Origin of the sequence: Pseudomonas beijingensis, from assembly GCF_030687295.1 — a bacterium.
Lineage (GTDB): Bacteria > Pseudomonadota > Gammaproteobacteria > Pseudomonadales > Pseudomonadaceae > Aquipseudomonas > Aquipseudomonas beijingensis.
The window spans coordinates 5,545,883-5,602,067 of record NZ_CP117425.1 but is presented as its reverse complement, the minus strand read 5'-3'; the positions used below and the strand labels follow the sequence as shown (position 1 = coordinate 5,602,067).

53 protein-coding genes and 1 pseudogene (2 of these 54 cut by a window edge) are annotated in these 56,185 nt (G+C 62.6%); 29 read left to right on the top strand and 25 right to left on the bottom strand.

Annotated elements, in window-relative coordinates; genetic code table 11:
* From PSH84_RS24895 to lipA, 12 genes are all read left to right on the top strand, one after another.
* Positions 1–1,245 carry the 3' portion of a glutamate-5-semialdehyde dehydrogenase gene (locus tag PSH84_RS24895; RefSeq protein WP_122565040.1) on the top strand. It extends 27 nt beyond the left edge of the window, so only the last 1,245 of its 1,272 coding nucleotides appear in the window; its start codon lies beyond the left edge, outside the window; its stop codon occupies positions 1,243–1,245.
* Positions 1,214–1,933 (top strand): nicotinate-nucleotide adenylyltransferase, encoded by a 720-nt coding sequence (gene nadD / locus PSH84_RS24890; RefSeq protein WP_122565041.1) that lies wholly within the window; start codon positions 1,214–1,216, stop codon positions 1,931–1,933. Before PSH84_RS24895 ends, nadD begins: the two co-directional genes overlap by 32 nt.
* 71 nt (positions 1,934–2,004) lie before the next feature.
* Positions 2,005–2,499 carry a ribosome silencing factor gene (rsfS, locus tag PSH84_RS24885; RefSeq protein ID WP_305481952.1) on the top strand — a complete coding sequence of 165 codons (495 nt, stop codon included), beginning with the start codon at positions 2,005–2,007 and terminating at the stop codon, positions 2,497–2,499.
* A 9-nt stretch (positions 2,500–2,508) separates the two neighbouring features.
* A complete protein-coding gene (gene rlmH / locus PSH84_RS24880; RefSeq protein WP_047229490.1) occupies positions 2,509–2,976 on the top strand; it encodes a 23S rRNA (pseudouridine(1915)-N(3))-methyltransferase RlmH in 468 nt (155 codons plus the stop codon).
* Between the two features lie 9 nt (positions 2,977–2,985).
* A complete protein-coding gene (mrdA, locus tag PSH84_RS24875) occupies positions 2,986–4,881 on the top strand; it encodes a penicillin-binding protein 2 (protein WP_122565043.1) in 1,896 nt (631 codons plus the stop codon).
* Positions 4,882–4,912: 31 nt separating this feature from the next.
* Entirely contained in the window at positions 4,913–6,016 is a 1,104-nt protein-coding gene (rodA, locus tag PSH84_RS24870; protein WP_163006686.1) for a rod shape-determining protein RodA, read from the top strand.
* A 17-nt stretch (positions 6,017–6,033) separates the two neighbouring features.
* Positions 6,034–7,044: a lytic murein transglycosylase B gene (gene mltB, locus PSH84_RS24865; protein ID WP_122565044.1), complete on the top strand. Its 1,011-nt coding sequence runs from the start codon at positions 6,034–6,036 to the stop codon at positions 7,042–7,044.
* Positions 7,044–8,069, top strand: coding sequence for a septal ring lytic transglycosylase RlpA family protein (locus tag PSH84_RS24860; RefSeq protein WP_122565045.1), 1,026 nt, complete (start codon positions 7,044–7,046; stop codon positions 8,067–8,069). Before mltB ends, PSH84_RS24860 begins: the two co-directional genes overlap by 1 nt.
* A gap of 166 nt (positions 8,070–8,235) precedes the next feature.
* On the top strand, positions 8,236–9,393 hold the full coding sequence (locus PSH84_RS24855) for a D-alanyl-D-alanine carboxypeptidase family protein (protein WP_122565046.1): 1,158 nt from the start codon (positions 8,236–8,238) through the stop codon (positions 9,391–9,393).
* Positions 9,394–9,474: 81 nt separating this feature from the next.
* Positions 9,475–9,747: a DUF493 domain-containing protein gene (locus tag PSH84_RS24850; RefSeq protein WP_122565047.1), complete on the top strand. Its 273-nt coding sequence runs from the start codon at positions 9,475–9,477 to the stop codon at positions 9,745–9,747.
* The gene (lipB, locus tag PSH84_RS24845) at positions 9,747–10,394 is read left to right on the top strand and encodes a lipoyl(octanoyl) transferase LipB (protein ID WP_003205887.1); all 648 of its coding nucleotides are present in this window, start codon (positions 9,747–9,749) and stop codon (positions 10,392–10,394) included. The genes PSH84_RS24850 and lipB overlap by 1 nt, the downstream gene beginning before the upstream one ends.
* Before the next feature lies 1 nt (position 10,395).
* The gene (lipA, locus tag PSH84_RS24840) at positions 10,396–11,418 is read left to right on the top strand and encodes a lipoyl synthase (protein WP_014340371.1); all 1,023 of its coding nucleotides are present in this window, start codon (positions 10,396–10,398) and stop codon (positions 11,416–11,418) included.
* A gap of 753 nt (positions 11,419–12,171) precedes the next feature.
* Here lipA and PSH84_RS24835 read toward each other — a convergent pair.
* Positions 12,172–12,297: a hypothetical protein gene (locus PSH84_RS24835; protein WP_256572709.1), complete on the bottom strand. Its 126-nt coding sequence runs from the start codon at positions 12,295–12,297 to the stop codon at positions 12,172–12,174.
* A 150-nt stretch (positions 12,298–12,447) separates the two neighbouring features.
* Here PSH84_RS24835 and PSH84_RS24830 point away from each other — a divergent pair, with 150 nt between their 5' ends.
* Positions 12,448–13,386, top strand: coding sequence for a S66 peptidase family protein (locus PSH84_RS24830; protein ID WP_305468612.1), 939 nt, complete (start codon positions 12,448–12,450; stop codon positions 13,384–13,386).
* A 114-nt stretch (positions 13,387–13,500) separates the two neighbouring features.
* Here the strand turns inward: PSH84_RS24830 and PSH84_RS24825 are convergent, their stop codons facing one another.
* From PSH84_RS24825 to leuS, 5 genes and pseudogenes are all read right to left on the bottom strand, one after another.
* Positions 13,501–14,823, bottom strand: coding sequence for a lytic murein transglycosylase (locus tag PSH84_RS24825; protein ID WP_305468611.1), 1,323 nt, complete (start codon positions 14,821–14,823; stop codon positions 13,501–13,503).
* 72 nt (positions 14,824–14,895) lie between these two features.
* The gene (gene arfA / locus PSH84_RS24820) at positions 14,896–15,060 is read right to left on the bottom strand and encodes an alternative ribosome rescue factor ArfA (protein ID WP_122565051.1); all 165 of its coding nucleotides are present in this window, start codon (positions 15,058–15,060) and stop codon (positions 14,896–14,898) included.
* 247 nt (positions 15,061–15,307) lie between these two features.
* Positions 15,308–16,346: pseudogene (holA, locus tag PSH84_RS24815) on the bottom strand (DNA polymerase III subunit delta).
* Positions 16,347–16,385: 39 nt separating this feature from the next.
* Positions 16,386–16,991, bottom strand: a complete 606-nt coding sequence (locus tag PSH84_RS24810) for an LPS-assembly lipoprotein LptE (protein WP_305468610.1) — start codon at positions 16,989–16,991, stop codon at positions 16,386–16,388.
* A 90-nt stretch (positions 16,992–17,081) separates the two neighbouring features.
* On the bottom strand, positions 17,082–19,688 hold the full coding sequence (gene leuS / locus PSH84_RS24805; protein WP_305468609.1) for a leucine--tRNA ligase: 2,607 nt from the start codon (positions 19,686–19,688) through the stop codon (positions 17,082–17,084).
* A 292-nt stretch (positions 19,689–19,980) separates the two neighbouring features.
* On the opposite strand from leuS, the gene PSH84_RS24800 reads away from it, so the two are divergent.
* Together PSH84_RS24800 and PSH84_RS24795 are read left to right on the top strand one after the other, a co-directional pair.
* Positions 19,981–20,301, top strand: coding sequence for a hypothetical protein (locus PSH84_RS24800; protein WP_122565055.1), 321 nt, complete (start codon positions 19,981–19,983; stop codon positions 20,299–20,301).
* Between the two features lie 103 nt (positions 20,302–20,404).
* Positions 20,405–21,166 carry a YdcF family protein gene (locus PSH84_RS24795; RefSeq protein WP_305468608.1) on the top strand — a complete coding sequence of 254 codons (762 nt, stop codon included), beginning with the start codon at positions 20,405–20,407 and terminating at the stop codon, positions 21,164–21,166.
* A gap of 90 nt (positions 21,167–21,256) precedes the next feature.
* Here PSH84_RS24795 and lnt read toward each other — a convergent pair whose 3' ends face one another.
* From lnt to miaB, 5 genes are all read right to left on the bottom strand, one after another.
* Entirely contained in the window at positions 21,257–22,780 is a 1,524-nt protein-coding gene (gene lnt, locus PSH84_RS24790; protein WP_305468607.1) for an apolipoprotein N-acyltransferase, read from the bottom strand.
* 27 nt (positions 22,781–22,807) lie between these two features.
* The gene (locus PSH84_RS24785) at positions 22,808–23,647 is read right to left on the bottom strand and encodes a CorC family transporter (protein WP_003205870.1); all 840 of its coding nucleotides are present in this window, start codon (positions 23,645–23,647) and stop codon (positions 22,808–22,810) included.
* A gap of 39 nt (positions 23,648–23,686) precedes the next feature.
* Positions 23,687–24,145 (bottom strand): rRNA maturation RNase YbeY, encoded by a 459-nt coding sequence (gene ybeY, locus PSH84_RS24780; protein WP_122565058.1) that lies wholly within the window; start codon positions 24,143–24,145, stop codon positions 23,687–23,689.
* A complete protein-coding gene (locus PSH84_RS24775; RefSeq protein WP_122565059.1) occupies positions 24,138–25,148 on the bottom strand; it encodes a PhoH family protein in 1,011 nt (336 codons plus the stop codon). Before PSH84_RS24775 ends, ybeY begins: the two co-directional genes overlap by 8 nt.
* Before the next feature lie 237 nt (positions 25,149–25,385).
* On the bottom strand, positions 25,386–26,714 hold the full coding sequence (gene miaB, locus PSH84_RS24770) for a tRNA (N6-isopentenyl adenosine(37)-C2)-methylthiotransferase MiaB (protein ID WP_163006684.1): 1,329 nt from the start codon (positions 26,712–26,714) through the stop codon (positions 25,386–25,388).
* Positions 26,715–26,847: 133 nt separating this feature from the next.
* Here miaB and PSH84_RS24765 point away from each other — a divergent pair, with 133 nt between their 5' ends.
* Entirely contained in the window at positions 26,848–27,177 is a 330-nt protein-coding gene (locus PSH84_RS24765) for a DUF1820 family protein (RefSeq protein ID WP_003185742.1), read from the top strand.
* 142 nt (positions 27,178–27,319) lie between these two features.
* Here PSH84_RS24765 and PSH84_RS24760 read toward each other — a convergent pair whose 3' ends face one another.
* The 4 genes from PSH84_RS24760 to PSH84_RS24745 all read right to left on the bottom strand — a co-directional run bounded on the left by PSH84_RS24760 (position 27,320) and on the right by PSH84_RS24745 (position 30,844).
* Positions 27,320–27,874, bottom strand: a complete 555-nt coding sequence (locus tag PSH84_RS24760) for a tetratricopeptide repeat protein (RefSeq protein ID WP_053188388.1) — start codon at positions 27,872–27,874, stop codon at positions 27,320–27,322.
* Positions 27,875–28,090: 216 nt separating this feature from the next.
* A complete protein-coding gene (gene hemL / locus PSH84_RS24755; protein ID WP_122565061.1) occupies positions 28,091–29,374 on the bottom strand; it encodes a glutamate-1-semialdehyde 2,1-aminomutase in 1,284 nt (427 codons plus the stop codon).
* 28 nt (positions 29,375–29,402) lie between these two features.
* Positions 29,403–30,029 carry a thiamine phosphate synthase gene (gene thiE / locus PSH84_RS24750; RefSeq protein WP_305468606.1) on the bottom strand — a complete coding sequence of 209 codons (627 nt, stop codon included), beginning with the start codon at positions 30,027–30,029 and terminating at the stop codon, positions 29,403–29,405.
* A gap of 17 nt (positions 30,030–30,046) precedes the next feature.
* Complete coding sequence (locus PSH84_RS24745; protein WP_024616125.1) at positions 30,047–30,844, bottom strand: hydroxymethylpyrimidine/phosphomethylpyrimidine kinase; 798 nt, start codon at positions 30,842–30,844, stop codon at positions 30,047–30,049.
* Between the two features lie 463 nt (positions 30,845–31,307).
* On the opposite strand from PSH84_RS24745, the gene PSH84_RS24740 reads away from it, so the two are divergent.
* The 4 genes from PSH84_RS24740 (at position 31,308) to PSH84_RS24725 (ending at position 37,852) form a co-directional block, all read left to right on the top strand.
* The gene (locus PSH84_RS24740) at positions 31,308–33,692 is read left to right on the top strand and encodes a hybrid sensor histidine kinase/response regulator (protein WP_122565063.1); all 2,385 of its coding nucleotides are present in this window, start codon (positions 31,308–31,310) and stop codon (positions 33,690–33,692) included.
* 70 nt (positions 33,693–33,762) lie between these two features.
* A complete protein-coding gene (locus PSH84_RS24735) occupies positions 33,763–35,412 on the top strand; it encodes an acyl-CoA dehydrogenase family protein (RefSeq protein WP_122565064.1) in 1,650 nt (549 codons plus the stop codon).
* Positions 35,413–35,646: 234 nt separating this feature from the next.
* Positions 35,647–37,146 carry an AMP nucleosidase gene (amn, locus tag PSH84_RS24730; RefSeq protein WP_305468605.1) on the top strand — a complete coding sequence of 500 codons (1,500 nt, stop codon included), beginning with the start codon at positions 35,647–35,649 and terminating at the stop codon, positions 37,144–37,146.
* 139 nt (positions 37,147–37,285) lie between these two features.
* Positions 37,286–37,852, top strand: coding sequence for a pseudouridine synthase (locus tag PSH84_RS24725; RefSeq protein ID WP_163006688.1), 567 nt, complete (start codon positions 37,286–37,288; stop codon positions 37,850–37,852).
* Here PSH84_RS24725 and PSH84_RS24720 read toward each other — a convergent pair.
* From PSH84_RS24720 to PSH84_RS24710, 3 genes are all read right to left on the bottom strand, one after another.
* Positions 37,847–38,056, bottom strand: coding sequence for a DUF2788 domain-containing protein (locus PSH84_RS24720; RefSeq protein ID WP_039594082.1), 210 nt, complete (start codon positions 38,054–38,056; stop codon positions 37,847–37,849). The genes PSH84_RS24725 and PSH84_RS24720 overlap by 6 nt on opposite strands.
* Positions 38,057–38,346: 290 nt before the next feature.
* On the bottom strand, positions 38,347–38,826 hold the full coding sequence (locus PSH84_RS24715) for an Lrp/AsnC family transcriptional regulator (protein ID WP_003185723.1): 480 nt from the start codon (positions 38,824–38,826) through the stop codon (positions 38,347–38,349).
* Between the two features lie 337 nt (positions 38,827–39,163).
* The gene (locus PSH84_RS24710; RefSeq protein WP_305468604.1) at positions 39,164–39,946 is read right to left on the bottom strand and encodes a hypothetical protein; all 783 of its coding nucleotides are present in this window, start codon (positions 39,944–39,946) and stop codon (positions 39,164–39,166) included.
* Positions 39,947–40,231: 285 nt separating this feature from the next.
* Between PSH84_RS24710 and PSH84_RS24705 the strand changes: the two genes are divergently transcribed.
* Positions 40,232–41,242 (top strand): DUF6515 family protein, encoded by a 1,011-nt coding sequence (locus PSH84_RS24705; protein WP_122565069.1) that lies wholly within the window; start codon positions 40,232–40,234, stop codon positions 41,240–41,242.
* Positions 41,243–41,419: 177 nt separating this feature from the next.
* On the opposite strand, the gene PSH84_RS24700 is transcribed toward PSH84_RS24705, so the two are convergent.
* Both PSH84_RS24700 and pmcY read right to left on the bottom strand, forming a co-directional pair.
* The gene (locus PSH84_RS24700) at positions 41,420–42,313 is read right to left on the bottom strand and encodes a cation diffusion facilitator family transporter (protein ID WP_305481951.1); all 894 of its coding nucleotides are present in this window, start codon (positions 42,311–42,313) and stop codon (positions 41,420–41,422) included.
* 28 nt (positions 42,314–42,341) lie between these two features.
* Positions 42,342–42,761, bottom strand: coding sequence for a periplasmic Zn2+ metallochaperone PmcY (gene pmcY, locus PSH84_RS24695; protein ID WP_305481949.1), 420 nt, complete (start codon positions 42,759–42,761; stop codon positions 42,342–42,344).
* Positions 42,762–42,859: 98 nt separating this feature from the next.
* Here pmcY and hrpB point away from each other — a divergent pair, with 98 nt between their 5' ends.
* Positions 42,860–45,376: an ATP-dependent helicase HrpB gene (hrpB, locus tag PSH84_RS24690; RefSeq protein WP_305481948.1), complete on the top strand. Its 2,517-nt coding sequence runs from the start codon at positions 42,860–42,862 to the stop codon at positions 45,374–45,376.
* Between the two features lie 134 nt (positions 45,377–45,510).
* Here hrpB and PSH84_RS24685 read toward each other — a convergent pair whose 3' ends face one another.
* Positions 45,511–46,590 (bottom strand): endonuclease/exonuclease/phosphatase family protein, encoded by a 1,080-nt coding sequence (locus PSH84_RS24685; RefSeq protein WP_305468599.1) that lies wholly within the window; start codon positions 46,588–46,590, stop codon positions 45,511–45,513.
* Positions 46,591–46,679: 89 nt separating this feature from the next.
* Entirely contained in the window at positions 46,680–47,342 is a 663-nt protein-coding gene (locus PSH84_RS24680) for a YciC family protein (protein WP_305468598.1), read from the bottom strand.
* A 175-nt stretch (positions 47,343–47,517) separates the two neighbouring features.
* On the opposite strand from PSH84_RS24680, the gene PSH84_RS24675 reads away from it, so the two are divergent.
* The 3 genes from PSH84_RS24675 to PSH84_RS24665 all read left to right on the top strand — a co-directional run bounded on the left by PSH84_RS24675 (position 47,518) and on the right by PSH84_RS24665 (position 49,514).
* Positions 47,518–48,273, top strand: a complete 756-nt coding sequence (locus tag PSH84_RS24675; protein WP_305481946.1) for a DUF2076 domain-containing protein — start codon at positions 47,518–47,520, stop codon at positions 48,271–48,273.
* Positions 48,274–48,401: 128 nt separating this feature from the next.
* Complete coding sequence (locus tag PSH84_RS24670; protein ID WP_013694260.1) at positions 48,402–48,881, top strand: LabA-like NYN domain-containing protein; 480 nt, start codon at positions 48,402–48,404, stop codon at positions 48,879–48,881.
* A gap of 21 nt (positions 48,882–48,902) precedes the next feature.
* Positions 48,903–49,514 carry a 3'-5' exonuclease gene (locus tag PSH84_RS24665; protein ID WP_122565077.1) on the top strand — a complete coding sequence of 204 codons (612 nt, stop codon included), beginning with the start codon at positions 48,903–48,905 and terminating at the stop codon, positions 49,512–49,514.
* Positions 49,515–49,646: 132 nt separating this feature from the next.
* On the opposite strand, the gene PSH84_RS24660 is transcribed toward PSH84_RS24665, so the two are convergent.
* Positions 49,647–50,099 carry an Lrp/AsnC family transcriptional regulator gene (locus PSH84_RS24660; protein ID WP_025215612.1) on the bottom strand — a complete coding sequence of 151 codons (453 nt, stop codon included), beginning with the start codon at positions 50,097–50,099 and terminating at the stop codon, positions 49,647–49,649.
* Positions 50,100–50,260: 161 nt separating this feature from the next.
* On the opposite strand from PSH84_RS24660, the gene yedA reads away from it, so the two are divergent.
* Together yedA and rhlE1 are read left to right on the top strand one after the other, a co-directional pair.
* A complete protein-coding gene (gene yedA / locus PSH84_RS24655; RefSeq protein ID WP_122565078.1) occupies positions 50,261–51,163 on the top strand; it encodes a drug/metabolite exporter YedA in 903 nt (300 codons plus the stop codon).
* A 58-nt stretch (positions 51,164–51,221) separates the two neighbouring features.
* Positions 51,222–52,559: an RNA helicase RhlE1 gene (rhlE1, locus tag PSH84_RS24650; protein ID WP_305468595.1), complete on the top strand. Its 1,338-nt coding sequence runs from the start codon at positions 51,222–51,224 to the stop codon at positions 52,557–52,559.
* Positions 52,560–52,694: 135 nt separating this feature from the next.
* On the opposite strand, the gene PSH84_RS24645 is transcribed toward rhlE1, so the two are convergent.
* On the bottom strand, positions 52,695–53,936 hold the full coding sequence (locus PSH84_RS24645; RefSeq protein ID WP_305481944.1) for a TIGR03862 family flavoprotein: 1,242 nt from the start codon (positions 53,934–53,936) through the stop codon (positions 52,695–52,697).
* 279 nt (positions 53,937–54,215) lie between these two features.
* Positions 54,216–55,136, bottom strand: a complete 921-nt coding sequence (locus PSH84_RS24640) for a histone deacetylase family protein (RefSeq protein ID WP_122565081.1) — start codon at positions 55,134–55,136, stop codon at positions 54,216–54,218.
* 73 nt (positions 55,137–55,209) lie between these two features.
* Between PSH84_RS24640 and PSH84_RS24635 the strand changes: the two genes are divergently transcribed.
* Entirely contained in the window at positions 55,210–55,779 is a 570-nt protein-coding gene (locus PSH84_RS24635) for a GNAT family N-acetyltransferase (RefSeq protein WP_122565082.1), read from the top strand.
* Positions 55,780–55,883: 104 nt separating this feature from the next.
* Positions 55,884–56,185 carry the start of an acyl-CoA thioesterase II gene (gene tesB / locus PSH84_RS24630; protein WP_024780306.1) on the top strand. 568 nt of this gene lie beyond the right edge of the window, so the window shows 302 of its 870 coding nt (coding positions 1–302); its start codon is at positions 55,884–55,886; its stop codon lies beyond the right edge, outside the window.

Here is a 56,185-nt window from a genome sequence, read left to right as displayed (position 1 = left end):
ACCCGCCTGGGTCGCGCCGCTCGCGAAGCGTCGCGCATCATCGGCCGGGCCAGCACCGCGCAGAAAAACCGCGCCCTGCAGGCCGCCGCCAATGCGCTGGACGCCGCGCGCGCCGAGTTGTCCGCCGCCAACGAGCTGGACCTGGCCGCTGGCCGGGCCAATGGTCTGGAGCCGGCCATGCTCGAGCGTCTGGCGCTGACCCCGGCACGCATCGACGGCATGATCGTCGGTCTGCGCCAGGTCGCGGCCCTGCCGGACCCGGTCGGGGCGATCCGCGACATGAGCTACCGTCCGTCGGGCATCCAGGTCGGCAAGATGCGCGTGCCCCTGGGCGTGGTCGGGATCATCTACGAGTCGCGGCCGAACGTGACCATCGACGCCGCGAGCCTGTGCCTGAAGTCGGGTAACGCGACCATCCTGCGTGGCGGCTCCGAGGCCATCCATTCCAACCGCGCCATTGCCGCCTGCATCCAGCGCGGCCTGGCCGAGGCCGATCTGCCGGCGGCCGTGGTGCAAGTGGTGGAAACCACCGACCGCGCCGCGGTCGGCGCCCTGATCACCATGCCCGAGTACGTCGATGTCATCGTGCCCCGTGGCGGCAAGGGCTTGATCGAACGGGTCAGCCGTGACGCCCGCGTGCCGGTGATCAAGCACCTGGACGGCATCTGCCACGTCTACGTCAGTGCCCACGCCGAATTGCCAAAGGCCCAGCGCATCGCTTTCAACGCCAAGACCTACCGCTACGGTATCTGCGGCGCGATGGAAACCCTGCTGGTGGACCAGGCCGTTGCCCAGGATTTTTTGCCCTCGATGGCCGCCCAGTTCCGCGAAAAAGGCGTCGAGCTGCGTGGTTGCGAGCGTACCCGGGCGATCATCGAGGCCGTCGCGGCCACGGCAGAAGACTGGGACACCGAATACCTGGCGCCGATTTTGTCGATCCGTGTGGTCGACGGGCTGGACCAGGCCATCGACCACATCAACCGCCACGGCTCGCACCACACCGATTCCATCGTCAGTGAACACCAGGGCGAAACCCGGCGGTTCGTGGCCGAAGTCGACTCGGCATCGGTGATGATCAACACCCCGACCTGCTTCGCCGATGGCTTTGAATACGGATTGGGTGCCGAGATCGGCATTTCTACTGATAAGCTGCACGCCCGCGGCCCGGTCGGTCTGGAAGGCCTGACCTGCGAGAAGTACATCGTGGTCGGTGATGGCCAGTTGCGCGGACAGGAGCCGGTCTGACTTGGGCGACCTCGAATCGCCGGCCGCTGTGACGACGACAATCCCGCCCCGGCGCATCGGTATCCTGGGCGGCACGTTCGACCCGGTGCACATCGGCCATCTGCGCGGTGCGCTGGAAGTTGCCGACGCCCTGGCCCTCGATGAGCTACGCCTGACGCCCAGCGCCCGGCCGCCTCACCGGGACATGCCGCAGGTGTCGGCGCAGGACCGCCTGGCGATGGTCGAGTGCGCGGTGGCCGGTGTGGCACCACTGGTGGTGGACGCCCGCGAATTGCAGCGGGACAAGCCGTCCTACACCATTGATACCCTGGAGCTGATGCGTGCCGAACTGGCCGTTGATGCCCAGGTTTTTCTGCTTTTGGGCTGGGACGCATTTTGCGGCCTGCCCACTTGGCATCGCTGGGAAGAGTTGCTCCAGCATTGCCACATCCTGGTGTTGCAACGCCCGGATGCCGACAGCGAGCCGCCGGATGCCTTGCGCAACCTGCTGGCGGCCCGCTCGGTGAGCGACCCGCTGGCCCTGAAAGGGCCGAGCGGACAGATTGCATTCGTCTGGCAGACGCCGCTCGCGGTATCCGCCACCCAGATCCGTCAACTGCTGGCCAGCGGTAAGTCGGTACGTTTCCTGGTGCCCGACGCGGTCCTGGCCTACATCGATGCGCACGGGCTTTACCGTGCGTCGAACTGAAAGAGGCGCGCTTCAAGGCACGTGAATGCGTGTAGCGAAGCGCCCGAACATACGAGCAAAACGAGTTTTATATGACTGACAAAGACGTAAACAAAGTAAAGCGCAAGGGCACGTTCAAGAGCGCCCCGCTGCCCGTAGAAGCCCACACCGGCGTGACGCTGGACGGCGAAGAGCTGGTCAAGGTGGCCGTGGCGGCCCTGGAAGACGTCAAGGCCCAGGACATCCAGGTGCTCGACGTTCGTGACAAGCAGAGCATCACCGACTACATGATCATCGCCACCGGTACCTCCAACCGCCAGATCGGCGCGATGCTGGACAAGGTCCGCGAAGCGGTCAAGGCCCAGGGCGTCAAGCCGCTGGGTGAAGAAGGCAAGGGCGACAGCGACTGGGTACTGTTGGACATGGACGATGTCATCGTGCACATGATGACCGCCTCGGCGCGCCAGTTCTACGACCTGGAACGCCTGTGGGCCGGTGCCGAGCAAAGCCGTTCGGCCAGCGCCGCGCACCACAGCCCGGAAAACCCCCATGAGCACTTCACCAAGCTCAACAAAGACCAGCAATAAGGGACCGCTGTGCGACTGCGCCTGATCGCCGTCGGTTCTCGCATGCCCAAGTGGGTGGAAGAAGGCTGGCATGAATATGCCAAGCGTCTTCCGTCCGAGCTGGCCCTGGAACTGGTGGAAATTCCGCTCAACACCCGTGGCAAGAACGCCGACGTGGCGCGTTTCATCCGCCAGGAAGGCGAAGCCATGTTGGCCAAGGTCGGGCCGAACGAGCGCATCGTCACCCTCGAAGTCCACGGCAAGCCCTGGAGCACCGAGCAACTGGCGGTGGAGCTCGATCGCTGGCGGCTGGACGCGCGCACGGTCAACTTCATGGTCGGTGGCCCGGAAGGGCTGGCGCCGGAAGTCTGTGCCCGGGCCGATCAGCGCTGGTCGTTGTCGCCGTTGACGTTGCCGCACCCGCTGGTGCGGATCCTGATCGGCGAACAGTTGTATCGTGCCTGGACAGTCCTGTCCGGGCACCCTTACCACAAGTAATCCTGCCCCATGCCCCAGCCGATCCGTATCAAGGACCACGAAAAAGACGCCCGTCTGGTACGGGGCCGCGTCGTGTTCGGCGCTATTACGGTGGTGGTGCTGATCGGCGTGCTGATTGCGCGTTTGTATTTCCTCCAGGTGATCCAGTACGAGTACCACTCGACCCTATCGGAAAACAACCGGGTGCATGTGCAACCGATTCCGCCGACCCGCGGGCTGATCTTCGACCGCAATGGCGTGGTGGTGGCGGATAACCGGCCCAGCTTCAGCCTGAGCATGACCCGCGAGCGGTCCGGCGACTGGCAGCAGGTGCTCGACGTGATCGTCGAAGTGCTGCAACTGACGCCCGACGACCGGGCGATCTTCGAGAAGCGCATGCGCCAGGGGCGACGGCCGTTCGAGCCGGTGCCGATTTTGTTCGAGCTGACCGAAGAGCAGATCGCCCTGATCGCCGTGAACCAGTTCCGCCTGCCCGGCGTCGAGGTGGTGGCGCAGTTGGTGCGGCATTATCCCCAGGGGCCACACTTTGCCCACTCGGTCGGCTACATGGGACGGATCAACGAGAAAGAGCTCAAGACCCTCGATCCGGTCAATTACAGCGGCACCCACCATATCGGCAAGACCGGTATCGAGCGCTTCTACGAGCCCGAGCTGCATGGCCAGGTGGGTTACGAGGAAGTCGAGACCAACGCCCGCGGCCGCGTATTGCGGGTGCTCAAGCGCACCGATCCGATCCCTGGCAAGGACATCGTCCTGAGCCTGGACATCAAGCTGCAAGAGGCCGCCGAAGCAGCGCTGGGCGGGCGGCGTGGCGCGGTGGTGGCACTGGACCCGAACACCGGCGAGGTGCTGGCGATGGTCAGCCAGCCGAGTTTCGACCCGAACCTGTTCGTCACCGGCATCAGCTTCAAGGCCTACGCCGAGCTGCGCGATTCCATCGACCGACCGCTGTTCAACCGCGTGTTGCGCGGCCTCTATCCGCCGGGTTCGACCATCAAGCCGGCCGTGGCGATTGCCGGGCTGGATGCTGGCGTGGTCACCGCGTCGACCCGGGTCTACGACCCGGGTTATTACCAACTGCCGAACTACGACCACAAGTACCGCAACTGGAACCGCACCGGCGACGGTTATGTGGATCTGGAAACGGCGATCATGCGTTCCAACGACACCTACTTCTATGACCTGGCCCATAAGCTGGGGATCGATCGTCTGTCGTCCTACATGAACAAGTTTGGCCTTGGTCAGAAAGTTTCCCTGGACATGTTCGAAGAATCGCCCGGCCTGATGCCATCCCGTGAGTGGAAGCGGGCGACCCGGCGCCAGGCCTGGTTCCCCGGCGAAACCCTGATCCTGGGGATCGGCCAGGGCTACATGCAGGCAACGCCCTTGCAATTGGCCCAGGCCACGGCGCTGGTGGCGAGCAAGGGCAAGTGGTATCGCCCGCACCTGGCCAAGACCATCGAAGGCCAGAAGCCAGTGGACCCGGACCCGATGCCGGACATCATCCTGCGCAACCCGTCGGACTGGCAGAAGGTCAACATCGGCATGCAGCAGGTGATGCACGGCGCTCGCGGCACCGCCCGCAAGGCGGCCATCGGCGCGCAATACCGCATTGCCGGCAAGAGCGGTACGGCCCAGGTCGTCGCCATCAAGCAGGGCGAGAAGTACGACCGCACCAAGGTCCAGGAGCGCCACCGCGACCACGCCTTGTTCGTCGGCTTCGCGCCGGCCGACGACCCGAAGATCGTCGTGGCGGTGATGGTCGAGAACGGCGAGTCGGGGTCCGGCGTCGCCGCGCCGGTGGTGCGCCAGATCATGGACGCCTGGCTGCTGGATGAGCACGGCCAGCTCAAGCCCGAATACGCAAGCCCCATCACTGCGGAGGCTACGGCCCGTGAAGAATAATTTCGACCGGATCCTCTCCAGCGAAGACGTGATGCGCCGTCGCGCCACCTTGTTGCAGCGCATGCACATCGATGGCCCGTTGCTGATCCTGCTGCTGACCCTGGCCGCGGGCAGTCTGTTCGTGCTGTATTCGGCCAGCGGCAAGAGCTGGGACCTGCTGGCCAAGCAAGCCACCTCGTTCGGCATCGGCCTGGTGTCGATGATCGTCATCGCCCAGCTCGAACCGCGGTTCATGGCGCGCTGGGTGCCACTGGCCTATGTGGTAGGGGTCTGCTTGTTGGTGGTGGTGGACATCATGGGCCACAACGCCATGGGCGCCACCCGCTGGATCAACATCCCCGGGGTGATCCGCTTCCAGCCTTCGGAGTTCCTCAAGATCATCATGCCGGCGACCATCGCCTGGTACCTGGCCAAGCGCTCCTTGCCGCCGCAGCTCAAGCATGTGTGCATCAGCCTGTTGCTGATCGGCATCCCGTTCATCCTGATCGTCCGCCAGCCGGACCTCGGCACCTCGCTGCTGATCCTGGCCGGCGGCGCGTTCGTGCTGTTCATGGGGGGGCTGCGCTGGCGCTGGATCCTCAGCGTGATCGCCGCCGCCGTGCCGGTGTCGGTGGCCATGTGGTACTTCGTGATGCACGACTACCAGAAGCAGCGGGTGCTGACCTTCCTCGACCCGGAGAGCGATCCGCTGGGCACCGGCTGGAACATTATCCAGTCCAAGGCCGCCATCGGCTCCGGCGGCGTGTTCGGCAAGGGGTGGCTGATGGGCACCCAGTCGCACCTGGACTTTTTGCCGGAAAGCCACACCGACTTCATCATCGCCGTATTGGGCGAGGAGTTCGGCCTGGTAGGCATCTGCGTGCTGCTGCTGATCTATTTATTGCTGATCGGCCGGGGGCTGGTGATCACTGCCCAGGCCCAGACGCTGTTCGGCAAATTGCTCGCGGGCAGCCTGACCATGACGTTTTTTGTTTACGTTTTCGTCAACATCGGTATGGTCAGTGGCCTGTTGCCGGTCGTGGGGGTGCCGTTGCCTTTCATTAGCTACGGAGGAACTTCGCTGGTGACACTACTGTCAGCGTTTGGGGTTTTGATGTCGATTCATACGCATCGCAAGTGGATCGCGCAGGTTTGAATAAGGTGAAGAGTTCAATGCAAGCAATGCGTGGCTGGTCGACGCGATATGCGCCGTGGATCGGCCTGGTCGGCTTCCTCGGCAGTGCGTCGCAGGCCTGGGCCGGTGAATACGAAGGCTCGCCACAGGTGGCCGAATTCGTCGGTGAGATGACCCGCGACTACGGTTTTGCCGGTGAGCAACTGATGGGGGTGTTTCGCGAGGCCGAGCGCAAGCAGTCGATCCTCGATGCGATCTCCCGGCCTGCCGAGCGGGTCAAGCAGTGGAGCGAGTACCGGCCGATGTTCATCACCGAGGCGCGTATCGCCCGGGGCGTGGACTTCTGGCGCCAGCACGAGGCGGCACTGACCCGTGCCGAGCAGGAATACGGCGTGCCGGCCCAGTTCATTGTGTCGATCATTGGCGTCGAGACCTTCTTTGGCCGCAATACCGGGAATTTCCGGGTGATCGACGCACTGTCGACCTTGGGCTTCGATTACCCGCCGCGTGCCGAGTTCTTCCGCAAGGAGCTGCGCGAGTTTCTGCTGCTGGCCCGCGAAGAGCAGGTCGATCCGCTGACCCTCAAGGGTTCCTACGCCGGGGCCATGGGCCTGCCGCAATTCATGCCGAGCAGTTTTCGCGCCTATGCGGTGGACTTCGATGGTGATGGCCACATCAATATCTGGACCAACCCGACCGATGCCATCGGCAGTGTCGCCAGCTATTTCAAGCGTCACGGCTGGGAAACCGGCCAGCCGGTGGTCAGCCGTGCCGACGTGCGTGGCGAGCAAGTGGACGAGGGCCTGACCGAGGGCATCGAGCCGACGAAAACCGTCGGGGAGTTGCGGGCGTTGGGCTGGTCGAGTCATGATGCGCTGCGTGACGACATGCCGGTCACCGCGATGCGCCTGGAAGGCGAACAAGGCCCCGAATACTGGATGGGCCTGAAGAATTTCTACGCGATTACGCGTTATAACCGCAGCGTGATGTACGCCATGGCCGTATATCAACTGTCTGAAGAGCTGGTCAAAGCACGGGGCGTCAAATAATGCGGGCATTGCCTACCCATCTACCCCTGAAGGCTAAACCCCTCAAACTCGTGGCGTTGGCTGCGCTGTCGCTGCTGGTCGTCAGTTGTTCGACCAGCCGTGCGCCGGTCCAGAAAAACACCACCGCCGTGCGTGCGACGCCGGGCCTGGACATCAACCGGGCCCACAAGGACGGCGCGCCGTGGTGGGACGTGGATGTCTCGCGTATTCCCGACGCCACGCCGACCCTGCACACCGGCCCCTACAAGGCCAACCCGTACACGGTGCTGGGCAAGACCTATTTCCCGATGGCCGACTCCAAGCGCTACGTGGCCTCTGGCACGGCGTCCTGGTACGGCACCAAGTTCCATGGCCAGAACACCGCCAACGGCGAAGTGTATGACCTGTATGGCATGAGCGCGGCCCACAAGACCTTGCCGCTGCCCAGCTATGTGCGGGTGACCAACCTGGACAACAACAAGAGCGTGATCCTGCGGGTCAATGACCGTGGACCGTTCTATTCCGACCGCATCATCGACCTGTCGTATGCGGCGGCGAAAAAACTCGGTTACGCTGAAACGGGCACCGCCCGGGTCAAGGTCGAGGGCATCGACCCGCAGGAATGGTGGGCCCAACGTGGCCGTCCGGCGCCTTTGATGCTCAACGAGCCGAAAGTGGCGCAAAATGCCGCGCCCACCGTGACGGCGTCCACCGGCACGGTCGAGCAATGGACGCCACCGCCGCAGCAACACGCCGCGGCCGTGCTGCCGGTACAGATCGATGCAAAAAAAAACGCTTCTGCAACAGCGTCTGGCCAGTTTCTGCAAGTGGGCGCGTTCGCCAACCCGGACGCTGCCGAGCTGCTGAGGTCCAAACTCAGCTCGATGGTGAGCGCCCCGGTGTTCATCAGCTCGATCGTGCGCAACCAGCAGACACTGCATCGGGTGCGCCTGGGGCCGATCGGTTCTCCGGGTGAAGTCCAGCAGGTGCAGAACAGCGTGCGCCTGGCCAATCTCGGCTCGCCGAGCCTGGTCACCGCTGAGTGATTGAATGAGGCCCGCTTGCGGTTGGAGCGGGTCAGGTTGTTGGCTCCATGAATAATAAAAGCCCGGCAAGGGTGTGAGTGAGCAACTTAAATACGCGGCAGCTCGTTAGAAAGCTGCCTGTTTAGTTCTGCCTTCGGGCAGTCCCATTAGCGATTTCGAGAGACGGATGAACATCACCACCTTTGCCAAACGCCTTTGCCTGCTAGTCCCGCTGCTTCTCTCACCGGCCGCGTTCGCGGTCGAGATGATGCCGGCGCCCCCTCAATTGGCCGCCAAATCCTTTGTGCTCATGGATGCCAGCAGCGGCGAGGTGCTGGTAGAGAACAACGGTGACCAGCGCCTGCCACCGGCCAGCCTGACCAAGCTGATGACCGCCTACATCGCCACCCTGGAAATCCGTCGCGGCCAGATCGGTGAAAACGATCCGGTGACCGTCAGCGAAAACGCCTGGCGCACCGGCGGTTCGCGGATGTTCATCAAGGTCGGTTCGCAAGTGACCGTCAGCGACCTGCTGCACGGCATCATCATCCAGTCCGGTAACGACGCGAGCGTCGCCCTGGCCGAGCACATCGCCGGCAGCGAAGATGCGTTCGCCGACATGATGAACAAAACCGTGGCCGACCTGGGCATGACCAACAGCCACTTCATGAACCCCACCGGCCTGCCGAACCCTGAGCACTATTCGTCGGCTCACGACATGGCGATCCTGGCCCGGGCAATCATCCATGAAGACCCGGCGCACTACGCCATCTACTCCCAGAAGGAATTCTTCTGGAACGGCATCAAGCAGCCTAACCGCAACCTGCTGCTGTGGCGCGACAAGACTGTCGATGGCCTGAAGACCGGTCACACCGAAGAGGCTGGTTATTGCATGGTGTCTTCGGCGGTGCGTGATGGCATGCGCCTGATCGCCGTCGTCTTCGGCACCAACAGCGAAGTGGCCCGGGCCGCCGAGACCCAGAAGCTGTTGACCTACGGCTTCCGTTTCTTCGAAACCCAGACCTTCTACCAGAAGGGCACCGAATTGGCCCAGGCCCAGGTCTGGAAAGGCTCGACCAACCAGGTCAAGGCCGGCCTGGCCCAGGACCTGACCATGACCCTGCCCAAAGGCCAGCTCAAGAAGCTTGCTGCGAGCATGACCATGAACCCGCAACTGACCGCTCCCATCGCCAAGGGCGACGTGATCGGTAAAGTCGAAGTCAAACTGGACGACAAAGTGGTGCACAGCGCTGACCTGATCGCTCTGGACGCGGTCGAGGAAGGTGGTATCTTCCGCCGCATCTGGGATAGCATCCGTCTATTCTTCTACGGCTTGTTCAACTGATTGATGTGTTGACCTGCATGGCCTCGTTCCCATCCGGAGCGGGGCCATGTGCGTTACCACGGCTTACGAGGCCGTTACGCCATGACAGACGAAGTAAAGGCGCCAAAAATCGAATTTCCCTGCGCGGATTACCCCATCAAGGTAATCGGCGACACTGGCGTAGGTTTCAAGGACAAGATCATCGCGATCCTTGAAAAACATGCCACCGTTGACCACAAGACCCTGGCCGAGCGCCAGAGTACCAACGGCAAGTACACGACGATCCAGTTGCACATCATTGCCACCGGTCAGGAACAGCTCTACGACATCAACAGCGAGCTGCGAGCGACCGGTTTCGTGCACATGGTGTTGTGATGCCGGGCACGCTGGGCTTTCGCGAGCTGGGCACGATGGCTTACGAGCCGGTCTGGCATGCCATGCAACGCTTCACGAACGAACGCGGCACCACCGCCGACGATGAAGTCTGGCTGGTGGAACATCCGCCGGTGTTCACCCAGGGCCAGGCCGGCAAGGCCGAGCACCTGTTGCTGCCGGGGGATATCCCGGTGGTGAAGGTCGACCGGGGCGGGCAGGTGACCTACCATGGCCCTGGCCAACTGGTCGCCTATCTGTTGTTGGATGTGCGCAAGCTGGGGTTTGGCGTGCGCGAGCTGGTCACCCGCATGGAGACGTGCCTGATCGAGCTGCTGGCCAGCTACGGTGTGACGGCGGCGGCCAAGCCGGATGCGCCGGGTGTCTACGTCGATGGGGCGAAAATTGCCTCCCTGGGTTTGCGGATCCGCCACGGCTGTTCGTTTCATGGCCTGGCGTTGAACGTGGACATGGACCTGGCGCCATTCCGACGGATTAATCCCTGTGGCTACGCAGGACTGGCGATGACCCAGTTGAGCGAACACGCAGGATCGATTGAATTTGCCGAGGTAAGTGCCCGGCTGCGCGCGCAGCTCGTCAAACACCTCGACTATGCTGAGCAGACGACCCTCACGGGCGGAATCGACTGATATGACTACTGATGCAGTGCAAACCATGATCCCGACGCTGGACGTCACCGAGCGTCCGGCCCCGCGTGCCAAGGTAGAGGCCGGCGTCAAGCTGCGCGGCGCCGAGAAGGTTGCACGCATCCCGGTCAAGATCATCCCCACCACCGAGCTGCCGAAGAAACCCGACTGGATCCGCGTGCGCATCCCGGTTTCCCCGGAAGTCGATCGCATCAAGGCGCTGTTGCGCAAGCACAAGCTGCACAGCGTCTGCGAAGAGGCCTCCTGCCCGAACCTGGGCGAGTGCTTCTCCGGCGGCACCGCCACGTTCATGATCATGGGTGACATCTGCACCCGTCGCTGCCCGTTCTGTGACGTCGGCCACGGCCGTCCGAAGCCCTTGGACACCAACGAACCGGAAAGCCTGGCCATCGCCATTGCCGACCTGAAGCTCAAGTACGTAGTCATCACCTCGGTGGACCGCGACGACCTGCGTGACGGCGGTGCCCAGCACTTTGCCGACTGCATCCGCGAGATCCGCAAGCTGTCGCCGAACGTACAGTTGGAAACCCTGGTGCCCGATTACCGTGGCCGCATGGACATCGCCCTGGAAATCACCGCCGCCGAGCCGCCGGATGTGTTCAACCACAACCTGGAAACCGTGCCGCGCCTGTACAAGGCCGCGCGCCCGGGGTCGGATTACCAGTGGTCGTTGACCTTGCTGCAGCGCTTCAAGCAGATGATGCCGCACATTCCGACCAAGTCTGGCTTGATGCTGGGCCTGGGTGAGACTGATGAGGAAGTTATCGAGGTGATGAAGCGGATGCGTGAGCATGACATCGATATGCTGACCTTGGGGCAGTACTTGCAGCCTTCGCGTAGTCACCTGCCGGTGCAGCGTTTTGTGCATCCGGATACCTTTGCCTGGTTTGCTGAGGAAGGGTACAAGATGGGGTTCAAGAACGTGGCTTCGGGGCCGTTGGTGCGGTCTTCGTATCATGCGGATGAGCAGGCTAAGTTGGTCAAGGCTGAGTTGCTCGGGTCCTGATTTTTTAGCGTTTGTTTTTGGGGTGGTGTGTATATCCGTTTCTTCGGTAACGGCTACTGATGGTTCCGCTCTTACAGCGGGTCACTTTTGAGAAGCCCGGAAGCCGGCCCAGTCAAAAGTAACCAAAACGCTTCTGCCCCACCACTCGGTGCCTCGCCTAGGCTCGGCATGCCTGAACGAAGGCATTGCTCCGTGGGCCGCCGCGAAGGGCCATCCATGGCCCAGCGCGGCTAACCCGGCATCCATGCCGGGTTGCCCACTGCGCAATACCTTCGTTCAGCCATCGTGGTTAATGGGGCGCCCGAGATCAACGTCCACCGCGAGGCGGCCTGATAGCCGACCTGGTTCTTGGTGGGACCGCATTTCTCCTGTGGGAGCGGGCTTGCTCGCGAAGGCGGTGGGTCAGTCTGCAGTGATGTTGGATGTGTCGACCTCATCGCGAGCAAGCTCGCTCCCACAGGTTTTTGTATTGTGTGCAAAGGTTGTGGGCACCCGCACACCCCCTGTGGGAGCGGGCTTGCTCGCGAAGGCGGTGGGTCAGTCTGCAGTGATGTTGGATGTGTCGACCTCATCGCGAGCAAGCTCGCTCCCACAGGTTTTTGTATTGTGTGCAAAGGTTGTGGGCACCCGCACACCCCCTGTGGGAGCGAGCTTGCTCGCGATGGCGATAGTGCAGCCGCATAAGTGCTGAACATGCCCCGCTCTTGCTTTGCTTTGCTTGCTTTGGATCTTGATCTTGATCTGGACGCCCCGTTAAACCACGCTGGCCGAACGCAGGCATTGCGCAGTGGGCATCCCGGCATGGATGCCGGGATAGCCGCGCTGGGCCATGGATGGCCCTTCGCGGCGGCCCACGGAGCAATGCCTGCGTTCGGGCATGCCGAGCCTAAGCGAGGCACCGAGTGGTGGGGCAAAGCGTTTTTGGTTACTTTTGGCGCTCTTCCAAAAGTGACCCGCTGTAAGAGCGGAACCCTAAGTGGCCGTTACACAAAAAACGGATATACACACGATCAAAAAGCCGGGAACCCCATGGCCCACACCTTAACCCCCCATCACCCCGTCCCAGCACTCCCTCAAGAAGGCATGATCGGAGTGATCGCCCCCGCCGGCCCCGCCCCCCTGGACACGGAAAAAGCCATCCAATGGATGCACGCAAGGGGCCATGAGCTGCGAATATTCCCCGGCGTCTACGAAAAGGACAACTACCTGGCCGGCAGCGACGAAATACGCCTCAACGACCTCCACGCCGCCTTCGCCGACCCAGAAATCAAAGCCATCATCTGCCTACGCGGCGGCTACGGCACACCAAGGCTCCTCGATCGCATCGACTTCGACCTCCTACGCCGCAACCCCAAACCATTCGTAGGCTACAGCGACATCACCGCCCTGCACCTGGCCATCAGCCGCTACGCAGGCTTCGTGACCTTCCACGGGCCGCTGCTCAACGCCGATCTGCTGGGCGACAAGGAACCCCCAACCGTCACCTCGTTTTTTAGCCTGCTGCGTGGGCAGCTGAAAGCCGGCAGCGCGCTGAACCACCCCGCCGCCTACCCATTGACCACCGTCGAGCCAGGCATCGCCCACGGACGTCTGCTGGGCGGCAACCTGTCGATGATTGCCGCGACCATGGGCACGCCTTATCAGATCGACGCTGAAGGGGTGATCCTGTTCATCGAAGACGTCAACGAGCCGCTGTATCGCATCGACCGACTGCTGACTCAGCTTCGGTTGGCCGGCACGTTGCACAAGTTGCGTGGCGTGTTGGTGGGGGATGTAGCGGGAGTTGATGTCGAGGCGTTGAACCGCTTGCTCAAGCAGACCTTCGAACCGTTGCGTATTCCGGTGGTGTCCGGCTGGCGCAGTGGGCATTGCGATCCGAACCTGACCTTACCCATGGGGGCGTTGGTGACGCTGGATGCGGGGGAGAAGCGGTTGGTGTTGGAGCAGGATGTGGTGGTCAGTCGCTAGTCATGTAGCGCCTGCGAATCAGTCATCGCGAGCAAGCTCGCTCCCACAGGTTGACCGAGAACCCCTGTGGGAGCGAGCTTGCTCGCGATATCGCGGTAGCCGCCATACGGCAATTCAGCGGCTACGCAACGCCTCCAGCAACTGATGCGTCGGATACCCGTCCGCCGGCCAGCCGAACGATTGCTGGGCGCCGCGGATGGCCTTGCGGGTGTTGGCGCCGATGATGCCGTCGGGGTTGCCCGCGTCGTAGTTATGCTTGCCCAGCAGGGTTTGCAGTTCGATGCGTTCGCTACGGCTCAGGGGCAGGTCTTCCTTGGGCCATTGGCCGTAGACCAGCCCGCCATCGGTAAAGCGCTTTGACAAAAGCCCGACCGCCAAGGCATAGGACGACGAGTTGTTGTACTTGAGGATCGCGCGGAAGTTATCAAAGATCAGGAACGCCGGGCCGCGATGGCCGGCCGGCAAGAGCAGGGACGCCGAGAGCTGCTTGTCCTCGGGGGCGATTGGCAAGCCGCCATATTCCGCGACGCCTAGCCGCATCCATTCAGAGACGGGCTTGCGGATAGTGCCATCGGCCAGCGTGTAGTCGAAGCCCTCGTTGAGCGAGACCTCGACCCCCCACGGCTGGCCACGTTGCCAGCCGGAGCTTTGCAGGTAATGCGCGGTCGAGGCCAGGGCATCGGTGGAGCTGCCCCAGATGTCGCGGCGGCCGTCGCCGTCGAAATCCACCGCATGGGTGTTGTAGGTGGTGGGGATGAACTGGGTCTGGCCCATGGCGCCGGCCCAGGAGCCGAGCATTTTTTCCGGCGTGATATCGCCTTGTTGCAGGATCTGCAGCGCGGCGATCAATTGCGCATGAGCAAAGCCCGGGCGCCGACCTTCGTAGGCCAGGGTCGCCAGGGAGTTGATCACCGACTTGCTGCCCTGGAACTGACCGAAGTTGCTCTCCATGCCCCACACCGCCACTAGCGCTTCGCGATCGACGCCATAACGCTGCTCGATGTTTTGCAGAACCTGGGCGTTCTGCTGGATCAGGCTCTTGCCCTTGTTGACCCGCAGTGGCGACAGCGCGCCATCGAGGTATTCCCACACGGGGCGGGTGAATTCCGGCTGGCTGCGGTCGGCCTTGATCACGCTCATGTCCGGGCTGACACCGATAAACGCACGGTCGAACAAATCGGCGCGGATCCCGGCGGCCAGGGCCTCCTTGCGAAACCCGGCCTGCCATTGCGCGAAGGTCTGGGTGGGCGCAATGAACAGGTCGTCACCGGTGGGCACCACAGGCGGCACGATGGCCGGAGCGGTCACGGTGGGAACAGTCTGGAGCGGTTGGGCGTCGGCGGCGGTAGGTTTTTCGGCGCAGGCGACAAGCAGGACAACGCTTGCGGCAACAATCATTTGGCGCAGTGGCCAACGATGGGAAAGACAGAAGGGCATGCACGGGTCCAGAAATACAATTCAGGTGCTGACCTTAACATGCGAAAGGGGCGTAGGGCTTGTCCGAGTGTTTCAAGCGGCCAGAAAGCAAGAAGCCTCCCAGTTGTCAGACTGGAAGGCTTCGCGGCGGTAGCTGCCCTTGCCCTTGGTGGGTCGTTCCTGGCGGCTGCGGAACAGGGGTTGGGCGACGATGGACTTGGCCTTGTTCGGGCCATGCTTGGATGGCTTTTTGCTCATGATGGGATCTCTCGTAGGGTGGTTTTTGCGGGGCAAATCATGGGACAGAGTTGGGGGGTTGTCCAGTCCCTGCATTGCGTAGGAAATGTCATTCAGACGAACACACGACTTGTGGTGCCGATAGGTGGGAGCAAAGCTTGCTCGCGATACAGACACCTCGGTTTCAGAGACACCGCGCTGCTTTCATCGCGGGCAAGCCTTGCTCCCACAGAGATGTCTTCGCCGCAGAACAGCCTTCAGTGCGTGCTTATTCGGCAGGTAACGCCAACCGCTGCCCAGCCATCAACAGCGACAACCGACTGAGGCTCATCCACGGCGAGCCGGCGGCCTGGCCCTTGATCTGCGCATCGATGCGCTGGGCCTCGAGCAGCAGTTGCGCCCAGCGTGGTGCGGAGTAGCGTTGCAGGGCCTTGCTCATCAGCGGTTTGCGCTTGTCCCAGACGGGCGGGCGGGCCTGGCTGAAGGCTTTGTCCAGCGGTACGCCCTGGCTGTATTGCAGGGACAGGTTGGCCAGCAGGCGCAATTCCCGGGCCAGGGGCCCAGAGGATCACTGGCGGCTCGACCCCTTCGCCTCGCAGGCCTTCGAGCATGCGCAAGGCATGGGCGGCTTCACCGTTGAGGATCGCATCGGTCAGCCCGAAGACATCGAAGCGCGCACTGTCGGCCACGGCGGCCTGCACCGTTTCCACGGTGATCTGCCCGCCCTCGGCCATCAACTTGAGCTTTTCGATTTCCTGGGCGGCGGCCAACAGGTTGCCTTCGACCCGGGCGGCAATCAGCTCCACCGCGTCCTGGCTGGCCGAGAGGCCAGCCTGGGACAGGCGTTGGCGGATCCAGCTGGGCAACTGGCTGACATCCACCGGCCAGATCTGCACGAACTGGGTCTGCGGGCCTTCGACCAAGGCCTTGCCCCATTTGGTCTTCTGCGCGCTGCCGTCGAGTTTCGGCAAGCTGATGAGCAGCACCGTGTCCTCGGCCGGGCGTGAGCAATACTCGATCAGCGCGGCGGCGCCCTTGTCCCCGGGCTTGCCAGACGGCAAACGCAGTTCCAGCAGGCGTTTTTCAGCGAACAACGACATGCTCGCCCCGGCCTGCAGCAGCGTGCCCCAGTCGAAACTGGCGTCGGCGGCGAAGACCTGGCGTTCGTCGAAGCCTTGCTGGCGAGCGGCGGCGCGGATGGCGTCGGCGGCTTCCTGGCACAGCAGCGGGTCATCGCCACTGATGATGTAGACCGGCGCGAGGGCGCCTTGCAGGTGTTTGCCGAGTTGAGCGGGAGCGAGCTTCATAAGAGAAAGCGAGCGGGGCGCCGGAGTGCCCCGCAAGGCTTATTCAGCCGGGATCTGCATTGGCGACTGTTGCGGGGTTTCCGCCTCAGCCTTGCGTGCTGCTTCCAGCGCTTCGGCTTCGGCCTTGGCCTTGGCGTCGGCGGTCTGTTGCAGCTGCTCCAGTTGGGCCGGGCTCAGCTGTTGCAGGCGCAGCATCATGCGCTGTACGAGTTCACGACGCATTTCGCCGCGCACTTCGATGGACTCCTGGTCGGAGCCGGTGATGTTGTTGCCATCGTGCAGGTAGACCTTCTGCACCTGCAGTTTGTCGTCCAACAGCATCAGGTCGTTCTGGCCGCGGATCTCATAGCTCAGCACGTTGTTCAGTTCGTACTCGGCCGAACGGCCGGCACCGGCATAGCTCAGGCTGCGCTGGCTTTGTTGTTCTCTGGCCAGCACCAGCTTGTACGGCGCACCGCTGTAGATCTTGACACCACTGTTCTCCAGGGTCTCGCGCAGCATCTTGACGGTGTCGCCATAGGCGTCCCGTGCGCTGAGGTCCAGTTCCTTGATCGCCAGCTCGGTGGTGCCGGTGCCGCGCAGTTGGAAGCCGCAGGCGCTCAACAGGACCGCCAGGCCCACTACCAGCAGATTACGTTTGATCATCTTGTTGCTCCCCTTGAACCCTATGGGGGTCGACCATGCGACCCCGCAGGTTGTATTCGGCGCCAGGCTTGAGCCAGGCGCCCGATCCAATTAGCTTGCGACGATGTTGACCAGCTTGCCGGGCACGACGATCACTTTGCGGATCGTCAGGCCATCGACAAAGCGCAGCACGTTTTCATTGGCCCGCGCGGCGGCTTCGACTTCTTCACGCGTGGCGGCGGCTGGCATCTCGATCTGGCCGCGCAGCTTGCCGTTGACCTGGATGACCAGGGTCAGGCTGTCCTGCACCAGAGCTGCTTCGTCCACCACCGGCCAGCGTGCGTCAATCACTGGATCGGTGTGACCCAGTTGATTCCACAGCTCGTGGCTGATGTGCGGGGTGATCGGCGCCAGCAGCAGCGTCACGGCCTCCAGGCCTTCGTGAATCAGTGCGCGATCCTGCTCGGTGCCTTGCGCGGCTTTTTCCAGCACGTTCATCAGCGTCATCACCTGGGCGATGGCAGTGTTGAATTTGTGGTTCTGGCCGACGTCATGGCTGGCCTGCTTGATGGCCAGGTGGATCGAGCGACGAACGGCTTTCTGCTCGTCATTCAGGCCAGCAACGTCCAGTTTGCCCGGCAGGCCCTGGCTGACGTGGGATTGGGCCAGGCGCCAGACGCGCTTGAGGAAGCGGTGCGAGCCTTCGACACCCGAGTCGGACCATTCCGCGCTCATGTCAGGCGGCGAGGCGAACATCATGAACAGACGGCAGGTGTCCGCACCGAACTGGTCGATCATCGATTGTGGGTCGACGCCGTTGTTCTTCGACTTGGCCATTTTCTCGGTGCCGCCGATTTCCACCGGCAGGCCGTCGGCGATCAGCTTGGCGCTGATGACCTTGGCCTTGCTGTCGCGTTCGAGTTCAACGTCGCTCGGGTTGAACCAGGTGTAGGCACCGTTGGCTTCGCGACGATAGTAAGTCTCGGCGATCACCATGCCTTGGGTCAGCAGGTTCTTGAACGGCTCGTTGGAGCTCACCAGGCCTTCGTCACGCATCAGCTTGTGGAAGAAGCGTGCGTAGAGCAGGTGGAGAATCGCGTGTTCGATGCCGCCGATGTACTGGTCCACCGGCAACCAGTGGTCGGCCGCGGATTTTTCCACCAGGCCGCCTTCATAGTGCGGCGAGGCGTAGCGGGCGTAGTACCAGGAGGACTCGACGAAGGTGTCCATGGTGTCGGTTTCACGCTTGGCCGGTGCGCCGCATTTCGGGCAGTTGCACTCGTAGAACTCGGGCATGCGTGCCAGGGGCGAACCAGCGCCGTCCGGTACGACGTCTTCCGGCAGGACCACCGGCAGTTGATCTTCCGGCACCGGTACGTCACCGCAGGTGTCGCAATGCACGATCGGGATCGGGCAGCCCCAGTAGCGCTGGCGGCTGATGCCCCAGTCCCGCAGGCGGAACTGGGTGCGCGAGGCACCGAGGTTCTTCTTGATCAGGGCGACTTCGATGGCATCGAAGGCACCGACGAAATCCAGGCCGTTGAACGCGCCGGAGTTGATCAGTTCGCCGTGTTCGCCATAGGCGTCCTGCCAAGGTGCCGGTGTCTGGTCGCCGGCGCTGGTGCGCACGACCGGTTTGACCGGCAGGTTGTACTTGTGAGCGAATTCGAAATCACGTTCGTCGTGGGCCGGCACGGCCATGACCGCGCCGTCGCCGTAGTGCATCAGCACGTAGTTGGCGACCCACACCGGCAGCTTCTCGCCGGTGAGTGGGTGCTCGACGAACAACGACGTCGGCAGGCCTTTCTTCTCTTGAGTGGCGACGTCGGCTTCGGCGACGCTGCCGCCCTTGCATTCGGCGATGAACGCCTGCAGCTCAGGGTTGTTGCGGGCGGCCAGGGTCGCCAGCGGATGTTCTGCGGCCACCGCCACATAGGTGGCGCCCATCAGCGTGTCCGGGCGGGTGGTGAAGACTTTCAGAGTGCCGGCTTCGCCAATGGAGGCGACGTCGTAGGGGAATTGCACTTCCATGCCCCGGGACTTGCCGATCCAGTTGCGCTGCATGGTCTTGACCTGCTCGGGCCAGCCGGTCAGCTCGTCGAGACTCTCCAGGAGTTCATCCGCGTAGGCGGTGATCTTGAAGTAGTACATCGGGATCTCGCGCTTTTCGATCAGCGCGCCGGAGCGCCAGCCGCGACCGTCGATCACTTGCTCGTTGGCCAGTACGGTCTGGTCCACCGGGTCCCAGTTCACGGTGCCGTTCTTGCGGTAGATCACGCCTTTTTCGAACAGGCGGGTGAACAGCCATTGTTCCCAGCGGTAGTAGTCGGGCTTGCAGGTGGTCACTTCGCGGGACCAGTCCACCGCCAGGCCCAGGCTGCGCAGTTGGGTCTTCATGTAGGCGATGTTTTCGTAGGTCCACTTGGCGGGGGCCACGTTGTTCTTCATCGCGGCGTTTTCCGCTGGCATGCCGAAGGCGTCCCAACCCATGGGTTGCAGGACGTTCTTGCCTTGCATGCGCTGGTAGCGGGAGATCACGTCGCCGATCGTATAGTTGCGCACGTGCCCCATGTGTAGCTTGCCGCTGGGGTAAGGGAACATCGACAGGCAGTAGTAAGTCTCCTTGCCTGGCTGTTCACTGACTTCAAAGGACTTTTGCTCGTCCCAGAACGACTGGGCGGCGGCTTCGATTTCACGGGGCTGGTAGTGTTCGTGCATGGCTACTTTTGTACTGAATGGGGTGGCCCAATCCTCTTCGTGGCCATGCTGGACGCAGACGACGCCGAATGCGGCGTTTTCGATGCCCAGGCAAGCTGGAAGTGGAGTTACAGGAAGCGCCGTAGCATACATGACCGCGCTCTACCGAGGGAAACCCTGATTGCGTGCTGGCCATCGACAGCGGCTGGCGAGGACCCGTATTCAGGGCCGTTGGTCGCGGCGCCCTGCCGGTTTGCCCAGCGAAGCTAAGCTTCTCAATGGGGAGTGAGTCTTATCTTCAATGAGGTGAGGGATGGTTGAATCACAACGAAAAGTCGCTACACCTGAGTTGTATGAAAAACTGATCGATCGTCTCGGGGTGGCCCTGGACGCTGCAAGAACCGCCGGTCGCTTGCGTGATGAACGTCCGGCAGAGCTGGAACTGCGAGGCTTGAGCCCCGCGGAGTTCGAACTGGTCAAGGCTTATCTCGAACAGGTCGGACATCAAACCCCCACCAGTGGGGCCCAGGTACTCAAGCGTCTCGATGCGCCCCGTTCGGCCAAGGTTGTATGGCTCAAGGACCGGACGCCTGACAAGGATGCTGTAAAGGTCCGGTCACTGCAGTTCAAGTAACGCCGGATTCACGCGTGTCGCTTTTTTTGATTCAAGGTTTTTTCGAATCTGTTGTCGCTTTGCGTCAACCCACCTAGGCTTCGGGCATCTATGGAGATGCCCGATGCCGTTTCGCTATTTCATCAAACAACTCTTATTGCCGCCCGGCATTCTTTTGTTGTCGTTGGCGCTTGCCTGGTGGTGGCGCCATTCACGGCCACGCCTGGCCCGCCTGTGTTTCGCCGTGGGCCTGGGCGGCTTCTGGTTGATGAGCCTGCCGGTGGTGGTGCAGTGGAGCGCCAAGGCCTTGGAGCGTGAACCGCCGCTGCTGCGCAATGAATGGGCGACCCTGGCCCAGCGTGCCGACGCCATCGTGGTGCTGGGTTCCGGTCGCGAACGCGGCGACCCGGCCTGGGGCGCCGACCAGCCCACCGGTGTGGGGCTGGAGCGTCAGCGTTATGCGGCGCGATTGGCCAAGGCTTCGGGCTTGCCCGTGCTGACCACCGGCGGCTTGCACTACGGCACCCCGCCCAGCGAGGCCCAACTGATGGCCGACTCGATGCGCGAGGATTTCGGCGTCGAGGTGCGCTGGCAAGAGGCGCGTAGCCGTACGACCTGGGAAAACGCCCAGATGAGCGCCGAGATCCTGCTGCCGGAAGGCATCAAGCGAGTCGTGGTGGTCACCCAGGCCTGGCACATGCCACGGGCAGTCTGGAGTTTCGAGCACTCGGGGTTTGAGGTGGTACCGGCGCCTGTTGGTTTCCTGGGGCAGGACAACGCCCGGCCACTGGGCGGCTGGATGCCGGAGTTCAAGGCGATCTGGCAATCCGGGCAGCTGATGAATGAGGCGGTGGGGTTGATGGGGTATTGGTTGTTCTATCGCTGAGCAGGGCTCTGGTGGGAGTGCTTATCTGTGGCAGGCATTTATCTGTGGCGAGGGGATTTATCCCCTCGCCACAGAGGATTGCCGAAAACCCTAAACGGTCCTGGCTATCCGACTTGTCATCAACGCCCAGCCCAGCAGCAACACGCACAAGATGATCAGCGGCCACGAGCGCCATTGCAGGTACGGCGTCAGGTCGTGCATCGGCACCACTTCGCCGTAGAGGATGCCGCGTTCGAATTGCGGGATCTGTGCGGTGATCTGGCCGAAGGGGTTGATCAGGCCGGTCACGCCGTTGTTGGTGGCGCGGATCATCCAGCGGCCGGCTTCCAGGGCACGCATCTGGGCCATTTGCAGGTGTTGCAGCGGGCCGATCGAGGTGCCGAACCAGGTGTCGTTGCTGATGGTCAGCAGCAGGTCGCTGCGCGCCGACAGGCTGGCGGCAAATTCCGGGTAGACCACTTCATAGCAGATGAACGGGGCGATCTGGTAACCCTTGGCTTGCAGCAACGGCTGGTCGGCCGGGCCCCGGGCGAAGTCCGACATGGGCAGGTCGAAGAAGGCGATCAGGCCGCGCAGGATGTCCTGTAGCGGTACGTACTCGCCGAACGGCACGAGTTTTTGCTTCAAGTAAGTACCGTCACCTTCGCCGGTCACGGTGATGCCGTTGTAATAACGCTTCTCGTGATGCACCAGTTGCCGAATCGGCACGCCGGTAATCAGCGCCGAATGCCGCTCGGCGGCGAAGCTGCCCATCATGTCCAGGTAGCCCTGGGCGGACTCCTTGAGCACCGGCACCGCGGTTTCCGGCCAGATCAGCAGGTCGACGCGCTTGGAGGCGAAGCTCATGTCGCGGTACAGCGCCAACTGCGCGTTGAGCTGCTCGGGGTCCCACTTCATGCTTTGTTCGATGTTGCCCTGGATCGCCGCGACGCTCAGCGGGTCGCCCGAAGGGCTGGTCCAGGCGTGGCCCTTGAGAACCACGCCGGCCACCCATGGACCGATCAACAGCAGCACGCCGGCGGCAATAAAGCCTCTGCGCCCGGTGCGGATCAACCGCGGCGCGTTGTATAGCAGCGCGGCGGTCAGGGCCAGGGTGAAGGAGATCAGCCACATCCCGCCCAACGGCGCAAGGCCGGCCAGGGGGCCGTCGAGCTGACTGTAACCGGAATACAGCCATGGGAACCCGGTGAGGAACCAGCCGCGAAACGCTTCCTGGCCCAACCACAGCGCGGCGAACGCCAGGGCATCGGCCAGTGGCGCCTCGTTGCGCCGCAACCAGCGCGCCCACAGCCAGGCGGGCAGGGCGAAGAACCAGGCGATGGCGGCGATGAACAACAGCATCAACAACCCGGCGAGCAGCACCGAGGCGCCGCCGAAGTTATGGATGCTGACGTAGATCCAACTGGTGCCGGCGCCAAACAGGCCAAAACCGAAACACCAGCCACGGCCCAGGGCCTGGCGTGGCGAGAGCTCGCGCAACCCGGCATAGAACAAGCCGACCGCCAGCAATGCCAGCGGCCAGATATCGAACGGCGCCAGGGCCAGGGTGGTGATCGCACCGGCCGCCACGGCCAGCAGGTTACCGGGCCAGCCGGGGCGGGTTATCCAGCGCATGTATGTCCTTAGCGGGTCTCGCAGGGGTTATCGGCCAATGGGTGACAGGCGCAGCAGGTGGATCCGGCGGCTGTCGGCATTGAGGATGCGGAAGCGCCAGGAGCCGATTTCCGTGGTTTCGTTGCGCTTGGGCAGGTGCCCGAAAGCACTCATCACCAGGCCGCCGACGGTGTCGAACTCATCGTCGGAGAATTGGCTGTCGAAGAATTCGTTGAAGTTCTCGATCGGCGTCAGGGCCTTGATCAGGAAGTCACCGCTGGGCAGCGGCTTGATGTAGCTGTCTTCCTCGACGTCGTGCTCGTCCTCGATGTCGCCGACGATCTGCTCGAGCACGTCTTCGATGGTGACCAGGCCGGCCACGCCACCGTATTCGTCGATGACGATGGCCATGTGGTTGTGGTTGGCGCGGAATTCACGCAGCAGCACGTTCAGGCGCTTGGACTCGGGCACGAAGGTGGCCGGGCGCAGCAGGTCCTTGATGTTGAAGCTGTCGCCGTTCTCCTGAAGGATCAACGGCAGCAGGTCCTTGGCCAACAGCACGCCCATGACATCGTCATGGCTCTCGCCAACGACCGGGTAACGCGAGTGAGCGGAGTCGACCACGGCGGGCAGGAATTCACGCGGGGTCTGGGTCGCCTTGATGCTGACCATTTGCGAGCGCGGGACCATGATGTCGCGTACTTGCAGGTCAGCGACCTGGATGGCGCCTTCGACGATGGCCAGCGCTTCGCTGTCCAGCAGTTTGTTCTGGTGTGCATCGCGCAGCAGCTCCAGCAGCTCCTGGCGGTTTTTCGGCTCATGGGCAAAAGCCTGGGTGAGCTTGCCCAGCCATGACTTCTGCCCGTTGCTCGATCGATCTTCGCTCATAGCGATTACTCTGAATCCTTTGTCGTTACAGTTGATGTATCAGTGTTCGTCGCCGGCGTAGGGGTCGGGATGACCCAGCTCTGCAAGCAACGTTCGTTCCAGTGCTTCCATTTCTTCGGCTTCGTCATCTTCTATATGGTCGTAACCCAGTAGATGCAAGCAGCCGTGAATCACCAGATGGGCCCAGTGGGCCTCAGGGGTCTTGTCTTGTTCCGCCGCTTCACGTTCCACCACCGGGACGCAGATCACCAGGTCGCCCAGCAGCGGGATGTCGAGCAGGTCGTCGGGAACGTCGGCGGGGAACGACAGCACGTTGGTGGCGTAGTCCTTCTGCCGCCAGGTGTGGTTCAGCTCACGACCTTCGGGCTCGTCCACCAGGCGGATCGTCAGCTCCGAGTCGGCGCTGCGCTGGCGCAGGGCCAGTTCGCACCATTGGCGGAACTGGGCTTCGCTGGGGGCGGCGTGTTCGCAGGCCACTTGCAGGTCGAGTTCAAGCATTGTGGCGATTGCCTTTGCTTTCGACCGAGTCTTCATCGACGCGATTCTCGAAACGCTCATAGGCCTCGACAATGCGTTGCACCAACGGATGGCGCACGACGTCCTTGGGCATGAAGTGCGTGAAGCTGATGCCCGGCACGTCCTTGAGCACCTGAATCACATGGTTCAGCCCGGACTTGGTGCCCTTGGGCAAGTCGACCTGGGTGATGTCGCCAGTGATGACGGCGGTGGAGCCGAAGCCGATCCGGGTCAGGAACATTTTCATCTGCTCGACCGTGGTGTTCTGGCTTTCGTCGAGGATGATGAAGCTGTTGTTCAGGGTCCGACCGCGCATGTAGGCCAGCGGCGCGACTTCGATGACCTGGCGCTCGATCAGCTTGGCGACGTATTCGAAGCCGAGCATTTCATACAACGCGTCATAGAGCGGGCGCAGGTACGGGTCGATCTTCTGGGCCAGGTCGCCGGGCAGGAAGCCGAGTTTTTCACCCGCTTCGACCGCCGGTCGCACCAGCAGGATACGGCGTACCTGTTCGCGTTCCAGCGCATCCACCGCGCAGGCCACGGCCAGGTAGGTCTTGCCGGTACCGGCCGGGCCGATGCCGAAGTTGATGTCGTTGCCCAGGATTTCCTTCACGTAGCGCTGCTGATTCAAGCCGCGCGGGCGAATCATGCCTTTTTTCGTGCGCAGGGCCACGGCTGGTTCCGACGGGGCGTGGTTGTCGAGTTCTTCGACAGCCGATTCCTGCAGGAACAGGTGGACCGTATCCGGCGACAGCTCGCTCCCCTTGGTTTCCCGGTAGAGACGGCGCAGCAGATTTTCCGCGGAGGTCGTGTGCTTGGGTTCGCCGATCAGTTCGAACTGGTTTCCGCGGTTGCGGATCTCGATGGCCAGGCGCTGTTCGATCAAGCGCAGGTGCTCGTCGAATTGCCCGCACAGATTGGCGAAGCGGCGAGCCTCAAAGGGCTCGAGAATAAAGCGATGTGGTTCGATGGGTGCGTTCAAGGTCGTTTTTAGCCGCCCAGGGGCAATTAAGGTGAAATCAAGGATAACGCCAGTAGGCTGGGTGCGAAAGCTCTTAAACAGGCGAATCTGATCACAGGGTTGGCACGCCCCATGGTGGGAGCAAGGCTTGCCCGCGATCAAGGCGCCGCGGTCTTCAGTGAGATTGCGGTGCTTCTATCGCGGGCAAGCCTTGCTCCCACAGGTCTTGCTTCCACAGAAAATAGTGTTTTTAGCAGGTCACTGGACCAGCGAGCCCCGCAGGGAGTGCGGTTGCGCGGCGTCGATGTGCACGTCGGCGAACTGGCCGATCAGGGCCGGGGTGTCGCAACGGAAATTGACGATGCGGTTGTTTTCGGTGCGCCCTTGCAACTCGCCGGGGTCTTTTTTCGAATAATCGGTCACCAGAATCCGCTGGACGGAGCCGACCATCTGTCGGCTGATCTCGAAACCTTGCTGGTTGAGGCGATGTTGCAAGGCGTTGAGCCGTTCTTTTTTCAGTTCTTCCGGGGTGTCGTCCGCCAGGTCGGCCGCCGGTGTTCCAGGACGCTGGCTGTAGACGAAGGAATAGGAAAAGTCGAAGCCCACGTCTTCGATCAGCTTCATGGTCTGCTGGAAGTCTTTCTCGGTTTCTCCGGGGAAACCGACGATAAAGTCCGAGCTGATGCAGATGCCCGGCACTGCCGCCCGCAACTTGCGCAGCTTGGATTTGTACTCCAGCGCCGTGTGGTTGCGCTTCATGGCCGCGAGGATCCGGTCGGAGCCCGATTGCACCGGCAGGTGCAGGTGCTTGACCAGCTCGGGGACCTCGGCGTGGGCCTGGATCAGGCTGTCGGAGAACTCCAGCGGATGGGACGTGGTGTAGCGGATGCGGTCGATGCCGTCCACCGCCGCCACGACGCGGATCAGCTCGGCGAGGTCCGCCAGGCGACCGTCATGGGTCAGGCCGCGATAGCCGTTGACGTTCTGCCCCAACAGGGTCACTTCGCGCACGCCGTTTTCCGCCAGGTGGATGATCTCGGCGATCACGTCATCGAACGGCCGGCTGACTTCTTCGCCGCGGGTATAGGGCACCACGCAGAACGTGCAGTATTTGCTGCAACCTTCCATCACTGACACATAGGCGCTCGGGCCATCGATGCGCGGCTCGGGCAGGTGGTCGAATTTTTCGATTTCCGGGAACGAGACGTCCACTTGCGGCAGCTTGGTCGCACGTGCGGCGTCGATCATCTCGGGCAGACGGTGCAAGGTCTGCGGGCCGAAGACCACGTCCACGTACGGGGCGCGATCACGAATGGCTGCGCCTTCCTGGCTGGCCACGCAACCGCCCACGGCGATGACCATCTCCGGGTTGGCGAGCTTCAGTTCGCGCCAGCGGCCGAGCTGGGAATACACGCGGTCCTGGGCGCGTTCGCGAATCGAGCAGGTGTTGAGCAGGATCACGTCCGCGTCTTCGGCACGGGCGGTGACTTCCAGGGCCTGGTGTTCACCCAGCAGATCGACCATGCGCGAGCTGTCGTACTCGTTCATCTGGCAACCGTGGGTTTCGATGTAAAGCTTCTTGGCCATGGACGGGTTCATCACGTGATTCAAAGAACCGCGCATTATAGGGAACAAGTCCCCCGGTTCCTACCGCTGCGCGAGCAGTGGCTATGCTATAGTTCGCGCCCTCATTTTTACCCGCCGATGTGTTTCGCCAGCCATGACCAAACGTGAAGCTCCAATCTACAAGGTGATTTTCCTCAACCAGGGCCAGGTGTTCGAAATGTACGCCAAGCAGATCTATCAAAGTGATCTGTGGGGCTTCCTGGAAGTGGAAGAGTTCGTCTTTGGCGAGCGCACGCAAGTGGTCGTCGATCCGAGCGAAGAAAAGCTCAAGGCGCAGTTCGAAGGCGTGGTGCGCAGTTTTGTGCCGATGCATTCGATCGTGCGCATCGACGAAGTCGAACGCCTGGGCACGCCGAAAATCAGCGAAGCCCGCGGCGCGGTCGGTAATGTGATGCCGTTTCCGATGCCGATGCCTGAGAAGTAGGGCTCAGGACCGAGTTGCCCCTAATCGCGAGCAAGCTCGCTCCCACAGTGGGTTCTCTGTGAACACAAGATTTGTGTACACCAGCGATCCAGTGTGGGAGCGAGCTTGCTCGCGATGAGGCCTTCAAGGCCTGGGCAATCATTCAGGGCAGCGGCGAGAAGGGCGTACGCCCGTCGGCGTTCTGCAATTCCATCAGGTATTTGCGAAAGATCTGGCCCAGCACCTGGGTCGCCACTTCCAGCTCGTCGCGGGGCATCTGTTCGGCGACTTCGTCGGCGGTGTCCAGGGCTTCTTCGGCGCCGTTGACCGCGGCCATCTTCAAGACGATGTAGGCCTGGACGTTGTTGGCCGGCACACCTTCGCCATGGAAGAACATGCCGCCGAGCTTGAATTGCGCCTGGGCATGGCCTTGCAGCGAAGCTTTTTCGAAGTAGTTGAGGGCCTGCTTGAGGTCGCGCGGTGCAGCCTTGCCTTCGTAGTAGAACTCGCCCAACTCGTATTGCGCTTGTGCATCACCTGCGTCCGCCGCTTTTTGACAGGCGTCGAGTGCCGGTGCGAGATCTTGTGGCTGGGTGTTGAGCGTGCAACGGCCCAGCGCCGGGATCAACAACGAGTTACCGCCTGCCTGTGCATTCGCCAGCAGCGGCTGAAGGAGCAACAGGCAGCCCAAGGCAAGGGTGCGGCCGGTGCGGTTCATGGGAATCGACTTACCTCTGAGGGGCGCGCGGACCCTCGGGGGATCCAATAAGCGCGCATTATGAAATAAGCGGGGCCATCCTTACAAAGTCTTTACTCGTTTTTCTGCTGCGCGGGGATGCTAATAGCAGCTTCAGGCATAAATACGTAGGAAAAGGGCGGGGGGTTGTCAGCAATCACTGACGCCAGCTTCAGCCAGCGTCAGTTATCCACAGGCTTATTTCAGCGCCGCGAAGGCCCGCTCGGCTGCATCGAGGGTGATCTTCAGCTCGGTCTCGCCATGGGCGATGGAGGTGAAGCCGGCTTCGAACGCACTCGGGGCCAGGTACACGCCGCCGTCGAGCATCAGGTGGAAGAAGCGCTTGAACCGATCGGCATCGCTGGCCATGACGTCTTCGAAGGTGACGATGTCATCGGCGCCACTGAAATACAGGCCGAACATGCCGCCTGCCTGGGTGGTCACGAAGGGGATGCCGGCCGCATCGGCACGAATCTGCAGGCCGTCGAGCAGGCGGGTGGTGTAGTCGGTCAGTTCGGCGTGGAAGCCCGGGCGGCTGATCAGGCGCAGGGTGGTCAGGCCGGCGGCCATGGCCAGCGGGTTGCCCGACAGCGTGCCGGCCTGGTAGACCGGGCCCAGCGGCGCGATGCATTCCATGATCTCGCGCTTGCCGCCGAAGCAGCCCACCGGCATGCCGCCGCCGATGATCTTGCCGAAGGTGCTCAGGTCCGGGGTGACGCCGTAATGGGCCTGGGCGCCGCCGAGGGCCACGCGGAAGCCGGTCATCACTTCATCGAAAATCAACACCACGCCATGCTGGTCGCACAGGCTGCGCAGGCCTTCGAGGAAACCCGGCGCCGGCGGCACGCAGTTCATGTTGCCGGCCACTGGCTCGACGATGATGCAGGCCACTTCCTGGCCGACTTCGCCGAGCATCTTCTCGACTTCTTCGAGGTCGTTGAACGGCAGGGTCAGGGTGTGTTTGGCGAATGCCGCCGGTACGCCGGCCGAACTCGGCACGCCCTGGGTCAGGGCGCCGGAGCCGGCCTTGACCAGCAGGCTGTCGGAGTGGCCGTGGTAGCAGCCTTCGAACTTGATGATGCTGTCGCGACCGGTGTAGCCCCGCGCCAGGCGGATCGCGCTCATGGTCGCCTCGGTGCCGGAGCTGACCATGCGCACCATTTCCATCGATGGCACGATCGAGCAGACCAGGTCGGCCATCTCGGTTTCCATCGCGGTCGGCGCGCCGTAGGACAGGCCATGGACCAATTGCTTGCGCACCGCATCCAGCACGTCCGGGTGGCTGTGGCCGAGGATCATCGGGCCCCAGGAGCCGACGTAGTCCACATAACGCTTGTCGTCTTCGTCGGTGACGTACGCGCCTTCGGCGTGCTTGAAGAACAACGGAGTGCCGCCAACGCTCTTGAACGCGCGAACGGGCGAGTTCACGCCGCCGGGGATGTGTTTCTGGGCACTGGCAAACAGGGTTTCGGAACGGGACATGGTTGGGCTCTCGAAAACGGAAAATGGACTATTTGATCTGTAGCAGCGCATTGAAGGCGCGGGCGCGGCGCGTCACTTCAGCACTGCTGTCGGCGCCGAACAGGCCGTGGACCACCGCCAGCAGGTCGGCCCCGTGGGCCACCAACGGGGCGGCGTTCTCCAGGGTGATGCCGCCGATGGCGCAGACAGGGATATGCAGTTTGACGTGCGCCTGTTCGAGCAGTTCAAGGTGTGCGCTGGGGGCGCCAGGCTTGGTGTTGGAGTTGAAGAAGCGCCCGAACGCGACATAACTGGCGCCTTCGCTGGCGGCCTGTTCGGCCAGTGCCAGGCTGGCGTGGCAGGTGGCGCCGACGATCGCCTTGTGCCCGAGCAGTGCCCGTACCGGCGCCAGTGGGCCATCGGTCTGGCCCAGGTGCACACCGACGCCCAGGCGCGCGGCCAGTTCGGCGTCGTCGTTGATGATCAACTGGGTCTTGTAGCGTTCGCACAGATTGCGCAGGGCTTCGGCTTCCCGCAGACGTCGGGCTTCGTCGTTGCTTTTGTCGCGGTATTGCAGCAGGGTCACGCCACCTTCCAGCGCCGCTTCTACATAAGCGAGGAACTTACCGGCCAGCAATTGGCTATCGGTGATGGCGTAAAGGCCACGTAATTTCATTCCACAGGCCTCCGGTGCTACGAGCAGAAATCCAGCGGCAGGCGACGCGGCACGAACTGGCCTTTGCCCAGTTGTTCGGCATCGCGCAAGGTGCGCCAGGTGTAATCCAGCGCAGTCTTGACCGCGCTGGCGAGCTGTTCGCCCTGGGCCAGCCGACCGGCCAGGGCGCTGGCCAAGGTGCAACCGGAACCGTGGTAGCTGCCAGGCAGGCGCTGGCAGGTAAAGGTTTCGCGGCGGCCGTCGCGGCTGTACAGGCGATTATGGACTTCATGTTCGTCGCCGTGACCACCGGTGATCAACAGGTGTTTGACGAAGGGCAGCAGTTTTTCCGCGCACTCGTCGGCGCTGCCCTCGGGCAGTTCGGCGAGGATGCGTGCTTCAGGCAGGTTGGGGGTGGCGATGATTGCCAAGGGCAACAGGCGTTCGCGCATGGCGTAGCCGACCTCATCCTTGCCCAGGCGCCCGCCACCGCCGGCACGCAACACCGGGTCGCAGACCATCGGCAGGTGCGGGTGCGCCTGGAGCAGCTCGACCACCGTGTCGACCATTTCCAGGGAGCCGAGCATTCCCAGCTTGACCGCCGCCACCTGGGCATCGTTGAGCACGGCATTGGCTTGCGCCAGCACCCACTCGCGATCGAGCACGCGGAAATCGCTGACGTTGACGGTGTCTTGCACGGTCAATGCGGTAACGGCGGGGGCGGCATGGCAACCCTGGGCGAGCAGGGCTTCGATATCTGCCTGCAAACCGGCGCCACCACTGGGATCGTGGCCGGAGAGGCAAAGGACAACGGGGCGAGAGCTGTAGATATTCATGGTGCGCGAGCTTACCACCAAACCTGTTTGATCGGCGCGCACCTGCGCCAGAGGAAAATTTATGTGATGGGGGAATTTCTTTGTGGCGAGGGGATTTATCCCCGCTGGGGTGCGCAGCAGCCCTAAACCTGACACTGCGGTGTGTCAGACAACTTGAATGGGGGCGCTTCGCACCCCAACGGGGATAAATCCCCTCGCCACAGAAACCATGTTCCAGGTCCAAACAGTCGAGTCCGGCTCCAAGGCGCTATTCAATCTGACCAAAGCAACAGCTCTATCTCAATGCTTTGCTCTGAAACGCCCGTTCTAGAGCCCTCTGTGGTAAAAAATTCGATGGTGCAAATTGGCCATCAACGGCTATGCTAGAGATGGATCCAACACATAACAGGTAATGCCGGTTTTACGTCTACTCAGGGAATGGGGGGCTTCCTGACTCAACCGGACAGGCCACGCTGGGGCTTCAATGCGCTATTTGCTGATGTTACTGCTGTGCTTGCCCCCTCTGGCAAGTGCCCTGGAATTCGATGAATTCACCCAAAACCTGCCCTTGGGTCATGCCCTGCAAGTGTTCGAAGATGCGGGCGGTACGGCGACGCTTGATGAGGTCCTGGCCCAGTCCGCGGCGGGCGCTTTCAAACCCCACGACAAAGCCACGCTGAACGCTGGTTACTCACGATCAGCCTTCTGGTTGAAAATCGACCTGCACTATCGTCCCGGCAATCCCGACGCCCAGCGCACCTGGCTGCTGGAATTGGCCTACCCGCCATTGGACCACCTCGATTTGTACCTGCCCGACGCGGCGGGGGCCTATCGCCTGGTTCGCCAGACCGGTGATGCATTGCCGTTCGCCAGCCGCGAGATCCGCCAGAACAACTATCTGTTCAGCCTGGCGTTCAAACCCGAGCAACAACAGACCGTCTATCTGCGTCTGCAAAGCCAGGGTTCGATCCAGGCACCGTTGACGCTGTGGTCGAGCACCGCGTACCTCGAGCAACAGCCGGTGCGCCTGTATGTGCTGGGTATCATCTATGGCGTGCTGCTGGGGATGCTGGTGTACAACCTGTTCATCTACCTGAGCGTGCGCGATACCAGCTACCTCTATTACATCTTCTATATCGCCTCGTTCGGCCTGTACCAGTTGTCGGTCAACGGTGCCGCCGTGGAGTTCTTCTGGCCGGACAACCCCTGGTGGGCCAACGCCGCGACGCCGTTCTTCATTGGCTGCGCGGGCCTGTTTGGCAGCCAGTTCGCCCGCAGCTTCCTGCAAACTGCCCAGCATGGCCGCTGGATGGACCGCATGCTGCTGGCACTGATCGGCTACAGCGCCGTGGTCATCGGCCTGTCGCTGATGACCAGTTATGCCCTGGCGCTGCGCCTGGCAACGGCGTTGGCGCTGGTGTTCACGGTGGCGATCTTTGCCGCCGGGCTGTTCGCCTGGTGGCGTGGCCTGCGGGTGGCGCGTTATTTCATCATCGCCTGGTCGGCGTTTCTGCTGGGGGGCATCATCAATACCTTGATGGTGTTGGGTTACCTGCCGAACGTCTTCCTGACCATGTACGCCAGCCAGATCGGCTCGGCCATCGAAGTGGCGCTGTTGTCCCTGGCCCTGGCCGACCGTATCAATGCCATGCGCGAACAGCAGGCCCAGACCCTGTTGGACGCCGGGCAGAAACTCGAAGTGCTCAACCAGCAACTGGCCCACGGCAACAAGCTCAAGGATGAATTCCTCGCCACCCTGACCCATGAACTGCGCACGCCGATGAATGGCGTGATCGGTTCCCTGGAGCTGATGGAAACCGTCGAGATGGACGAGGAACTGACCCAGTATCAGCAGACCGCCGCCGGGTCGGCGCGGGACATGATGCGCATGGTCAATGGCATCCTCACCCTCACCGAGTTGCAGGCCGGCAAGCTCAAGGTCTATCCCGCGCCGTTCAGTCTGCGTGGGGTGGTCGATGCGCTGCAGGTGCAGTTCGGCGCCAATGCCGCGGCCAAGGGCCTGGATTTCAAGGTCGACGTGGCCCCGGGCCTGACGGACCGGTTGCTCGGCGACAGCGGCAAACTGGCCCAAAGCCTGGAATGCCTGCTGGACAACGCCATCAAGTTCACGCGGGTGGGCGGCTTGGCCTTGCGAGTCAGCGGCCGGTCGACGGAGTTTGGTCGGGTGGTGCTGTCCTTTGCCGTCATCGACACCGGAATCGGTTTTACCGACTTGGGGGAAGCGACCTTGTACCAGCGCTTCTTCCAACTCGACGGCTCGATGACCCGCGAATACGGCGGCCTCGGTGTGGGCCTGGCCATCTGCCGGCAATTGGTGGAACTGCTGGGCGGGCGCCTGACCCACACCTCCGAGCCTGGTCGCGGCAGCCGTTTCCAGTTGGACGTGGAGTTTGACGTGGCCTTGCCGGCGGCGGTCCCGACGCCGTTTGCCTTCGGTGGCCGCCAAGGTTCGCGCCAACCCCAGGATTGCACGGTGCTGCTGGCGGATGACAACAACATCGATCAGTTGGTCATGCGCGGCATGCTGCTCAAGCTGGGTTATCGGGTGCGCACCGCCGACAGTGGCCGCGCCGCGCTGGAGCTGCTGCACGGCGAGCGCTTTGATGCGGTGCTGCTCGATTGCCAAGCGCCGCCGCTGGACGGTGTGTCGGTCTGCTGCCAGATCCGATCGTTGTCCGGCTGCGAGGAGCTGCCGGTGCTGGTGGTCAGCCCGAACGTGGGCCATGAGTGTTGCCCGTCGGGCGCGTTGATCGATTACCTGAGCAAGCCGGTGAAATTCGAGGCCTTGCAGGCGACGCTCCAGCGTCGGGTGCTGTGCCCCAGGCAGGGTGAAAGCGCCGATATTTAGGCGCATATGACACTTTGTTCGGCTTGGAGGCGGTGCTTAACTGAATCCCTGCCGATCGAGGAGCCCTGTCATGAACCTGCACCAGTTCGCTGAAACCCACGACGTCACCAATCAGCCGCCATCCCTGGATGGCGCGAACCTGTACCGCATCGACCTGCCGCTGCAACAGTGGTCGCAGCGCTTTGGGGCTGGCTGGGCGCAGGCGCGGATCGATGCGTATGGGGCGTTGGCCGGAGGGCCATTGATGGAAGCGGGCTTCCTGGCCAACCAGAACAAACCGGTTTTTTCCAGTCATGACCGTTACGGTCATCGCATCGATCTGGTGGAATTCCATCCCGCGTATCACCAGTTGATGCGGGCCGCCGTCGAGCATGGCCTGCCCAGTTTGCCCTGGGCCCATCCACAGCCCGGTGCGCATGTCGCCCGTGCCTCGATGACCTACCTGCACAGCCAGGCTGAAGCCGGTACTGGTTGCCCGTTGACCATGACTTTTGCCAGCGTGCCAGCGCTGCGCTTGCAGCCGGACCTGGCCGAGCGCTGGGTGCCGAAGGTGCTCGCCACCGAGTACGACCCGCGCAATGTCGGCATGGCCCACAAGCCCGGGGTGACCGTGGGCATGGCAATGACCGAAAAACAGGGCGGCACCGATGTGCGGGCCAACACCACCAAGGCCTATCCGGTGGGCGCCAGCGGCCCGGGCCAGGCCTATGAGCTGGTGGGGCACAAATGGTTCTGTTCGGCACCGATGTGCGACGCCTTCCTCACCTTGGCCCAGACCGACAAGGGGCTGACCTGTTTCCTGCTGCCGCGCCATCGCCCCGACGATACGCGCAATCAGTTCTACATCCAGCGCTTGAAAAACAAACTGGGCAACTGTTCCAACGCCTCCAGCGAAGTCGAGTTCCGTGGCGCACTGGCCTGGATGGTCGGTGAAGAAGGCCGAGGCGTGCCGACGATCATCGAGATGGTGGCCATGACCCGCTTCGATTGCATGGTCGGCTCCAGCGCCTTGATGCGCCAGGCGTTGACCCAGGCCAGCCATCACTGCGCGCACCGCAAGGTCGGCGGCAAGCTGTTGAGCGAACAGCCGCTGATGCAAAACGTCCTGGCTGACCTGGCGCTGGAAAGCGAGTCCGCCCTGGCCTTGAGCCTGCGCATGGGCCGGGCGCTGGACCACTTGAACGATGAGCACGAGGCCAAGTTCGCCCGGCTGGTGACGGCGGTGGGCAAGTACTGGATCTGCAAGCGCGCCCCCGCGATGATCAACGAAGCTGCCGAATGCATGGGCGGTGCCGGCTACGTCGAAGACAGCATCCTGCCGCGCCTGTACCGCGAAGCGCCGGTCAACTCGACGTGGGAAGGCTCCGGCAACGTGCAATGCCTCGATGTGTTGCGCGCCTTGTCCAAGGAGCCGGGTGTGCTGGAGGTCTTGTTCAGCGAATTGGGCGACGGCCACGGCGACAAGCGCCTGGCCGGCCACATCCATCAATTGCACGCGGCGTTCAAGGACACCGACGACATCCAGTACCGCGCCCGGCAATTGACCGAAGACATCGCCGTTGGCTTGCAAGCCAAACTGTTGCTCGAAGCGGGCAACAGTGAGGTCAGCGATGCCTTCATCGCCAGTCGCCTGGGTTCGACCGGCCGGGTGTACGGTGCCCTGCCTCGGGGCTTGGATGTAGAGGCCATCGTCGCCCGCTCGACCCCACACGGCTTTTAAACAACACACACCTGTGATGAATGGCAGTCCAGGGGCCGCTGAAGGTCCATTGTGGGAGCGAGCTTGCTCGCGATGGCGTCGGCCCATCCAACATCTGTGGTGACTGACACACCGCTATCGCGAGCAAGCTCGCTCCCACAGGGGATATGCGGTGGCAATTCTGGGGCTACTGAGATCAAGTGTGGGAGCGAGTCCACTACGCCACTGTTCCCGTCAGACGACGATGCAGGCAAGATGAAGGCCTGCAAGTCAGAACACAGGAAGCTGATCGTGACCGAAGCGTTTATTGTCGTTCAAACCGCCGAACAAGCCGTGGATCGTCTGGCGGCCCTGCACGAGCGTGCGACCACCGCGCTGAACCAGGCGCTGATGCGTTATCTCAAGGATCGCATCGAGCCGGATGCCGAGCAGCGTGCATTGTTTCGTTATCCGGCCCTGCGCCTGACCTATCACTGCCACGGCGAAGTCCCGCAAACCACCCGGGCCTACGCCAAGGTCCAGTTGCCCGGCACCTACAGCGTCACCGTCACCCATCCCGCCGCGTTCCGTAAATACCTGCTGGAACAGCTGGTCCCGTTGATGCACGACTTTACCGTCACCGTGGAAGTGGGCGTCAGCGAGCAGAACATCCCGTACCCGTACGTGGTGGAGCAGGGCGACGAACTGGCCGGCTCCGGTGTGACCGCCGCCGTGCTGGCGCGGGTATTCCCCAGCACTGACCTGTCGGCCGCCACCGATGGCATCGCCGACGGCCTCTATGACTGGGAAAACACCGACCCGCTGCCCTTGGCGCTGTTCGACGCCGCGCGGGTGGATTTTTCCCTGCGCCGGCTGGTGCATTACACCGGCAGCGACTGGCGCCATGTGCAGCCGTGGATCCTGCTGACCAACTACCACCGCTATGTCGACCAGTTCATCGTCCATGGCCTGGAGCAACTGCGCAGCGACCCGCGCTTTGTACGCATGGTCCTGCCGGGCAACGTGATCATCGACAAGAACATGGAGCACAGCGAAGCGTCGGCCATCGCCGCCGGGGTGGTCTGGCACCGCTACCAGATGCCGGCCTATCACCTGCAGAGCAACGACGGCCATGGCGTGACCCTGGTGAACATCGGTGTCGGCCCGTCCAACGCCAAGAACATCACCGACCACCTCGCCGTGCTGCGCCCGCATTGCTGGCTGATGATCGGCCACTGCGGCGGGTTGCGGCAGTCGCAGACCATTGGCGACTATGTGCTGGCCCACGCCTATATGCGCCGCGACGGGATCCTGGACCGGGTGGTACCGCCGAACATTCCGATTCCGGCCTTGGCCGAAGTGCAGATGGCCCTGCAGCAGGCGGCGGCGAACATCACTGGCGAGAAGGGCGACGAGCTGAAAAAACGCCTGCGCACCGGCACCGTGCTGACCTACGACGACCGTAACTGGGAACTGCGCTGGGCCCAGGAGCGGCCGCTGATCAACCTGTCTCGCGCCGTGGCGGTGGACATGGAAAGCGGCACCATCGCCGCCCAGGGTTATCGTCTGCGGGTGCCTTATGGCACGCTGCTGTGCGTCTCGGACAAACCGCTGCACAGCGAGATCAAGCTGCCGGGTTCGGCTAACGCGTTCTATGAGCGAGCGGTCAACCAGCATTTGAAGATCGGCATCGCGGCGCTGGACCTGTTGCGCACCGAACTCAACTCGTTGCATTCGCGCAAGCTGCGCAGCTTCGACGAGCCGCCGTTCCGCTGATCGGATGGTGGTCATTTAACGGTCGGGCCACTAGCATGGTCGGCCCTGACCGTTAGATGTTGTATTCGCCATGCCCCGTCCCCCACGCCCCGCTTCCCGTCGCCCTGGCGCGAAGCTCCCCGCCGCAGCCCCGCGCCGTGTGGCCAAGGCTCCGCCGGCCGAGCCAAAGCTGATCCTGTTCAATAAACCCTTCGATGTGCTGACGCAATTCAGCGACGGTGAGGGGCGGGCGACGCTCAAGGATTTTATCGACGTACCGGGCATCTACCCGGCCGGGCGGCTGGATCGCGACAGCGAAGGGTTACTGTTGCTGACCAACGATGGGCAGTTGCAGGCGCGTATTGCCGACCCCAAACACAAGCTGGCCAAGACCTATTGGGTGCAAGTCGAGGGTGAGCCGAGCGCTGAACAATTGCAGCGTTTGCGCGAGGGCGTGGAATTGAACGACGGCATGACGTTGCCGGCCGAGGCGCGGCAATTGGACGAGCCACAATTGTGGCCGCGCAACCCGCCGGTGCGTTTTCGTAAAAGCGTGCCCACGAGCTGGCTGGAGCTGGTGATCCGCGAAGGGCGCAACCGTCAGGTGCGACGCATGACCGCTGCGGTGGGTTTGCCGACACTGCGCCTGGTGCGGGTCAGGATCGGTGACTGGACGCTCGAAGGGCTCGACCAGGGCCAGTGGAAGGAAGTGCCGGCGCGCTTATAGCGTCCCGGATTCGATCAGGCCGATCACCACGCTCTTGATGATGAACGCGGCCACGCCGAGGCCCAGCACGAAAAACAGGATGAACGAGCCAAAACGCCCGGCCTTGGACTTCTTCGCCAGGTCCCAGACGATGAAACCCATGAAAATGATCAGGATGCTGACCAGGCCGGTCATCATCCACTCTTCGAAAACAGCAGGATCCATCAGGACACTCCGGCGTGGGCGGGATTGAAAAGGCGCGGCGAGTATAAGGCATGGGGGGCGGGTGGGGGATTGGCCTGCGGCGGTGTGTCGCAGCTATTCATCGCCTGGGCTGACGCTATAGACCCATGTGGGAGCGAGCTTGCTCGCGATGGCGGTAGCACATCCAACGTCAATGCAAGCTGAACCACCGCTATCGCGAGCAAGCTCGCTCCCACACGGATTTGCGGTGGGCGCGATTTCTGTGAGCATCCGGAACCCATGTGGGAGCGAGCCTGCTCGCGATGGCGCCTTCAACTGCGCAGATGAGTCAACGGCAGCTCGGTACTGTTAAGCACCTGGTTCAGCACAAAGCTCGAACGCACGCTGGTGACGCCATCGATCCGGGTCAGGTGCCCCAACAGCAGTTTCTGGTAATGGTCCATGTCCGGCACCACCACCTTGAGCTGATAGTCCGCGTCCATGCCGGTGACCAAGCTGCACTCCAGCACTTGCGGCAGGTTGCGGATGGCGGCTTCGAAGTTCTCGAAGCGCTCGGGTGTGTGGCGGTCCATGCCGATCAGCACATAAGCCGTCAGGCTCAGGCCCAGCAGCTTGCGGTCGAGCAGGGCGACCTGGCGGGTGATGTAGCCGTCATCTTCCAACTGCTTGACCCGTCGCGAGCAAGGGGAGGGCGACAGGCCGATGCGTTCGGCCAGTTCCTGGTTGGAGATGCGCGCGTCGCGCTGCAATTCCGCCAGAATGCTCAGGTCGTAACGGTCGAGTTTGCTCATCGGTCGGGCCTTTATCTTGATAATTGCGGCAGATTATCTATCCGGGGTTAAAAATTGCGCAAGTGATGTTTATTTAAGCAATCTTCGCAATCATCCGTCGGCACCCCAGGCTTATGCTTACCACCAAGATCACTGCTCGGACAAACAGTCCAGTGCAGCCCGCCCAATCAGGCCGGCTGCGGTCGCAGTACCCACCGGTACTGGCAGACCCCCGAGCTGCACACCGTCCAGAAGACGGCGTGAGGTGAGCCGACGTCATAAGCGTCGCGCACGGACGAAATTCTCAAGGGGAGGCCGACGGGTCTCCCTTTTTTATTGGGCGCAGATTCTGCTTTGGCTAGGGCGCGTCATATCCGCAAGAGCGCAGGCGTTGGCGGGTCAGGCGTTTGTCTGGATAGTCGTCGCCCCAGTTCAGATGCTGGTCATAGCGGGATTTGACGTGGGCGCAGGCGGCTTTGATTTTTGCGTCAGCCTCGGCCAGGGCGGTATCGGACAGGCGATTGATTTTCAGGCTCTGGAAGAAGGGCAGGATAAAGGCCTGATCCAGGTCGTAGCCCTTGGTGCCTTCGGGTAAGCGTTGGCCGGCGCTGACCGAGAACGGTTGTTTCAGACCGCTCTGGTTTTCCCAACACCAGTATTTTACGTCCTCTTCCCAGGATCCCGACGGGCCATGCCAGACGTTGTGGAAGCGAAGGCACTGCATGCTCCGGTGAGTGACCCAGTTGATGTCCTGCGGCCGTGCTTTGCTTGAAGTCACATCCATTAAGGCAAGTTGGTATTGGAGAAATTGTTCCGGGGTATACAAGGTGCCTTCTTCCCGCCCATCGAGCCAACCCTCTACGACGAGGGACAATGATGAGGCCAGTATTTCAAGCGCTCCGGCCCGAAAGCTGCCGGTGGTACCTGCCGTTTGCACATCACGTCGCTTGTCATAGTCGAAACCGCTTTCCAAGGTGCCACATGGCGTATGGCGCAGCGGTCCAGGCAGATCGTAAGAAAAACGCGGACTCAACGTTACCCGCTGCTCCCCTACTTCACACAACATACGGCTTAGACGTCTGTCGTTTTCCTGCACCAGCGGTGCATGCCCGCAGGCCGACAGGGCTACGGGCAGCAGCATCAGAGCACCAAGACGGATCCTCGTGACGAGGATCCGCATGAGGTGCCCTTGACCCCACCTGAATGGAATTGACATGCCTTCACTCCCTTGATTGGCTCATTGCGACAGATGCCGGTAGTCGTTACGGGTGAACGGAAGTCCTGTCAACCGGCGAAATCGATAGGCATCTTAGAGGAAAACTTTCAGCAGCCTGCGAAATAAACCCCGTGGCTGATAACCTGTCGCAGAACCGGCCTGGGCTTTTCCAGTCTTATCATCAGGCCCTGAACCGTTGTGAGGAATTTCATGAAGTCGCGCATCTGGCGTTTGGCAGGTGTTGGTCTGTTGTGGGCAAGTGTCAGTGCGCAGGGAATGGCCGACGATCAGCAAAACCGTGGCGGCCCGGATGGCAGTCACGGGCCGGACGGGCGCGGCGGCAACGGCCAGGGTTACTCGGGCCAGCCAAGGCCGCAGAGCAACGAAATCATTCGGGGCGACAACAGTCGCCAGTTCGAGGTCAAGCCGCAGCCGCAATACCAGGGCGGCCAGCACTATGACCGTGGGCCTCAAGACCCCAACGGCCATGGCCGCCCGCAGCCGCAGCCTGGCAACAACTTGCCCATTCAGGGCCGGCCCGACAGCGTGACCCAGACCCGTGAGCCGCAACCGGGGTATTACCGCGATATTCCTCGGCGCAACGATGGTTATCCGAACGCAGGTCCGCGTCCTGACCATGACGGCCGTCCCGATCGGCCTTGGCCCGGCCGGCCGGGTGGGCACGGCAACGGTTGGGGGCCGGGGCCGCAATACCGTCCTGGTTATGTGATCGACCGTTTCCCGGATCGCAACTACCGTGTGCCTTATCGCGGCCAGGACTATTTCTATTCGGGCGGCTACTGGTATCGCCCTCAAGGGCCGCGTTATGTGGTGGTCGCGCCACCGCGGGGCATCCGCACCCGTTACCTGCCCGATTACGCCCGGGAAGTGTGGATCGGCAGTTCGCTATTCTTCCTCGCGGCCGGCGCCTATTACATCTACGAAGCCAACACTCAGGATTACGTCGTGGTCGATGCGCCGGTCGCCAACCCGCAGCCGCAGCCCCAAGGCAACAGTTTCGATGTGGTGGCCTATCCGGCCAACGGCCAGTCGCCCGAGCAGGTCAATCAGGATGGCTACGACTGCTATCGCTGGGCGGTGCAGCAGAGCGGGTTCGATCCGCGCAACTACACCTACCCACCGGCACCTGAAGTGGTGCAGACCTATCGCCAGGCCCAGGGCAGTTGCTTGAGCAGTCGTGGGTATCAGGTGACGTACTGAGTTTTGAGAAGAGGGGAATGCCCGTTCTTGTGGCGAGGGGATTTATCCCCGCTGGGCTGCGGAGCAGCCCTCAGGTTCCACAACTCGGTGTGCCAGAACGGTTGAGTCGCTGCTTTGGGACTGCTTCGCAGTCCAGCGGGGATAAATCCCCTCGCCACAGGTTCGATGTTCGACAGCTTATGCGCTGGCGCGCTTCACCACTTCCGACGGATCGGCATGCACCAGAACCTCGGCCTTCGGGTAAGCACGATGGATGGCATCGGCGGCCTGGTCGCTGATGCCATGGGCCACTGACAGGGTCAGTTCCCCCGGCAACTCCAGGTGCAGTTGCACGAACCAGTGGTTACCGGAGACCCGCGTACGCAGGTCATGGGCGACGAGCACGCCGGGTACGGCACAGGCCAGTTCCAGCATGCGCTGGCTGACGTCGGGCGGCAGTTCTTCATCCATCAGCACCGCGAAGCTTTCCCGGGCGATCTGGATGGCGCTCCACAGGATGTACGCCGCAATGCCCAGGCCGAACCAGGCGTCGAGTTGATACCAGCCGAACCCGGCCAATACCAGCGCGACCAGGATGCTGCCGTTGAGCAACAGGTCGGAGCGATAGTGCAGCGAATCGGCGCGCACGGCGTTGGAACCGGTAGCGCGGATGACCCGATGCTGCAACGCCAGCAGCGCCAGGGTCAGCCCCAGGGAAAACACGATCACGCCGACGCTGAGCCAGGGCTCGTCCACCGGCACCGGCTCTTTCAGGCGCTCAAAGGCCTGCAAGGCAATCAATACCGCACTGCCGCCGATAAACAGCGCCTGGGCCATGCCGGCCAGGGATTCGGCCTTGCCATGACCATAGCGATGGTCATCGTCGGCGGGGCGCAGGGCGTAATGCACCGCCAGCAGATTGAGCAGCGAGGTGACGCCGTCCAGAGCCGAGTCGGTCAGGCCGGCGAGCATGCTCACCGAACCGCTGAGCCACCAGGCCAGGGCCTTGGCGACGATCAGGACAAGGGCTACGGCCACCGACGCCCGGGTGGCCAGGCGCAACAGGCGAGCGTGTTCGGTACTGGTGGTCATGGCGCGGTCGTTCCTTCTGCAGCGCCGGTCATGCGGTCGGTTTGAGACCGAGCGTGGCCAGTTGCTGCGCGCTGCCTTTGTGTTGGATCAGGCGAGGATCGCCCAGCGGGAAGCTGCGGCCCAGTTCGCGTTCCAGGATCGCCTGCAGTTTTTGGTTATTGACTGTGCCGTCGGGGTTGATGGCCGGCTTGAGTTTCTCTGGCTCGATCTGCACGCTGCGGCCCGGCTCGAAATAGATGGCGCCGGTGGCAAAGTCCACGGCGAACGCGATCAGGCCGGGGATGATGTAGAACAGCAGGCCGACGGCATCGAGGGCGGCGATGGCCGGGTCGATCTTGCCGTCGATCTGGCCGCGACGGTCCGGGTAGAAGATCGAGCCACAGGCGCTGATCTGGGTCAGCAGGGTGGCGACCAGCACGCCACCGATCACGCGAGAGGGAATACGCATAGCAATCTCCTGAACAGGTAGTAGAGGCGTTGCTGGTTGGAGTCCAGACCACGCTAAACAGTTCGCCGTTATACTCGGCCCTCTGTTTTGGAGCCAGCATGATTTCTTTGCCGATTGATGAAGTTTTACCCGCCCTGCGCCAAGCCCTGGCCTTGCGCCACGAAGCCGTGCTTGAAGCGCCGCCCGGTGCTGGTAAAACCACCCGCGTTCCCCTGGCCTTGCTGAACGAGCCCTGGCTGGCCGGGCAGACCATCCTGATGCTCGAACCCCGGCGCCTGGCGGCACGGGCGGCGGCCGAGCGGCTGGCCAGCGAACTGGGGGAGAAGGTCGGTGAGACGGTTGGCTATAGGATTCGCCTCGACAGCAAGGTCGGGCCCAAGACCCGCATCGAGGTGGTCACCGAAGGCATTCTCACACGCCGTTTGCAGGACGATCCGGCGCTGGAAGGTGTGGGGCTGCTGATTTTCGACGAGTTCCATGAACGCAGCCTCGACGCCGACCTGGCCCTGGCCTTGAGCCTCAACGGTCGGGAGTTGTTTCGCGACGACCAGCCGCTGAAGATCCTGCTGATGTCCGCCACCCTGGAAGGCGAACGCCTGGCCGGGTTGTTGGACAACGCGCCGATCCTGCGCAGCGAAGGCCGCATGTTCCCGGTGACGGTGCGCTGGGGCCGGCCATTCCAGCCTGGCGAGTTCATCGAGCCACGGCTGGTGCAGACCGTGCTTGAAGCACTGCACGATGAAACCGGCAGCGTCTTGGTGTTCCTGCCTGGGCAGGCGGAGATCCGTCGAGTCCATCAGCAACTGGCCGAGACCCTGGGCGAAGGCGGCAACGTCTTGCTCTGCCCGTTGTACGGTGAACTGGACCTCGCCGCTCAACGCGCCGCCATCGACCCGGCGCCACCCGGCCAGCGCAAGGTGGTGTTGGCCACCAACATTGCCGAAACCAGCCTGACCATCAATGGCGTGCGGGTGGTGATCGACGCCGGACTGGCCCGGGTACCGCGTTTCGACCCGGGCAGCGGCATGACCCGGCTCGACACCCAGCGCATTTCCCGGGCCAGCGCCACCCAGCGGGCCGGTCGCGCCGGGCGCCTGGAGCCGGGGGTGTGCTACCGGTTGTGGTCCGAAGACCAGCATGAACAATTGGCCGCTTACGGCAGCGCGGAGATCCTGTCGGCGGACCTGGCCGGGTTGGCCCTGCAGTTGGGACGCTGGGGTGTGACGCCGCAGCAACTGGTCTGGCTCGACGTCCCACCCGCCGCGGCGTATGCCCAGGCCCAGGACCTGCTGCAACGCCTGGGCGCGCTGGAGGGCGAGCAACTGACCCGCCACGGCCAGGCCATGTCCGAACTGCCGGCCCACCCGCGTATCGCCCACCTGCTGTTGCGCGGCCAGGCCCTGGGACTGGCGGACATGGCCTGCAACGTCGCCGCACTGTTGGGCGAGCGCGACATTCTCCGTGGCGCCGGCGCGGACCTGCACAGTCGCCTGGCCTTGCTGTCCGGCGAAGAACGGGCGGCGCGGGGCGCTCAGGGCGGGGTACAGCGGGCACGGCAACTGGCCCGGCAATATCGCGGCTATTTGCGGGGCAAGGCTGAAGAAGCCGTGGCCGATCCCGACCATCCGCGCTGGCTCGGCGCGTTGCTGGCCTTGGCTTACCCGGACCGCGTTGCCCAACAGCGCCGGCCCGGCGGCGCGGAGTATCGCCTGGCCAACGGCCGTGCGGCGCTGTTTGCCGAGGCTGACAGCCTGATGAAACAAGCGTGGCTGGTGATCGCCGACCTGGGCAGTCGCCAGGGCCAGCGGGAAGAGCGGATCTACCTGGCGACGGATTTCGACCCGGCACTGTTCGAGTCGGTATTGGCCGAGCAAGTGCGCACGGTGGATCAACTGGATTGGGACGAGCGCGAAGGCGTGCTGCGAGCCGAGCGCCAGCGCAAGGTCGGCGAACTGGTGCTCAGCCGCGAACCGTTGACCGGCCTGGATGAGTCAGCCCGTAGCCAGGCCCTGGTGAACCTGGTGCGGCGCAAGGGCCTGGAATTGTTGCCCTGGACCCCGGAACTGCGGCAATGGCAGGCGCGGGTGGCGCTGCTGCGTCGTCTGGACCTGGACACCAAGGGTGAAAGCGAGTGGCCGGACGTCAGCGACGGCGCCTTGCTGGACAGCCTTGAGCATTGGTTGATGCCGTACCTGGGCCGCGTCTCGCGCCTCAGCCATTTCGCCAACCTGGACCTGTCGAGCATCGTTCACAACCTGTTGCCCTGGCCCCTGCCGCAACGCTTGGATGAACTGGCGCCGCACCATTTGAGCGTGCCCTCGGGTTCGTCGATTCGCCTGGACTACAGCGAGCATCCGCCGATCCTGGCGGTGCGCTTGCAGGAACTCTTCGGCCTGGCCGACACCCCGCGCATTGCCGGCGGGCGGCAGGTGGTCAAGTTGCACCTGCTGTCCCCGGCGCGCCGACCGGTACAGGTCACCCAGGACCTGGCGAACTTCTGGCGCAGCACCTACGCCGAGGTGAAGAAGGATCTCAAGGGGCGGTATCCCAAGCATTACTGGCCGGATGATCCGCTGGTGGCGGAGGCGACGGCGCGGGTCAAGCCGCGTAAGTAATTGGGGCCGACACAAAACCTTTGTGGGAGCGGGCTTGCTCGCGAATGCGGAGTGTCAGTCAATAATTTATGTAACTGACCCACCGTATTCGCGAGCAAGCCCGCTCCCACAGTTGTTCGGTGATGGGGCTCAAATCACGGCATTGCCGGCAACAAAAACCGTGCTATCACCGGCAAATGATCGGAGATGCGCAAGGTGTCATCCTGCCTTACCTGGGCTTCAACCCGTTTGATCCGGGGGCTGTAGAACAGGTAGTCGACGGTGCGGTCGGGGCCGTTGAGGCCGGGGTCGTTCGGGTAGTGGGTCAGCCAGTGTTCGCGGTCGATGCCGCTGGCTTCGTTGTTGGTGGGGATCATTGGGTATTTGTCCCACAGCAGGTGCAGGGGGCTGTCGGCGGAGTAGGGCGTGCGTTGCTCGGACGGCAGGCGCCGGTACTGACCCAGGGGCAGCAGGTTGAAGTCGCCGCCGATCAGCCAGGGCGTGCCCGCGGATTCGAACTTGTCCAGTGCCTTGGTCACGGCGGTGATTTGTCTGGGCAGGGTTTCGTCCGGTTCGCTGGCCCGTTCCAGATGGGTGTTAAGTACTGCCAACTGGCCGCCGTCGCTCAGTGATAGATAACTCACCAACAAGGCATTTTTCGGCTGGAACTGACGGCTGATGAAATTGGCGTCGGCCACCGGCAGTTGCACCCGTTCGGCATGGTCGATGCGGTAGCGGCTCAGGGTCGCCAGTTGCCGGCCGACGCTGCCGAAGATGTGCGGGTCGGGGATGAAGTCGGCTTTCCAGTCGAAGGCGCTGGTGCCGCACGGATAGAGGTCGGCCAAGCGCTCTTGCAACAGCTTGAGCTGGTCCTGGTAATCGCTGGCCTTGGCGCCCTTGTCCAGTTCCTGGAGCAGCACGATGTCCGGTTGCTCGTCGCGGATGACCCGGGCCACTTCGTCGAGGCTGAAGGCCATGTCTTCCAGGGTCGGGCTTTCATCGTCGCCCTGGGCCAGGTCGTGCCAGAACACGTAGCGCTTGCCGGCGAGGAACTGGACGTTCCAGGTCATCACCTTCAAGGCTTGGCCGGGCGCCAGCTTTGCTGCGTTGGCGGTGCAACTGACCGGTACGGTTTCCCGGGGTTGTGGCCGCCAGGTCAGGCCGTAGATCGACAGGGCGGCCAGGCTGAGGATCAACAGCAGGCCCAGCAAGGTGTAGCGCAATAGACGGGTCATGGCTCGGCTTATGGGCGAAACGCAAAAGTGCTCCCGAGCATAACCGAGAGCGGTTCTCAAGCCCAAGCCCAGGCGCTCGCCGTGTGCGATCAGCGGCTCCCGGGCTTGGCTTCGATCAGCATGAACAGGCGGAACAGCACCACGGTGGTGAACAGTTGCAGGAAGCTGTGGATGCTGTCGATCAGCAAGCTGACCACGGGGTTCTGCGGCGACGGATACATCGAGACGCTGGCGCCCTTGAGCAGCCACAGCGGGGTCATCACACACAGAATGCACAACAGGACTCGCCAGAAATTGCCGCGAGACATGTTCAGGCTTTCCTTCATCGCCGCCAAGGGGGCCATGCCCCTGAGGACCAACAGGTATTCGCCGAAGGCCAGGGTCACCATCAGCCACAGGCCCGGCAGGAAGTACAACGACAGCCCCACCAGGATCAGCAGCGTATTGAGGGCCGTCAGCAAGGCAAAGCGTGGCCACAGGGTCAGGGCCATTGCGAGCAGATCGCGCGTGCGTGGCGCTTCACCGCGGCTGCGGGTGTCGAGAAACAGGATCAATGCGGCGGTGTACAGCGGGTACACCAGCAGCCCGACAATCACGCTGTAGCCGGGGAAACCCTCGGGGCCGAGGGCGCTGTCCACGCCTTGCTGCAGCAACGCCTCGAGTATCACCAGTGGCAGGCACAGTTGGGCGATCCGGCCCAGATGGCGCTTGAAAAAATACAAGGAGTCACGCAGTACTTCTAACGGATTCATGGGGCGGTATCGCAATTCAAAAAAGCGGTCCGACACTTTACCCATCAGGTGACCGCATAAACAAACGTAAACATCAGGTAAAGACCATTGAAAGCTTTCCGGCGAGCCCCATTACTGATGGGCACCGGTCTTTGGGATCGGAATGGTTTCTACCCGGCAATCGAATGAGGTCGCCATGAACAGCGAAGAACAAACCCTGATCGATGGACTGTTTTCACGGCTGCAACAGGCCGAAAAGGATTCAGCCCCGCGCGATGCCCAGGCCGAGGCGCGGATCAAGGAACACCTGGCGAGCCAGCCAGCGGCGGGCTATTTCATGGCCCAGGCGATCCTGGTGCAGGAGGCCGCGATCAAGCGCCTCGATGAGCAGAACAAGCAACTCGCCCAGCAGGTCGAGCAATTGCAGGCCGAGCTGCAACAGGCTCGCAAGCAAGCGCCGGCCCCCAGCGGTGGCGGTGGTTTCCTCTCGAGTATTTTCGGCGGCAGCCCGCGGGACTCGCGCCCGACGAGCGCGCCGGCTTCCAGCGGTGGTGGTTGGCGCGAACCGGCGCAACCGTCCTTCAATGCCCCGCCCCAACAGGGCTTCGGCGCGCCGTCCGGCAATTATGGCGCACCGCAGCAGGCCCCGGCAGCGGGCAGCTTCCTCGGCGGTGCGCTGAAAACCGCGGCGGGCGTGGCTGGCGGCGTGATGCTGGCCCAAGGCATCAGCAGTCTGTTCCACAGTAACCAGCAACCCCAGGAAATCGTCGAGGTCATCAAGGAAGAACCGGCGCAACCGGTCAACGACACTGCCAACAACGGCGACAACGGCTGGGGCGATGATTCGCGGGTGGCCGATAACGACGCCTACGGCAACGACCAGGGCGGGTTCAGCGACGCGGACTACAGCGACGATTCATCCTCCTTCGGCGACGACGACTCCTTCGTCTGACCTGCCATTCGTCCGGGGCGCCCTGGCGCCTCGGGCCGATTATTCGCGGAACAATCCTTCTGGCTGGCATACTGGGCGACTTTTCGGCCCTGGTGGTCTGCGTACGTGTGCATCCAAGAGGAAACGCGGTGAAAAAAATTGCAGTGTTCGCCGATGTCCAGAACCTCTACTACACCGTGCGCCAGGCTTACGGCTGCCATTTCAACTACGCCGCGCTGTGGGCCGATGTCAGCAAGCAGGGGCAGATTGTCGAGGCCTATGCCTATGCGATCGACCGCGGTGACAGCAAGCAACAGCAATTCCAGCAGATCCTGCGCAACCTGGGTTTCATCGTGAAGCTCAAGCCCTATATCCAGCGCAGCGACGGCTCGGCCAAGGGCGACTGGGACGTGGGCATCACGCTGGACATCATGGACGCCGCCGACCACGTCGATGAAGTGGTGCTGGCCTCCGGCGATGGCGATTTCGACATGTTGCTCGAACGCATCATCCAGAAGCACGGTGTGCAGGCCGTGGCCTATGGCGTGCCGGGGTTGACCGCCAACTCGCTGATCCGCGCCGCCAGTCGCTATGTGCCCATCGAAGGCGCGTTGTTGCTCAAGAATTGATTTTCACGGAGTTCAAAAGGTTTGGAACGCATCGCAGTCATCGACTTTGAAACCACCGGGATCACCCCGAGCAGCGGTTGCCGGGCGACTGAAATCGCGGTGGTGATGCTCGAGCAAGGCCGGATCGTCGACCGCTACCAGAGCCTGATGAATGCCGGCGTCCGGGTGCCGGCCTTCATCGAGCAACTGACCGGCATCAGCAACGCGATGCTGCGCAGCGCACCGTCGGCGGAAAAGGTCATGAACGAGGTCAACGAGTTCGTCGGCATCACGCCGCTGCTGGCCCACAACGCCGCGTTCGACCAGAAGTTCTGGGATTTCGAGCTGGGACGCATCAAGCGCACCCGCCTGCAGAATTTTGCCTGCTCCCTGTTGCTGGCCCGGCGCTTGATGCCGGCGGCACCGAACCACAAGCTCGGCACGCTCAACACGTTCGCCGGCTTGCCCCACACCGGCCAGGCTCACCGGGCCATGGCCGACGCCGAAATGGCCGCCAACCTCACCGCGCACCTGGCTTCGGAACTGCGGCAAAAGCATGGGCTGCGGGAGTTGTCCCATGATTTGCTGTGCAGTTTGCAAAAAGTGCCGGCGGCGAAGATCAACGAGCATCTCAAGCGGCATCGCGGGTTCTAAACACACCACAAAACAAAAACTGTGGGAGCGAGCTTGCTCGCGATTGCGGTGTGTCAGTCGACATGAATGTTGGCTGATCCAAAGCTATCGCGAGCAAGCTCGCTCCCACAGGGTTGGTCTGTGTTGAGCGGATTACTTACCGTTGCCTTCCAACTGCCCCAACGGCACGCGTTTTTCAATAGCGCTGGACAGCACGATCGAGGTCTTGCTGAAACCGAACTTGGCGATGCGGTTGATCAGCTCTTCCAGCTCGGGCATCGAGCCAACCGCCGCCTGCATGATCACGCAGGGGTCGCCGGTGACCCGGTGGCATTCGGTCAGTTGTGGGATCTTGCACAGTTCGTCGTAGGTCTTCTGGTTGCCGTGCTGGTTCATTCGCAGTTCGATGACGCACTGCACCGGCAGGCCGATCTTCGCCATGTCGACTTTGGCCTGATAACCGGTGATGACGCCGCTGGCTTCCAGTTTGCTCACTCGTTCGGCCACGGCCGGGGCTGACAGGTTCACTTTGCGGGCCAATTCGGCGTAGGACGCACGACCGTTTTCCAGCAGGGCGGCGAGCAGCATGCGGTCGTATTTATCCACGGGTTGGCTTCCAGATGACGTGACTTTCGAAAGCGCGGTTTATAGCGCCAATCTCCACGTTTTGAAAAGTGTATGGCCCGGATAAACAGGTTTTGTAGCTTAATTTCCGTCTGTCGCCTTTCTAGAATAGCGTCTCTCATTGTCCTGACTTCGAGCTGAACATGCCTGGCCCACGCCGTTTCCCCCTGCCATTGATCGCTGCCTTCTTTGCCTTGTATGTCATCTGGGGCTCGACTTACCTGGTGATTCGCATCGGCGTGGAACATTGGCCGCCTTTGCTGCTGGCCGGGATTCGTTTTGTGCTGGCCGGTTCGCTGATGTACGGCTTCCTGCGCTGGCGCGGGGCACCGGCACCGACCTGGGCACAATGGAAGGCCGGGGCCATCATTGGCGTGCTGTTGCTCAGTTTCGGCAACGGCGCGGTCAGTGTTGCCGAGCACACGGGCGTGGCGTCCGGGGTCGCGGCGTTGGCCGTGGCGACGGTGCCTTTGTTTACCTTGCTGTGCGGCTATTTCTGGGGCGCGCGTAATACCCGTCTGGAATGGGCGGGGATTGCGCTGGGCTTGATCGGCATCGCCATGCTCAACCTCGGTTCCAACCTGCAGTCCAGCCCGTTGGGGGCGACGTTGCTGGTGTTTGCGGCGGCCTCTTGGGCGTTCGGTTCGGTGCTGAGCAAACACCTGCCGTTGCCAGCGGGGGCGATGGCTAGCGCCGTGGAAATGCTGGTGGGCGGTGTGGTGCTGTTGATCGGCAGCGTGGCCAGCGGCGAACACCTGGAGAGCATGCCGCCGCTGGAAGGCTGGCTCGCCTTGGCTTACCTGACTTGCTTCGGTTCGATCATCGCCTTCAATGCCTACATGTACCTGCTCAAGCACGTGCGTCCGGCGGCGGCCACCAGCTATGCCTACGTCAACCCGGCCGTGGCGGTGTTGCTGGGCATTGTATTCGCCGGTGAAACCATCGGATTCGAGGAGGCCTTGGCGATGTTGGTGATCATCGGTGCGGTGGTATTGATCGGCTTGCCGCAGTGGCGCAAACCCAAGCCTGCGCCGGCCGCCACCTGATTTAGGGTAAACTGCCGCGCATTGCACACCTTGCGCTGATTTTTCCTACGGTATCTCCATGACTTTCGCCACCCTTGGCCTGATCGAACCCTTGCTGCGCGCCCTCGAGACGCTCGGCTACCAGACCCCGACGCCGGTTCAGGCCCAAGCCATGCCGGCGGTGCTCGCCGGTCGCGACCTGATGGCCGCGGCCCAGACCGGCACCGGCAAGACCGCCGGTTTTGCGGTGCCGCTGTTGCAGTTGCTGACCACCGAAGGGCCGAAGGTCGCCGCCAACTCGGTGCGGGCGTTGATCCTGGTGCCGACCCGTGAACTGGCTGAGCAGGTCCATGAAAGCGTTCGTCAATACGCGCAAAACCTGCCGCTGAGCACCTACGCCGTGTACGGCGGCGTGAGCATCAACCCGCAGATGATGAAGCTGCGCAAAGGCGTCGACCTGCTCGTCGCCACGCCGGGTCGCTTGCTCGACTTGTTCCGCCAGAACGCGCTGAAGTTCAATCAACTGCAGACCCTGGTGCTGGACGAAGCCGACCGCATGCTCGACCTGGGCTTCTCCGAGGAGCTGGCGCATATCTACAAGGCCCTGCCGAAGAAGCGCCAGACGCTGCTTTTCTCTGCGACCTTTTCCGATGCGATCCGCCTGCTGGCCGGGCAGATGCTCAACGATCCGCTGAGCATTGAAGTGAGCCCGCGCAACGTGGCCGCCAACACCGTCAAGCAGTGGGTGGTGACGGTGGACAAGAAGCGCAAGCCGGAATTGTTCGTGCACCTGATGCGCAAGAACAAGTGGAAGCAGGTGCTGGTCTTTGCCAAGACCCGCAACGGCGTCGATGCGCTGGTGGAAAAACTCCAGGGCCTGGGTGTCAACGCCGACGGTATCCACGGTGACAAACCCCAGGCCACCCGCCAACGTGCGCTGGACCGCTTCAAGGCCAGTGAAGTGCAGATCCTGGTAGCCACCGACGTCGCCGCCCGTGGTTTGGATATCGAGGATTTGCCGCTGGTGGTGAACTTCGACCTGCCGATCGTCGCCGAGGACTACATCCACCGCATCGGCCGTACCGGTCGGGCGGGCTCGACGGGGGAAGCGATCTCCCTGGTCTGCGCCGATGAAGTGAATTTGCTGTCGGCCATCGAGATGTTGACGCGTCAGACGCTGACTCGCCAGATGGAACAGGACTTCGAACCCGAGCATCGGGTACCGGACACCGATGCCAGCGGCCAGGTGATCAAGAAACCGAAAAAGCCGAAGAAACCGAAAACCTCCGGTGGTGGCGGCAAGCGCAACCTGGGCAAGTGGGTGGACAGTGGCGACGCTGCGCCTGTGGAACCTTCGGTCAAGCCTGTGCGAAAAGTGCCGGTGTTCAACACTGGGCCGCGTAAGCGTAAGCCTTGATGATTCGCGGCGTCTGATACATCGCTATCGCGAGCAAGCTCGCTCCCACAGTGGTTCTCAGGTGTGCACAGATCCGGTGTCCGCTACAGATCTTCTGTGGGAGCGAGCTTGCTCGCGATGGGCGCGCCTCGATCTTCAATCCAGACGCTGTAACCACTCCACCATTCCCAACCCCGCCGCCCGGCCGCTGGCAAAGCACGCCGTGAGCAGGTAACCGCCGGTCGGCGCTTCCCAATCGAGCATTTCCCCGGCGCAGAAAACGCCGGGCACTTTCTTGAGCATCAGGCGTTCATCCAGGGCTTCGAACGTCACGCCACCGGCGCTGCTGATGGCTTCGTCCAGGGGCCGGGGCTTCACCAGGGTGATCGGCAGGGCTTTGATCGCCTGGGCCAGTTGTGCCGGGTCAGTGAAGCACTCGACCGGGGTGAGCTCGCGCAACAGTGCCGCCTTGACCCCGTCGATCCCCAATTGGCTGTGCAAGTGCTTGGCCATCGAGCGTGACCCACGCGGTTTGTTCAGGGCCTGGAGGATCTTATCCACAGGCCGGCCCGGCAACAGGTCCATATGAAGGGTCGCGCTGCCGTGTCGGTTGATGGTTTCGCGAATCGCTGCCGACAGGGCATAGACCAGGCTGCCTTCGAGGCCGGTGGCGGTGATCACGCATTCGCCGAGGCGTGGCACATCGTCGTTCAGGCCCATGGCGATGTTCTTGAGCGGGGCGCCGGCAAATTTGCTGATCATCAGGTCGCTCCAGGCCTCGACCTCGAACCCGCAGTTGCTCGGTTGCAGTGGCGCCAGCGCTACGCCGCGTTGTTCCAGCGGTAGCATCCAGGCGCCGTCGGAGCCCAGGCGCGACCAACTGCCGCCGCCCAACGCCAGCAAAGTGGCCTTGGGGCGCAAGGTTTTTTCACCGTCCGGCGAGGCGATGCGCAAGCTGCCATCGGGATTCCAGCCGAGCCAGCGATGACGGGTGTGGATCACCACGCCAGCGTCGCGCAGGCGTTTGAGCCAGGCGCGCAACAGTGGAGCGGCCTTCATGTCGGTAGGAAAGACCCGCCCGGAGCTGCCGACAAAGGTGTCGATGCCCAACCCGTGGATCCATGTGCATAACTCATCCGCCCCGAAGGCCCGCAACAGCGGTGCGAGGTTTGGCGCGCGTTCGGCGTAGCGGGACAGGAAGGCCGGGAAGGCTTCGGAGTGGGTGATGTTCATGCCGCCCACGCCGGCCAGCAGGAATTTCCTGCCCACCGATGGCATGCCGTCGTACAGGTCGACCTGCAGGCCGGCCTGGCTCAACACCTCGGCCGCCATCAGGCCGGCGGGGCCGCCGCCGATGATGGCGATGTTTGAGGAGGAGGGCTGGGCGGTCGAGGTCATGATGTGAACTGTGGGGGTTGGGATAGGCGGGGCATTCTATCAGCACAAATCCCTGTGGGAGCGAGCTTGCTCGCGATAGCGGTGTGTCAGCGAGATTGATGTGGCTGATACTCCGCTATCGCGAGCAAGCTCGCTCCCACATGGGAAGGTAGGTGTTCTTGAGAAGTCTGATCAAAAAATAGCCAAGCCTCTGCACGCTACAGGCGACATAGCCTGTAGGCCGTTTCGCTCAGGTTATCCACAGGCCGCTCCACAGGCATTGTGGGTAAAGCCCAGGTTTCAATGACAACCTGATGACGTCCAGACCCTTTGTGCGCTGTGGTGCAGGATCCCGTGGCGGCGGGCCAGGGCCTGGCGGTCCTTGCTGTAGCCTCCGCCGATCACGCCGACCACCGGGATGTCGCGTCCCAGGCAATGGCGCATGACGCTCTCGTCCCGGGCGGCGAGGCCTTCGTCCGTCAGCTTCAGATAACCGAGGGCGTCGTCCTTGTGCACGTCGACGCCGGCGTCATACAGCACCAGGTCCGGCTGGTAGAGCGGCAGCAGGTAGTTGAGCGCATCGTCCACCACGTTCAAGTAAGCGGCGTCGCCCATGCCCATCGGCAGCGGGATGTCCCAGTCGCTTTGCGCTTTGCGTGCGGGAAAATTCTTTTCGCAGTGCAAGGAAACTGTCACGGCGTCCGGGGTGTCATGGAGTATTCGGGCGGTACCGTCGCCCTGATGCACATCGCAATCGAAAATCAGCACTCGCGAGACCCGACCGCTGGCCAGGAAATAGCGGCTGATCACCGCCAGGTCGTTGAAAATGCAGAACCCGGCCGGGTGGTCGTAGTGGGCGTGATGGGTGCCGCCGGCCAAGTGGCAGGCCAGTCCGTGTTCGAGGGCTTGTTCGGCGGCCAGGAGCGAACCGCCCACGGCGCGTACCGTTCGGCGGGCCAGGGCCTCGCTCCAGGGCAGACCCAGTCGCCGTTGGTCTTCGCGGGACAACTCGCCGCCCATGTAGCGTTCGATATACCCACGGTCGTGGGCCAGGGCGAGAATGTCCGGCGGGCACAGCGATGGGCGCAACAGGTCCGCGTCGCGGGTCAGGCCGCTGTCCACCAGGTGATCGCGCAGCAGGCGAAACTTGTCCATGGGGAAACGATGTTCCGCCGGGAATTCGGGGCTGTAGTCTTCGTGATAGATCAGCGGTAGCGGCATGGTGTTTTCAGTAGTGATTGAGTGACGGATCCTACCAGCGATGTAGACTCTGGGGCATGGAAAGGGAGTGAAGATGGAGCCGATACTGGAACTGGAAAGCGCACGGTTGCTCTTGCGGCAGTGGCGCGATGATGACTTGCCGGAATTTGCCGCCATGTGCGCCGATCCGCAGGTGATGCGGTATTTCCCGGCGCGCCTGAGCCGCCTGGAAAGCGCCGCCCTGATCGGTCGCGTGCGTGGGCATTTCGCCGAGCATGGTTTTGGTTTGTGGGCGCTGGAACGCAAGGACACCGGGGCCTTCATTGGCTTTACCGGGCTCGGTGTGGTCGGGTTCGACGCGCCGTTCACGCCGGCCATCGAGATCGGCTGGCGCCTGGCCCGGGAGCACTGGGGCCTGGGGTATGCCAGCGAAGCGGCGTGGACCGCGCTGCGTTGTGCCTTCGACCAGTTGACGCTGGAAGAAGTGGTGGCGTTCACCGCCGTCGATAACCTGCCCTCGCAAAAGGTCATGCAGGCCATTGGCATGCAGCATGACCCGGCGGACGACTTCGAGCACCCGACACTCGCCGTCGGTCATCCTTTGCGTCACCATGTGCTCTATCGCATCAATCGTGAGCAGTGGTTGCAGACCCTGCACGGTTAGCCGACACGGACGTTTATACTGCCCGCCAAAATGGCCTGGGCCAACAATCGATCCACCGCCGTGGCTTAGCCTGCGCGGTATTGCGCTGTGTGAGGAAAGTCTGAATGAGCCACGTGTTGGAAGATCTGGTCGACCTGCTGACCCTGGAACCGATCGAAGAGAACCTGTTTCGCGGTCGCAGCCAGGATTTGGGGTTTCGCCAGTTGTTCGGCGGCCAGGTATTGGGCCAGTCGTTGTCGGCGGCCAGCCAGACCGTGGAAGAGGCGCGCCATGTGCATTCGATGCACGGTTATTTCCTGCGTCCGGGCGATGCCGCGCTGCCTGTGGTCTACCAGGTGGACCGGGTGCGTGACGGCGGCAGTTTCAGCACCCGCCGGGTGACGGCGATCCAGAAGGGCAACCCGAT

What these genes read in the sequence shown, in the direction of transcription:
- nadD (WP_122565041.1), top strand. Translation starts at nt 1,214, where the DNA reads ATGGCCAGTTGCGCGGACAGGAGCCGGTCTGACTTGGGCGACCTCGAA.
- rsfS (WP_305481952.1), top strand. Translation starts at nt 2,005, where the DNA reads ATGACTGACAAAGACGTAAACAAAGTAAAGCGCAAGGGCACGTTCAAG.
- mrdA (WP_122565043.1), top strand. Translation starts at nt 2,986, where the DNA reads ATGCCCCAGCCGATCCGTATCAAGGACCACGAAAAAGACGCCCGTCTG.
- rodA (WP_163006686.1), top strand. Translation starts at nt 4,913, where the DNA reads ATGCGCCGTCGCGCCACCTTGTTGCAGCGCATGCACATCGATGGCCCG.
- mltB (WP_122565044.1), top strand. Translation starts at nt 6,034, where the DNA reads ATGCAAGCAATGCGTGGCTGGTCGACGCGATATGCGCCGTGGATCGGC.
- PSH84_RS24860 (WP_122565045.1), top strand. Translation starts at nt 7,044, where the DNA reads ATGCGGGCATTGCCTACCCATCTACCCCTGAAGGCTAAACCCCTCAAA.
- PSH84_RS24855 (WP_122565046.1), top strand. Translation starts at nt 8,236, where the DNA reads ATGAACATCACCACCTTTGCCAAACGCCTTTGCCTGCTAGTCCCGCTG.
- PSH84_RS24850 (WP_122565047.1), top strand. Translation starts at nt 9,475, where the DNA reads ATGACAGACGAAGTAAAGGCGCCAAAAATCGAATTTCCCTGCGCGGAT.
- lipB (WP_003205887.1), top strand. Translation starts at nt 9,747, where the DNA reads ATGCCGGGCACGCTGGGCTTTCGCGAGCTGGGCACGATGGCTTACGAG.
- lipA (WP_014340371.1), top strand. Translation starts at nt 10,396, where the DNA reads ATGACTACTGATGCAGTGCAAACCATGATCCCGACGCTGGACGTCACC.
- PSH84_RS24835 (WP_256572709.1), bottom strand. Translation starts at nt 12,297, where the DNA reads ATGCCCGAACGCAGGCATTGCTCCGTGGGCCGCCGCGAAGGGCCATCC.
- PSH84_RS24830 (WP_305468612.1), top strand. Translation starts at nt 12,448, where the DNA reads ATGGCCCACACCTTAACCCCCCATCACCCCGTCCCAGCACTCCCTCAA.
- PSH84_RS24825 (WP_305468611.1), bottom strand. Translation starts at nt 14,823, where the DNA reads ATGCCCTTCTGTCTTTCCCATCGTTGGCCACTGCGCCAAATGATTGTT.
- arfA (WP_122565051.1), bottom strand. Translation starts at nt 15,060, where the DNA reads ATGAGCAAAAAGCCATCCAAGCATGGCCCGAACAAGGCCAAGTCCATC.
- PSH84_RS24810 (WP_305468610.1), bottom strand. Translation starts at nt 16,991, where the DNA reads ATGATCAAACGTAATCTGCTGGTAGTGGGCCTGGCGGTCCTGTTGAGC.
- leuS (WP_305468609.1), bottom strand. Translation starts at nt 19,688, where the DNA reads ATGCACGAACACTACCAGCCCCGTGAAATCGAAGCCGCCGCCCAGTCG.
- PSH84_RS24800 (WP_122565055.1), top strand. Translation starts at nt 19,981, where the DNA reads ATGGTTGAATCACAACGAAAAGTCGCTACACCTGAGTTGTATGAAAAA.
- PSH84_RS24795 (WP_305468608.1), top strand. Translation starts at nt 20,405, where the DNA reads ATGCCGTTTCGCTATTTCATCAAACAACTCTTATTGCCGCCCGGCATT.
- lnt (WP_305468607.1), bottom strand. Translation starts at nt 22,780, where the DNA reads ATGCGCTGGATAACCCGCCCCGGCTGGCCCGGTAACCTGCTGGCCGTG.
- PSH84_RS24785 (WP_003205870.1), bottom strand. Translation starts at nt 23,647, where the DNA reads ATGAGCGAAGATCGATCGAGCAACGGGCAGAAGTCATGGCTGGGCAAG.
- ybeY (WP_122565058.1), bottom strand. Translation starts at nt 24,145, where the DNA reads ATGCTTGAACTCGACCTGCAAGTGGCCTGCGAACACGCCGCCCCCAGC.
- miaB (WP_163006684.1), bottom strand. Translation starts at nt 26,714, where the DNA reads ATGGCCAAGAAGCTTTACATCGAAACCCACGGTTGCCAGATGAACGAG.
- PSH84_RS24765 (WP_003185742.1), top strand. Translation starts at nt 26,848, where the DNA reads ATGACCAAACGTGAAGCTCCAATCTACAAGGTGATTTTCCTCAACCAG.
- PSH84_RS24760 (WP_053188388.1), bottom strand. Translation starts at nt 27,874, where the DNA reads ATGAACCGCACCGGCCGCACCCTTGCCTTGGGCTGCCTGTTGCTCCTT.
- hemL (WP_122565061.1), bottom strand. Translation starts at nt 29,374, where the DNA reads ATGTCCCGTTCCGAAACCCTGTTTGCCAGTGCCCAGAAACACATCCCC.
- thiE (WP_305468606.1), bottom strand. Translation starts at nt 30,029, where the DNA reads ATGAAATTACGTGGCCTTTACGCCATCACCGATAGCCAATTGCTGGCC.
- PSH84_RS24745 (WP_024616125.1), bottom strand. Translation starts at nt 30,844, where the DNA reads ATGAATATCTACAGCTCTCGCCCCGTTGTCCTTTGCCTCTCCGGCCAC.
- PSH84_RS24740 (WP_122565063.1), top strand. Translation starts at nt 31,308, where the DNA reads ATGCGCTATTTGCTGATGTTACTGCTGTGCTTGCCCCCTCTGGCAAGT.
- PSH84_RS24735 (WP_122565064.1), top strand. Translation starts at nt 33,763, where the DNA reads ATGAACCTGCACCAGTTCGCTGAAACCCACGACGTCACCAATCAGCCG.
- amn (WP_305468605.1), top strand. Translation starts at nt 35,647, where the DNA reads ATGAAGGCCTGCAAGTCAGAACACAGGAAGCTGATCGTGACCGAAGCG.
- PSH84_RS24720 (WP_039594082.1), bottom strand. Translation starts at nt 38,056, where the DNA reads ATGGATCCTGCTGTTTTCGAAGAGTGGATGATGACCGGCCTGGTCAGC.
- PSH84_RS24715 (WP_003185723.1), bottom strand. Translation starts at nt 38,826, where the DNA reads ATGAGCAAACTCGACCGTTACGACCTGAGCATTCTGGCGGAATTGCAG.
- PSH84_RS24710 (WP_305468604.1), bottom strand. Translation starts at nt 39,946, where the DNA reads ATGCTGCTGCCCGTAGCCCTGTCGGCCTGCGGGCATGCACCGCTGGTG.
- PSH84_RS24705 (WP_122565069.1), top strand. Translation starts at nt 40,232, where the DNA reads ATGAAGTCGCGCATCTGGCGTTTGGCAGGTGTTGGTCTGTTGTGGGCA.
- PSH84_RS24700 (WP_305481951.1), bottom strand. Translation starts at nt 42,313, where the DNA reads ATGACCACCAGTACCGAACACGCTCGCCTGTTGCGCCTGGCCACCCGG.
- pmcY (WP_305481949.1), bottom strand. Translation starts at nt 42,761, where the DNA reads ATGCGTATTCCCTCTCGCGTGATCGGTGGCGTGCTGGTCGCCACCCTG.
- hrpB (WP_305481948.1), top strand. Translation starts at nt 42,860, where the DNA reads ATGATTTCTTTGCCGATTGATGAAGTTTTACCCGCCCTGCGCCAAGCC.
- PSH84_RS24685 (WP_305468599.1), bottom strand. Translation starts at nt 46,590, where the DNA reads ATGACCCGTCTATTGCGCTACACCTTGCTGGGCCTGCTGTTGATCCTC.
- PSH84_RS24680 (WP_305468598.1), bottom strand. Translation starts at nt 47,342, where the DNA reads ATGAATCCGTTAGAAGTACTGCGTGACTCCTTGTATTTTTTCAAGCGC.
- PSH84_RS24675 (WP_305481946.1), top strand. Translation starts at nt 47,518, where the DNA reads ATGAACAGCGAAGAACAAACCCTGATCGATGGACTGTTTTCACGGCTG.
- yedA (WP_122565078.1), top strand. Translation starts at nt 50,261, where the DNA reads ATGCCTGGCCCACGCCGTTTCCCCCTGCCATTGATCGCTGCCTTCTTT.
- rhlE1 (WP_305468595.1), top strand. Translation starts at nt 51,222, where the DNA reads ATGACTTTCGCCACCCTTGGCCTGATCGAACCCTTGCTGCGCGCCCTC.
- PSH84_RS24645 (WP_305481944.1), bottom strand. Translation starts at nt 53,936, where the DNA reads ATGACCTCGACCGCCCAGCCCTCCTCCTCAAACATCGCCATCATCGGC.
- PSH84_RS24640 (WP_122565081.1), bottom strand. Translation starts at nt 55,136, where the DNA reads ATGCCGCTACCGCTGATCTATCACGAAGACTACAGCCCCGAATTCCCG.
- PSH84_RS24635 (WP_122565082.1), top strand. Translation starts at nt 55,210, where the DNA reads ATGGAGCCGATACTGGAACTGGAAAGCGCACGGTTGCTCTTGCGGCAG.